The organism is Psychrobacillus sp. FSL K6-1415 (genome assembly GCF_038003185.1).
GTDB classification, from domain to species: Bacteria; Bacillota; Bacilli; order Bacillales_A; family Planococcaceae; genus Psychrobacillus; species Psychrobacillus psychrodurans.
This window is the reverse complement of record NZ_JBBOOQ010000001.1, coordinates 2,825,690-2,883,032: the sequence shown is the minus strand read 5'-3', so window position 1 is coordinate 2,883,032 and position 57,343 is coordinate 2,825,690. Positions and strand designations below refer to the sequence as shown.

Sequence of the window (57,343 nt, the reverse complement as noted above, 5' to 3'; positions counted from 1 at the left end):
ACCGAGCAAGTTACAATAGATGAGTTAAAGAATTTTATGGAGACTCAGATTGCATCATACAAGCTTCCAAAGGAATATCACTTTATAGATGCGCTGCCTCGCAATGGGGCAAATAAATTAGTGAGAAGAGAATTATTAAAGTTAATATGATAGTAAATATATACCATGAATACTGGGTTCATTGGACTTGAAAGATTGACTAATACTACTGATTTCCTTTTCAGGTAGATGCTTTTCATGGGGTGAGAGATGAGCTATCACCGTCGCTAGCGTGGTCTCACTCATCCCACTGGAGTCGCGACCTGTAACGAAGATCAATATATCCAACTATAAGATTCTGAATTAGAGAAGCTATAATTTAATGATAATTGTGTAATGTAGATGATTTATATATAAGTGGAATTTTAAAGAAATAGTAAGTATATACTCAATAAAGTAGCAAGATAGCGAACGAAATTGCATCTTCGTGAGCTTCTTCTATGTATAGGGAAGTAGCTTTTCACTAGTTATCCAAAAACGTATTTGCCTGTTTCTAGAAGTTGTAGAAGGGCGATGGACAGGCAAACGCGAAAAAATTACCGAAAAAAAGGGATGCTTGTTGGTTGTGAAGGAAGTCACATCCAACAAGCATCCTTAAAAAATTCACCCGGTAATCAATAAATCATTACGTCTGTCCAAAGCACTTCGAAAACGATAGTAACAAGTATTGCTCAAAAGGAACGGTTATTGATTTATATGCTTTTACACTATTAGTTCAAAACGGTTTTCAATGTCTCTAAGTTTTTGTTCATCAATGTAAAATAATTTTCTTTGTTATTGATATCTTCTTTTGATAATACTCCTAAGTTGTGTAGAACCAAGCTTTCTGCGCCAATTTCCTTTTGAATCACTTCTGTTAGTTTGGATGAAACATTTTGCTCAAATAAAATATAGTTTATATTTTTTTCTTCTGCCAAATCGATTAACTTAGTTAGTTCTTTTTGGGATGGTTCATCTTGTGAATTCAGTCCAGCCACTGCTAATTGTTCTAAACCGTATGTGTTCGCTATATAACCAAATGCAGCGTGAGATACAAAGAAGGTTTTATTTGCTGCTGTATGAGCCATTTCTTCAAAATCTGCATCTAGTTTCTGAAGTTCATTAACGAGTTCCTCATAGTTTTTTTCAAAAGTCTCTTGATGTTCAGGTGAAATTTCCACTAAAGAGTCCTTAATAGAAAGTGCAAGGCTTTGACTAATTTTAGGTGAGATCCAAACATGTGGATCTATATCCCCATGATCATGTCCTTCATGGCTGCCATGCTCTTCAGCCGCTACATCCTCATCATCGTGATCATGTGCTTCCTCAGTAGTAGCTTCCTCGTGCTCGTGATCATGTGCTTCCTCAGTAGTAGCTTCCTCGTGCTCGTGATCGTGTGCTTCCTCAGTAGTAGCTTCCTCGTGCTCGTGATCATGTGCTTCCTCAGTAGTAGCTTCTTCGTGCTCGTGATCGTGTGCTTCCTCAGTAGTAGCTTCCTCGTGCTCGTGATCATGTGCTTCTTCAGTAGTAGCTTCTTCATGAACGTGATGTGATTCTTCAAGTTGTTCATCTGATACTGCATCCACAGTAGCTACCATTTTCACATGTTCCTCTGCTAAAGTCTTCTTAGCATTATCGACAAAACCTTCTAAGCCAAGTCCTATGTAAAAAAACAAGTCAGCATCTGCAAGTGCCATCATATCCTTTTGGGTTGGTTCAAATGTATGTTCATTTGCTCCTGCTGGGTAAATAGATGAGACGTTTACAGATTCTCCTCCAATACGTTCAGCAAAGTATTGTAGTGGATACACCGTTGTATATATTTGTACTTGCTGATCTTTAGTTGCAACATTCTCTTCATTGTTTCCACAAGCTGCAAGTAACAATAAAAGAAAAAGAATACTTCCTAAACAAATTCGTTTCAATTTATTCACTCTCCTAAATAGTAATGATTACGTTTTGAAAAAAGATAACTTCATTAGATTACAGCACTTTCGAAAAAAATGCAAGAAAAAATAGCCTTTGTATTATTATTTTTTCAAAGGCCATTCATCAGGAACGGGATCAATGCCACCTTCATGAAAGGGATGGCATTTAGATATTCTTTTTACAGTTAAAATACTTCCTTTAATTGCCCCGTGTTTTTGAACTGCTTCTACTCCGTAATGGGAGCATGTTGGATAGAAACGGCAACTAGGTGGGGAAAGTGGTGAGATAAACTTTTGATAAAAGCGAAAAATAGATATAATTATATGCTTCATGGATTATTCAGCATCCTTAGGTTTTGGATCAATTTTCGAAGGCTTGTCATTCATAGCTAGCTTGTACAAAAAAGAAAAGCCAAAAATACTTAGTATTATTGCTGCACCTAATATCCAAAATACCATTATTGCTCACTCCAATTAACTTATCGTTATGTTTATTGTATGAAAAATAGAGGTATATTGAAAGAGAAAGCAACTAAAATTAAAGGGAGAGTGACAAATTTATGTCAGCAGCACTTAATAAAGAATTAAATAAACAAGTAGCAACATGGTCGGTTATGTACACTAAATTACATAATTTCCATTGGTATGTAAAGGGACCGTCATTTTTTACTTTACATGCCAAATTCGAAGAGTTATATAACGAAGCTACACTTAATATGGATGAAATTGCAGAGCGTTTATTAACACTAGGTGGCAAACCAGCGGCAACATTAACAGAACACTTGGAGTTATCAGTAGTAAAAGAAGCATCCAGCAAAGAAACAGCTGACCAGATGGTACAATCTGTTGTAGATGACTTTGATAAAATTATGAAATCTCTTAAAAAAGGGATGGAAGAAGCTGCAAAAGATGAAGATGATATGACGGAAGATGTACTAAACGCAATTTACCAAAAAACAGAAAAACATCAATGGATGTTAAATGCATTTTTAGGAGATACCAATTCGACCAAAAAATAATATTCGCTTCATAATAATCTAGGTTAACCGATATAAAGAATGTTATGAAGGAGGAATCTCTGTGGACATAAACTCCATTATGTCATCTAATTTACTTCAGTTGCAACAAACTGTTCAAATGAGTGTTTTGCAAAATGCTATGAACATGGAAACTGTTGCTGCGGTAAAATTGTTAGAAGACATGCCTCAAACAGCTGCTCCACATCCTTATAAAGGGTCGGCTGTAGATATTCAAGGGTAATAAGAACAGCGGTAGCGCCTAGCGTTAGCCCTAAAAGTATTAAAAGAGTGACAGTAGGGGTTTCATTGTCTTGGTCTGTCCATTCTAAAACGACTCGAGGGGCTAGGCGTTAAAGCTTAGACAGAAGCTGATTAAAAGGTATATTATTTATAACCCAAAAACATGCGCTATTTGTGCATGTTTTTTTATTTTTTGCTCAAACTCTTATAAAAGGATGTGTGAAAATGACCTTGTACAAAGTGTATATCTCCGTAAAAAGTCAGCAAGTATATGCTTATCCCGATGAATCTCAGTGGGAATTTGAAGTAACTGCAACTAGGAATGAAATAAAAGTATTTGAAAGACTTTTTTATCAATTGAAAAATGTGCAAAGCAGAAATTTTCTACGAGCACATGAACCAATGTCTGTAAAGCCGTATCATGTGGACGGAGAAAATGATCAATATGATAGAAGGCTAAAAAAAGTGTATGCATGGATTCATGAATTCACTTCGGAAGAGAGTAAACGATTTATAGAACAGCTACCTTATTTTCAAAGAAGAATGGAGGTTCAACTATGAGCAAGAATTTAAATAGAAAAGGTAATGAAAACCCTGTAACTTATCGAAATGTTAGCTCACTTCTCAATCAGTCTCCACAAGATAAATCAAAGCAGAATATTGCACAAAATAGAGAAGAAGGTAATGAAGATTACAAAATGGGACCTCCCAAAGAATAGTTATGATTGGTTCTTCGTGAGCTTTCTTTATGAATAGGAGATTAGCATTTGTCTGGTTATCCAAAAACGCAATAACCTGTTTCAAAAAGTTGTGGTAGGGCTACGGACGTACAAACACCATGAGATTACCGCTTTTTGGTTGTAGAGTCCGTCACAACCAACCAGCATCTCTAAAAATTCACAAGGTAATAAATATTCCAACAAGACCTGCTCAAAACGATAGGAACAGGTTTTGAATGTAAGGAACCAGGCGTCTACTTGCCTGGTTTTTCTTATGTATATGGTAATATTTAAAGAAAACAAGGGGGAATCAGAAAATGTTTTCTTTCGAAGATTTAAATGGATTTCAAGTACAGCTATCCTTTCAGCAAGGAAGCTTTTCTATTGAATCTAAGCATGTATTAGTTTTAGCAAAGCATAATGGAAAATGGTTGTTAACGAAGCATCCAAAAAGAGGATTGGAGTTTCCGGGTGGTAAATTAGAGAAAGGGGAAACTTTAGTTGAAGCAGCGATTAGAGAAACAAAAGAAGAAACAAATGTAGATATAGTAAATCTAGAATGGCTTGCTGAATATATGGTATTAGATAATATCCCTTTTTGTAAAACTGTTTATATAGCAAAAGTTGGGTATATTAATATGGAGCAGACAAGCTTTGAGACAGAAGGAGCTTTCTGGTTATCCTCAGAAGAACTTACTCGTAGTGAATATTTAAGCTTCCATATGAAAGATGATGGAATGAAAGCCATTTTAAAGAAGGTGAAAGAAATTGAAAATAAATGGAACGATTGAAAAGGTTCTCACTTATCCATCTCCAAACCCTAATATCATAATGAGCGAAATTACATATTGGTCCTGTGGTCTTCGAGTAAAAGGAATGTTAGCAGTACCAAAAAAGCCAGGAAACTATGATGGAATTTTATATTGTCGAGGTGGCATGCAAAGTATCGGTATGGTTCGACCTGCACGAATTGCACAAATCGCCTCTGAGGGATTTGTAATATTTGCGCCATATTATCGAGGTAATCGTGGTGGTGAAGGAAGGGATGAATTTGCTGGAGAAGATCGCTGGGATGCTGTTTACGGAGTAGAAGTATTAAAGCGATATTGCATTCCAGAGCGGATTCACTTATTTGCATTTTCTCGGGGTGGTATCATGGGCTTATGGATTGCTATTCTACGCAATGATATTACATCCTTAGTTACATGGGCTGGTGTTTCTGATATTTATTTAACATATGAAGAAAGACTAGATATGAGAAAAATGATGAAACGTGTAATCGGAGGTACTCCTACTAAATTCCCATTAGGATATGAGCAGCGAGATGTATTACCTCGTATAGAGGAGACGAACGTGCCCACACTTATAATACATGGTGAACGAGATAATAATGTATCTTTTGAGCATGCAAAGGTTTTAGAGCAAGCATTAATAGGGAATAGTATACCAGTTGAAACCTGGTATTATCCAGAATTCACACATTTTTTTCCAAGCAAAATAAATAGACGTGTAGTAAAAGATGCATGTCAATGGATGAAAAATCAGAGAGGGGTTTAAAAATGGGCAATGTTGTAGTAACAACTGAGGCAATGAGTGTAGAAGGGAAATCTTCGTTTCCTGTAGATACTAGTTTTTGGGAGGATTTGTGGGATCAATACACAAATGAATTCGAAGAAGTGGTGATCCATTGTTGGATGGAGGAACTAGACATTTTAGAAGAATTAAACTCTCGAGCAGTTTCCGTTCAAACGGAAGGACTAATGAAAGTGTTTACTATTAATCTCACGGATGAAAATAGGCTCTATTTTAGAAATTATTCGGTTGATCCAAAAGGTGGTTTAAAGTGGTTTACGATGTTTTTCCAACAGGATGGAGTTGAACAAATGGAAGTAGGTCACTATGGTTCAGAAATTATTCTATATAAGGTCAATGAAGAGGAAGCAGAGAAGTTTGTAGAAATATTTCCGAAAATAGCTGATAGTGAATATCATGCGACTAATGGTGACTAATGCTAATTATAGGTTACAATTATCTATCTAGAACAATTCCGGTTGAGAGTCAATTCCCCGGTAGTTAACGTAAGTTTATATGTAAGTGGAAATCAGAAACTTTATTGTTTCTGATTTTTTTGTTATAAGTGAGTCAATTTCATAATTAGTTGTTTTATTTAAAAATACAAATACTTAATATCGTAATATTTATTCGTTTTTTTAAAGCGATCCCGTTGATTGGAGTGGCAGGCGGCGACTCCAGTGGGAACAGCGCGAGCTGAAAGCCCCGCAGGAAAGAAAATGGTCGAACTTTGTTTGACCAATGTCTTTGCGACGAGTAACCGCAGGCATATGTTTTCGTAGTGACGCTGAGATTGAAGCCATGCCCGCGGAAAGCGTCCGCCTAAAGAGTAAATCAGCTTTGTTCGGATTTAACTATATAATTTTCTTTATTAAATTGATTCAAGTAACAATTAATTTTATTAGGTGAAAATAATGAAGTCGATGAATATCTATGATAAGAAGAGATGCTTTTAAAAAGTGGACTAGATCAGTTCAAAAAATGAATCTTTTTAGTTTGGAAATCCGTATTAGAATTAATTAATCAGAAAAATCTTAAAGTTCTAATAGGGGGTAAGTTTAATGAATAAAGTTTATATTATTGCAGTTACAGTAGCTATTGAAACACTTTCACTTTGGTTAGTTTCACTTTTCTTTGGATGGAGTTTCATAGATACGATATTTTTAGGGGGACTTGCTATATTTGGGTGTGTTTGGTTATTTCAATTAAATAACAATCAAACAAATAACGAATATAATGCTTTTGCAAAAGGACAGAATGGTCTAGACACCGGGGTTATAACGCCATTTCGATTTAAGATGACCCCTATTACCATGGGGCTTCTGGCTTTTATAGCGGGTAGTTTTTTGGTGACGGTTGTTAAATATTATCCATATTTTTTAAATTAACAAATTTTAGTAAATGTAAAATACTCAAAATAAAGAGCCCAAAATTTTCATTTTGGGCTCTTTTATATTTTAAATTTATTAAGCTAATGGTCCGCCTTTAACGGAAATATCTTCAGATACTGTACCAAACTTTTTAAAGTTTTCACGGAATGACTGAGCTAGCTCAGCTGCTTTTTGATCATATGCAGCTTTATCTGCCCAAGCATTACGAGGTATAAGTACCTCGGAAGGAACACCTTCCACTTGCATAGGAATAGCTAAGCCGAATACTGTATCTGTTTCTGTAGCAGCATTGTTTAGCTTGCCATCAATTGCAGCACGAACCATAGTACGAGTGTATGAAAGCTTCATGCGGTTACCTACACCGTATTCTCCACCAGTCCAACCAGTGTTTACTAAGAATACTTGTGCACCGTGCTCGTCAATTTTCTTACCAAGCATTTCTGCATATACCGTTGCATGTAATGGTAAGAATGGTGAACCGAAGCAAGTAGAGAATACTGGTTGTGGCGATGTAACTCCACGTTCAGTTCCAGCAAGTTTAGAAGTAAATCCACTTAAGAAGTGGTACATTGCTTGTTCTTTTGTAAGTTTACTGATTGGAGGCAATACGCCAAATGCATCAGCGGTTAAGAAAATAATTGTATTTGGGTGACCAGCAACAGAAGGCTCTACAATATTTTCGATATATTGAATTGGATAAGCAGCACGAGTATTTTCTGTTAATGAATTATCAGCATAGTTAGCAACGCGTGTTTCCGCATCTACCACTACGTTTTCTAATACTGTTCCAAATGAAATAGCATCCCAAATTTGAGGTTCATTTTCACGAGTTAGGTCGATACATTTTGCATAACAACCACCCTCAATATTAAATACGCCATTATCAGACCAGCCGTGCTCGTCATCACCGATTAATTTACGGCCAGCATCTGCAGAAAGGGTAGTTTTACCTGTACCTGATAAACCAAAGAATAATGCAACGTCTCCGTCATCTCCAACATTTGCAGAGCAGTGCATTGGTAAGATGTCTTGTTCTGGGAGCAAATAGTTCATAATAGAGAATATTGATTTTTTCATCTCACCAGCATATTCAGTACCACCGATTAACACAGTGCGTTTTTCCATGGATACAATGATAAACGTTTCTGTACGGGTACCATCTACAGCAGGATCCGCTTTGAAATTAGGAGCAGAAAGAATAGTGAAGTCTGTTGTATGTGTAGCAAGATCTTCCTGTGTTGGACGGATAAATAACTGATGAGCGAAAAGATTATGCCAAGCGTATTCGTTAATTACTTGAATACCTAGACGTGATTCTTTATCTGCCCCTGCATATCCTTTAAACTCGAAGATTTCGTCTTGTTTGTTTAAGAAGTTAATCATTTTTTTATATAGAGCATCAAAAACGTCAGAAGAAATTGGTTGGTTTACTGAGCCCCAATCGATTTTGTCTTTTGAAATAGCTTCATCTACTATATACTTATCTTGTGGGGAGCGGCCAGTATATTTCCCTGTTTCGGCTTTTACTGCACCAGTAGAAGTTAAAACAGCTTCTCCTCTTGTTGTAGCTTTTTCCACAAGTTGTGGCACTGACAATTGGCTGCTAACGTTATTTCCTGCTAACAATTCTTTCAGTTCACTCACAGTATCGATTGAATTCATCTTGAATATACCATCCTTTTTTTATATTTCCTCTAAAAAAGAGGAAGTTTTTCTAGATATGTGAAATAGTATAACACATTAAAGTAATTAGTCTATACTAATGAAGCTAATATTTTTCTTTTGTGAATAAAATGCAAACAAAAAAATAGTTGACTTCTGCTACTTATTTACGTATGATGATGAATTGAACGGATACTCTTATCCCGAGCTGGTGGAGGGGTCAGGCCCTATGAAACCCGGCAACCTGTAATTGTTTTATTATTACAAAGGTGCCAAACCTGAGACAAGGTGAAATTCCTTGATTTGATAAGAGTGAAAGGTGCTTATGATATTAATACCTTTCCTCATGTGTATTTACGTGAGTGAGAGGTTTTTTTATTTAACATCGCCCTTTATCCTTGTGTGCCAAGTCCGAAACGGCTTCAAGTTAACTTCAATTCACAGCAATTACATTTACTCTTATGTGATGAAAATGCATGAAACATTTTGAATGGCTTGACATGGGAATGAGTACCGTATCAATTCTTGAGAGAAATCTCGCGGGATATAGGAGGAATAATCTATGACGCAACGTCGATTATTTACATCAGAATCAGTAACAGAGGGCCATCCAGATAAAATCTGTGATCAAATCTCTGATGCAATTCTAGATGCAATTTTAGCAGAAGACCCAAATGCTCGTGTAGCTTGCGAAACGAGTGTGACGACAGGACTAGTATTAGTTGCTGGAGAAATTACTACATCTACATACGTAGATATCCCTAAAGTAGTTCGTTCTACTATTAAAGAAATTGGCTATACACGTGCTAAGTATGGCTTTGATGCAGAAACTTCTGCTGTGCTTACTTCAATTGACGAACAATCAGCTGATATCGCGCAAGGTGTGGACCAAGCTTTAGAAGCAAGAGAAGGCTCTATGAGTGATTCTGACATTGATGCAATTGGAGCAGGAGACCAAGGTTTAATGTTCGGCTATGCTTGTAATGAAACACCAGAGCTTATGCCGCTACCTATTAGTTTAGCGCATAAACTATCTCACCGATTAGCACAAGTTCGTAAAGACGAAACTTTAGACTATCTTCGTCCAGACGGAAAAACTCAAGTAACAGTAGAATATGACGAAAACAATAATCCTGTTCATATCGATACAATTGTTATTTCAACACAACATCATCCAGAAATAACTTTAGAACAAATTCAAAAAGATATTAAAGAAGTAGTAATTAATCCAATTGTTCCTACAAATTTAATAGATGAAAATACAAAATACTTTATCAATCCGACTGGACGCTTTGTAATTGGTGGACCACAGGGTGATGCTGGCTTAACAGGACGTAAAATTATTGTAGATACTTACGGTGGTTATGCTCGTCATGGTGGGGGAGCATTCTCTGGTAAAGATCCAACAAAAGTTGACCGTTCTGCTGCTTACGCTGCACGTTATGTTGCTAAAAACATTGTTGCTGCTGACCTTGCAGATCGTTGTGAAGTACAACTTGCTTATGCAATTGGTGTAGCTAAACCAGTTTCAATTGCTGTAGAAACTTTTGGTACTGGAAAGGTAGAGGAAGTTGAATTAGTTTCATATATTCGTGAACTATTTGATCTTCGTCCAGCAGGAATTATTAAAATGCTAGATCTTCGCCGACCAATATACAAACAAACAGCTGCATATGGTCACTTTGGTCGTACAGACATTGATGTTCCATGGGAGAAAACAGATAAAGCTGCAGCGTTAAAAGAAAAGGCTGGATTATAAGTAGTATGAACAAAAAAGGCTTTCCTATAATGGAAAGCCTTTTTTCATACAAATAATAACTTTCCAATAATACAGCTGATTTTCGTTTCAGGAGGAATTGAACAGCATATATAGTTTTCTTTTACCAGAAAGATCATTAACAAATTTTATTTTTGAAGGGATTTATAGTATTGACCTTTTTCTACATATTCCCGGATAATTCTTTGTACATCAGCTTTATCGTCTTCATTTAGCTCACGCACCACTTTTGCTGGGCTGCCTAATGCTAATGAATTTGGAGGTATTTTTTTGCCAGGTGGTACGAGACTTCCAGCTCCGATAAATGCACCATCTCCAATTTCAGCACCATCTAAAATAATCGATCCCATTCCTATTAAAGCTCCTTTACGTATAGTACAACTATGTAAAGTCACCTGGTGTCCGATAGTTACTTCATCTTCAATAATAAGTGGCTTATTTGGACTCTGATGTAAACAGCTTAAATCTTGTATACTTACTTTACTTCCAATAATAGTAGGAGCAACATCCCCTCTAATTACCGTATTAAACCAAATTGTAGTCTCTGGACCGATTGTCACATCACCTGTTATTGTGACATAATCAGCTATAAAAGCAGAGTCGTCAATAGTCGGTGTTTTACCTTTATATGGATAAATCATTTCGCATACACTCCTTTTGAAATTAGATTATAATTAATCGTATCAGACATAAAGATTGAATGAAACCTAATACCATGAAATTGCAAGGAAAGAAAAGAGGTTTGTTTATATGTGGAAATGGGAAACAGAAGGAAAGCCTAAAGCAGTAATAGTTATTGTTCATAGTGCTTATGAGCATCACAGAAGATATGCTTGGTTAATTGAAAAGTTAAGAAGTTCTAACTATCATATTGTAATGGGTGACCTGCCAGGTCATGGAGAATTAAAGAAATCAAAAACTATTCATGATGAATCCTTTGAACAGTATAAGAACTACATTAAACAAGCGTTGCAAGTTGCAGTTACGTATGATCTTCCAATATTTTTAATGGGACATGGCTTTGGAGCCACTTTACTTATAAAAGTTTTGCGTAAACTAGATATTGAATACGCTGGCGTAATACTAACATCTCCATGGTTACAGCTTCAAAAGCTCCCTTCGAAATGGACCAACACACTAGCAAAGTTATCAGTACCACAGAAAATCAATCATGATATTCACTTAAATGAATTAACGAGAAATTATGAAGTGTTCCAACAATTCGCATCAGATCCCACCTATAGAACCTTCATTTCGACAGAATGGTACAAGGAACTCCAAGCACTAATAAAATCTGTGAATCAATTGACCATCTCCATACCAAATAAACCGATTCTTGTTATGACTGGAGAGCGGGATAAGATTACAGATACAAATGCTGCAGCTAGTTGGTTAAGAAAACAAGAACTTTCTGAATATCAATTCAAAGAATGGAAAAATTGCTTCCATGATCTCTACCAAGAACCGGAGCGGGAAGAAATCTTTACATATTCTCAGTCATTTATCAATAATGTACTCACAGACATTGGCTATATTGTTTGAAATTAAAACCCTATCTACTAACTGTAGATGGGGTTTTTGTTTTTTGGAGCTTAACAAAAGAATGAGTATATACTAAAAGTTGACATAACACCTTTTGGTTATATATAATATAACACCTAAGGGTTACATAACAAAGTTGAAAAAGGAGCTTTTTTCATGAAAGAAAATTTACCTGATATTACGCAAACAGTTTTAGTAGAGGCACCAATACAAAAAGTATGGAATTATGTTTCAACTGCGGAAGGAATCTCTGCTTGGTTTATGCCAAATGATTTTCAAGCTATGGAAGGATACGAGTTTACTATACAGTCGCCATTTGGACCATCACCATGTAAGGTGCTTGAGATTGACGAACCACATAAACTATCATTTCAATGGGACACAGATGGTTGGTTTGTTACATTTCTTTTGAAAGAGATTGGTACTCAAACTGAATTCACATTGATTCATGGTGGTTGGAAAGATGGAGAAGCTCTAGTTCCAAAAGCTAAAATGTCCGGTGCAGCTGTCCGTGGCACGATGGAACAAGGTTGGGTTGGAATTGTACAAAACAAATTTAAGCAAGTTGTCGAAGTTTAATGGAAGAAGTTGTTAAAAAGGTGGATATTTTTCAAGCGATTGCTGATCCGACAAGAAGAGATGTCCTTAGACTCTTAGCAAACAAAGAGAGATCTATTGCCGAAATATCTTCCCATTACGATATGAGCAGAACAGCGATTGTTAAACATCTTAATGTATTAACTGATGCAGGTTTAGTGAATGGTCAAAAGTCAGGTAGAGAAAAAGTGTATCATTTACAACCGGAGCCATTGACGGAAGTAAAGCAGTGGCTAGACTACTATGAACAATTCTGGAATAACAAGCTTTCTAGATTAAAGTTCCTAGTAGAAAATGAAGAGTAGAAATTTAATAGTTAAAATAACCCCGTCAGCGCTACTGATGGGGTTATTTTAACTTGGTCAGAGAAGTTCCTTAACTTCTAAAAGAGCAGGAATAATTTTCAGTATGTTTAGTTCAGGGGAGCCAGAGTCCTATTTAATTCTATTTAGGGCTCTAATAGGTGCCATAAATTTTTCATATCCCCCCAAAAAAGTACATTGGTATTTAAATTAGTTGTAAATAAAAGAGCTTTATTATATAGTATTAGTGTAATATATAACTAGTACACGAATACACTATGCTGATGAAGATAACAAAAAAAGGAGATGAAAAATTGAAAGGGTTGTTGTTGAGGGAATGGACTCTTTATAAGTCATGGCTTTTCGGTTCAGCAGTATTTAGTATTGGAGTTATTTTAATTCTTCCAATACTATTGCAAAGGTATTTAATAACAGAGGCAGCCATTCAAGAGATAAGGATGGTTTTAATGTTTTTAATGCTTAGTTTTAGTGTTGTTAATCACTTTGCTCAGTTTAATAAATCATTAAATACCGACAATGGAAAAAAAGATATGTGGCTACATAATCCTCATTCTATGCATACATTGATTGGTGCCAAATTATTATTTAGCTTAGGTATTTATTTTGTTAGTAATTTATTCATCACTACAGCAGGGATATATTTCATGTCAGATGTAATTTTAGGTAGCTTCGCGCAATTTCTTATTCTACAGCTTCTAATATTAGTTGTTATGCTATTAGTCGGTATCTCCGTAAGTATTATATGGTTATTCTTCTGGACAATTTATTTGGAAGGTAAATATTGGATCGGAAAATTATCACTTATTGCTACAGTAGTAATATTCTTTTTAATAGCTAGTTTATTACCGAAACTATTTAGTTTTCTTTCACTTAATAAGGTACTGAACCAAGGTGAAATATCTTTAAAATTCATAGAAGGTTATTTACCTACTATTGCATTAAGCAATTTTATCTTTGATATGGGTTCTATTTATATTGTAGAGGAATTATTTAGCTGGATAATCTTTGTTTTGTTATTTTGGAGTGTTTGTAAGTGGTTGGAGAGGGTGGTTACGAGATGACGCAGGATTTCACTCGTGATAAGCCTATTTATAGTCAACTAGTTGACCTAATTTGTGGAGATATCTTAAAAGGAAACTTACAACCAGGAGGCAAAATGCAATCAGTTCGAGAATATTCATTGGAGGTTGGTGTTAATGTCAACACTGTACAACGTGTATATAAGGAGCTTGAATCGATGGGGCTAACAGATACAAAACGTGGTCAAGGAACATTCATCACAACAGACAAAGCACGTATTTCGCAGTTACGTGAGGATATGAAAATCGAATTGATCAATCAGTTTCTTCAATCTATTTCAGCATTTGGATTTTCAAAGGAAGAGATTGTACAAAGTTTGCTGAGAAAGGATGGGACTAAATGATTCACTTACAAAATGTCTCATTTAATTATCAGAGGCAGGAGGTTATCCAGGAATTAACACTGACGTTTCCTATTGGACAGATAATAGGTATAGCTGGAGAAAATGGGAGTGGTAAGTCAACGCTGTTGAAAATGATAGCGGGTATACAAAGACCTCGAAAAGGAACTATTACAATTCATAAAGCGTCATTGTCTAGATTAAATGCAGTGGACGTTGCGTATTTACCTGATATGGATTTGTTTTATAGCTTTTATACAGCGAAGGAACTTTTCGCATTCTACGCATCTCAATTCCCTGATTTCTCTGTAGAAAAGGCAATGGAAGTAGCGGAATATTTAGAGGTTAATGTAAATGTGAAGTTGAAAAAGCTTTCAAAAGGCAATCGTGGTCGAGCGAAGATGGCAGCAACCCTTGGTAGAAATACTCCTTACTATGTGATGGATGAACCTTTTTCTGGATTAGATCCAATTGTACGTGAGTCGTTAATAAAGGGGCTCATTCGGTATACGAATGTAGAGACGCAATCGATTATTTTATCGACCCACGAATTACATGAAGTCGAACCAATACTTGATCAGCTAATAGTTTTAAAAGATGGGAAAGTAATTGCCCAGGATGAATTAGAAGCAATCCGCTTTAACACAAATCAGGATGCAGTGAGCTGGATGAAAAATGTAACGAAAGAGAAGGTGACAGTAAATGAGTAAGCCAATTGTTCAATTAAAGAATATTACCAAAATTATCAGAGGAAAAACACTTATCGATAATATGTCCCTAGAGTTATTTCCTGGTCAAATAACTGGATTTTTAGGGCCAAATGGTGCTGGTAAAACTACTACTATCCGTTTAATGACAGGTCTAATGCATCTTACAAGTGGGACTATTACTATTGAAGGTGCATCTATTGCAGATGATTATGAAAAGGCAATTGCTAATGTAGGGGTTATCGTTGAAAATCCGGAAATGTATAAGTATATGTCTGGCTATAAGAACTTGCTTCATTTTTCCAGAATGCATAATGGTGTAACAAAGGCAAGGATAGATGAGGTGATTAACCAGGTAGGGTTAACTAAGCGAATCCATGAAAAGGTGTCGACATATTCCTTGGGTATGCGTCAACGATTGGGATTAGCTCAAGCATTGCTACATGATCCGAAGTTCTTAATATTAGATGAACCAACGAATGGTTTGGATCCAGCTGGAATTCGTGAGTTCCGGACGTATCTTCGCAAAATAGCACAGGAGAATAATGTTTCTATTTTTGTCTCTAGTCATCTTCTATCAGAAATAGAGTTAATGTGTGACCGTGTTGTTGTTATTCAAAATGGTAAGCTGATTGATGAACGGATGATTCAAAGTGATGAAAAGACACGTATGCAACTTAAGGCAGAGCCATCTGGAGTAGTAGAAAACTATCTGAGTTCAAATGGCTATGTATTTACATTGCACGAAGGAGTATTTTTACTTGATTTGAAAGAAGGGAAGGTACCAGTACTGATCAACGAACTTGTTGCCCAACAGGTTCAAATTTTCGCTATTTCAGCAGTGCATGAAACGCTTGAAGAACAGTTCCTTCAAATGACAGGAGGCGGTCAAATTGTTTAGTTTGATACAAAATGAATGGATGAAGTTATGGCATAAAAAAGGTACATGGGCCATTTTAGGTATTCTGCTATTAGTAATTATTGGTGTTGGTGTGTTGGATAAGGTGACTATGGAGGAAGTAGATACTTCCAATTGGAAACAGGAACAACAAGTTCAAATTGATGATGCTAATGCGCAGCTTAAAACTCCTGACTTAGATGAATGGTCTATTCAGATGTATGAGGAGCAGAAGGCGATGGCACAGTATCGCTTAGATAATAATGCAGCACCTCAAGTGAATCAAAGTATGGAAGGAAATATGGCATTTGGTGCATCAATCATGGTGCTAATTACATTGTTAACTGTTATTCCGGGAGCATCCATTGTCTCGCAGGAATTTACAGATGGTACTATTAAGATGCTTTTAACACGACCGGTTTCCCGTTTCAAAATATTAACCTCTAAACTAATAACGATTTTCCTATTCGGTCTCTCATTAATAGTATTAACGATTATTCTCACTACAGCAATTGGATTTATCTTATTTGGAACTGCTACTGGAATTGATTTGACTATTGTTGATGGTGTTGTACAGCAAACAAACACGATATCGGATGTATTCTTAACGTATGTGTACTCCCTAGGGGATTTCACTATGTCTATACTTTTTGCATTCTTTATTGGAACGGTATTTAGTTCACCTTCCATTGCTATTGCTTTATCCATGCTATTTTTAATGATGGGACCAATGATTATACTACTCTTACAAAAGTATATACCTGTGGAATATATCTGGTTAACACATTCAGACTTAACACAGCATCTTACAAAAGAATTTTTTGTAGAAGAAACTACTCTCTCCATGTCTCTAACAGTTCTTGTGATTTATGTCATAGTATTTTTGGCATTAAGCTTTATGACTTTTATAAAAAGAGATGTGAAAGCATAAGTAGGTATTTTATGTTATAATTTGTTGGTTGAAATAGAGAATAGAGTTAGGAGATTTGACATGCAAAACCAACATATAATTCGTAACATCATCGTAGAAACACCTTCAAAACCTGGTAATTTTGCTAAAGTTGCAACTGCAATTGGTATGGCAGAAGGCGACATTGGCGACATTACCACACTTAAAAGTGGGGCGTTAACAACTATTCGAGACATTACAATCACTTGTAAATCGAAAAATCAATTGGATCAAGTGATTTCCAATATTGAGGCGATTGATAATGGTGTGAAAATTCATGCCGTTACAGATGATGTATTAAAAGCGCATGAAGGCGGTAAAATTGCTATGAAGAGCAGACTAGATGTTCGCTCATTACGCGATCTTCAACGTATTTATACACCAGGTGTTGCATCTGTTTGTATGGATATTTTACATAATCCTGAAAAAGCTAACTATTTTACTTCCATTGGTACATCTGTAGCTATCGTAACTGATGGAACGGCTATTTTAGGTCTTGGTAACATTGGACCTGTTGCAGGGATGCCTGTTATGGAAGGAAAAGCAGTGTTGTTAGATCAATTTGTAGGATTAAGTGGAATTCCAATTTTATTAAATACAAGTGATCCTGATGAAATTGTTGAGACAGTCAAGCATATTCATAAAGGATTCGGAGCGATATTACTAGAGGATATCGGATCTCCTCATTGCTTCGAAATTGAAGAAAGACTGAAAGCAGAATTACCAATTCCGGTTATGCATGATGACCAGCACGGTACAGCAGTTGTAGCATTAGCTGCTATATTATCCGCTTGTAAAGCTACAAATGTGGATATTAAAAAAGCAAAAATTGGTCAAATCGGATTGGGTGCAGCAGGTCTAGCTATTTGTCGTATGTTAATGGCATATGGGGTGGAAGAAGTTTATGGTTTAGATCGTCAAGAGGCTGCTCAAGAGCGTTTGCTTAATTATGGCGGTCAAACTTTAGAATCATTGGAAGCAGTAATGGAAAAATGTGATATTATTGTTGCTACAACTGGAGTTTCTGGTCTTATTAAAGCTGAAATGGTTCGTAAAGGACAAATAATATTAGCATTGTCTAACCCAAACCCAGAGATTCTACCATCTGAGGCAATCGCAGCAGGTGCAGCTTTTGCAGCTGATGGACGTTCCGTAAACAATGTTATCGGGTTCCCAGGTATCTTCAAGGGTGCTTTAGATGCAGGAGCAAAAGAGATTACATATCCTATGTTAATCGCTGCGTCTTTAGCAATTGTTAATCACACTAAACCGGGCGAACTCATTCCTAATCCATTGGATCCAACATTGCATCACATAGTAGCTAGAGCAGTAGAAGAATCTGCCAATCAAGGAATTGAGTAGTTAAGAAAAGCGCAAGCTCCCTTTAAGGTTAAAACCTGTTTTTATCTTTTTCGAAGGGCTTAAACAGACTTGTTGCTTACTTTTACCGGGTTATTTTTTGAGAGATGTTGGTCGTGACTGACGTCACGACTAGCATCTCTTTTTTCGGTAATTTACTTGATTTACAGCAGTATTATATACTTTCGTAAATAAAAAGAAGATTTCGGTCAAGATGCCGAAATCTTCTTTTTGAATTTGTCTTCATAATTAGTAGCTTCTATTAATGCTTTTTCTTCCGTAGGAATTCGAACGGAAAGCATAGCAAGATTTAAAAGGGTAAAGGCAATACCTGTAAAATATGCTTGAAACATAAATGGTAATAATAATATCTCTAAACAAACAACTACATAGTTTGGATGTCTCATCAAGGTATAAGGGCCGCTTTTAACGACATTTGCATCAGGTAAAATGATGATTTTAGTATTCCAAAATGAACCTAAAGACGCTAAGCACCAAACACGCAATAATTGAACAAATATAAAGAGTAAGAGAAAGAGAGGGAATAAAGGTGAAATCGCGCGATCAAAAATAAATACTTCTACAATAAGACTTATAAAAAAACAAACATGCATCGTTACCATATAGGGATAGTGAGATGCACCAACTTCATAAGCGCCTTGCGCAAGCATCCTTTTTTCATTGTGTTTAGCGATAGCTACCTCGATAAGTCTCTGAATAATCACTAGTGAGATAAGAACGAAGAACAACAAACTAATCCCTCCAATTTAGTAATACAGCTTCTCCACAAAATCCAGGACCTAATGCTACTAGTAATCCTAATTCTTCGTTTTTACGTTGTACCTTCATAAACTCCTCCAATACAAAAAGTACAGTAGGGGAGGACATATTCCCATGATTTTTTAGTACATCTCGTGAGATATGTGTATGTTCTTCCGTTAATTCCAAAGTTTCTTCATAGGCTTTTAATACTTTTTTTCCTCCTGGATGAGCAACAAAGTTTGCTAATTGATTTTTGTCCACATGCTGTTCACTTAAGAATTCATCTACAAACGGTCCTAACCAAGTAGAAATAATAGAAGGAATACTCTTGGAAAATACAACATGCAATCCATTGTTTTTGATATCCCACCCCATCACATCTTCTGAATCTGGCATCCACTTAGAAGCTGTTGAGATTATGTGGGGAACAGATTTTGTAGTAGCTAGGTTTACATCATCTCCACAAACTAATACACATGCAGCCCCATCAGCAAATAACGATGCGCCGATTAAATTACTCTTCGAAAAGTCATTTGGTTGAAAGGTCAAACTACAGAGTTCTACACAAACTACTAATACTTTTGAGGCTGGATGTGCCTTGCAATAATCGTAGGCTCTACTAATCCCAGATGCACCTCCGGCACAGCCTAACCCCCATAATGGAATACGTTTTGTCCGATCAGAAAAAGGCAAATGATTCATCACTCTCGCATCTATACTTGGAGTGGAAATTCCGGTACTACTAACAAATATTATTGCATCAATCTCACTAGGAAGCAGGGGAGATTCTAAAAAAAACTGGCTATTCAAACATTGTTGAATTACTTCGACACTATATTGTGTAGCCAACTCAATATATAAATTATTACGTTCTTCAAAGCTATGTTCACTTTGGTGCCATTCTAAAGGGACACAAAAATTGCGAGTTTGTATATCCCCATTTTCAAACACTTTTAATAATCTATTTAATTGAGGGATTTTATCTTGAAATAGCTCTTTTGTTAATTTTTCAATGTTTGATTGTTCTAAAGAATATGGAGGGGTATATGTACTTATGGAAGCGATTTTCGGCATAGTGTCACTCCTTTTAAAAAAGAAAGTATATAAAAATGTCCTGTGTAGAATGGATTTACGGGCTAAAGAACGGATAATCCTATGATTTCCGTTACATATGGACGCTTTCAACGGGCGAGGTCGAGCCTTCTCATACGCTACCTGAAGGGGCTCGACTTTTCTCGCTTATCCCGTTGAAGTCGCACATTCCACTGCAAATAACTAGTGTGTTGTCTTCTATTTTAAGATTTGGAAAAGCTTATCTCATAGATGATAAGATGGGTCCAATTTTATTTTGCGAACACACTATTTGTGATTGCTGTTGAATTAGAAATGCTGTTATTCAAGTGATGGATGCAGACAGTAAAATCTCTTCATACTAGAGTTCAGTTCAACATTACCTTAGTGATGAAATAGTAAGTACTATTGACTTTATTTATCCGTTTACTTCAAGTTGACATGAGTGTTTTTTTCCAGTTTTTCTTATACTTATATTTCCCTTATTCATACTAAATATACAGTTATTTTTGCTCTTTCATCTTTTCGATAGCGATGATAAAGGGCGGGTCATTTTGTTGGTTAAGAAACTGATAGCTTAATACGTGGACAAAGGATTGTGATAAATTCTGCACATAATGGAGAATTGAATCCTTTTCTTCTTTACCACCCAGATGTCCATGGTAAACTACTAAAACTATTATTCCACCAACTTTAAGTAATTGAAGTAATGATTCAATTGCCCGCTGAGTAGAATCTCCTCTAGTAATAATTTCATGATCACTTCCAGGCAAGTAACCCAAGTTAAATATCGCAGCTGAAACTTCCTGCTGGATATAAAAATGTAAATTTTCATGCCCATCTAGAATTATAGTTGCTTTGTCCAACTTGTTTGCCTCTTCTAATCTTTTGGTAGTTGCTACGATAGCTTCCTCTTGAACGTCAAATGCATACACATGGCCGTGCTCTCCAACAAGCTCTGTTAAAAACAACGTGTCATGTCCATTTCCTGCTGTTGCATCTACAACTATATCTCCTGGTTCAACTGTGGACATTATCAATTGTTTTGCGAAAGGTAAGATTCGTTTTAGTTTCATCTTGAAACACCACTGTTTTCATAATATTTTCCTTGGTAACTCTCTCTTGAAGCAAGCTCTGCATCTATTCCATTTAATACATCCCATTTGTTGACACTCCACATTGGTCCTATCATTAACTCTATTGGACCATCTCCCGTTATTCGCTGCACGACCATCTCAGGGGGTAAAACTTCTAGTTGATCTGCTACAAGCTGGATATAAGAATCACGGTCCATGAATTCAAGCATTCCTTTTTCATACTGTTTAACCATAGGTGTTCCTTTTAATAAATGAAGTAAATGTATTTTAATCCCCTGGACATCAAGCTTGGCCACTTCTCTTGCGGTTTCCATCATCATTTCCCGGTTTTCTAAAGGTAGGCCATTTATTATATGCGTACATATAGGAATTCCATGCTTTCTTAACTTGGTTACCCCTTCTATATAGGAAGGAAAATCGTGAGCACGGTTCACCAAATTGGCAGTTCGCTCGTGAATAGTCTGAAGTCCAAGCTCAATCCATAAAAATGTTCGTTTATTAAGCTCCGCCAAATATTCAACTACATCATCGGGTAAACAATCGGGTCTTGACGCAATAGAAAGTCCTATAACTCCTTCTAAAGCTAGTGCCGCTTCAAATTTCTCTTTTAAAACAGGAAGGGGGGCGTGCGTATTCGTATAAGCTTGGAAATATGCTATGTATTTTCCGTTTTTCCATTTTTCATGCATATTTGTTTTGATTTTTTCGAATTGGACTGGAATGGGGTCTACTTTATCGCCAGCAAAGTCTCCGCTTCCGGCTACACTACAAAAAGTACAACCGCCAAATGCAACTGTCCCATCTCTGTTAGGACAATCAAAACCAGCATCTAAAGCTACTTTAAAAATTTTCATACCGAATATATCTCGTAAATAACGATTCCATGTAAAATATCGTTTCCCATCAGAAGGGAATGGAAATTTATTATCGTTCATATAATTCACTCCTTAACAGGATTATTTTAACACGACTTTGTAAAGTTTTGTCTAATCTTCTTGAAGTGCCATTTGAAAAGGAATACAATATTCTGAGTGCAATAGAAATGGGGTGTTTAAATTGCCAAAAGTAGTGTGGTTTTTAATAATCGGAATGTTTATCAATACAATGGGAAATTCTTTTTTATGGCCGTTACATACAATATATATGCATAAGCACCTAGGTCAAACGCTCACAATGGCGGGATTCGTGCTTATGATTAATGCGGGAACAGGAGTTATTGGTAATTTACTTGGAGGTTATTTGTTTGACAGAATTGGTGGATATAAATCCATTATGTTCGGAATTATATTATCAATGGCATCACTATTGATGTTAACGTTTTGGCATGGATGGCCAGAATACATATGGTTCGTAGCTATCCTAGGTTTTAGTGGTGGAATAATATTCCCAAGCATGTATGCTTTAGTAGGAAGCGTCTGGCCAGAAGGCGGAAGAAAAGCTTTTAATGCAATTTATTTGGCTCAAAACCTAGGGGTGGCTATTGGTCCTGCCGTTGCAGGCTTAGTTGCTGATCATAATATCAATAATATCTTTCTAGCAAATCTATTAACCTATGTACTATTTCTAATTGTTGCAGGAGTTTATTACCGTAAAATGTCAGTGGCTCCAAATGTAAATGCTTCTGTATTGAAAAATAATAAAAAAATTAAACAAAAAGCACCATTCTATGCAATGATGATTGTATCAATTGGTTACATGCTTACTTGGGTAGCTTATGTACAATGGACTTCCACCATTTCTACACATGTGTTGGATTTAGGTATTACTTTAAAAGAATATAGCTTGCTGTGGACGATGAATGGTGCTCTAATACTAGTAACTCAGCCACTTATTAAGCCAATTATTAGCAGGCTAGAGCATCGAATAAAAACACAGATGATCATTGGAATAGTAATATTCATGGCTTCCTTTGTTGTTGTCTCTTATGCAGAAGATTACACAATGTTTATCGTTGCAATGGTTGTCCTAACACTCGGAGAGGTATTCATCTGGCCAGCTGTACCGACATTAGCTGGACAGTTAGCACCGAAAGGAAGAGAAGGATTTTATCAAGGTATTGTGAACAGTATGGCTACGATAGGAAGAATGATTGGTCCATTTGCTGGAGGAATTTTAGTTGATGTATATGGAATACAGGCAATGTTCTTTGTTTTTACTTTACTTATAGCATTAGCGATAGTTCCTACCCTTCTATATGATCGACCGCTTAAGAAAGTAGAGCTTGAGAAGGATGTGATTTGATTTTGGACAATTTTCAAAAAAACTTACCAACTTCTGTTCTTGCTGAAATTTTAGAAAATGCTTTTCAATGGTTTGTTGTGGTAGATGCAGATTCGAAAATTCTATATATTAATGAAGATTATTGTCGTTTTCTTGAAGTAAAGAGAGAGGAAGCTATAGGTAAACCTGTAGCTGACATTATTGAAAACACGAAAATGCATGAGGTGATTAAATCAGGGGTTCCTGATAATGCCTCCCCGCATTATATAAAAGGAACATATATGCTTGCCAATCGTGTACCTCTTTTTGTTGATGGTAAGATTGTAGGAGCTTTCGGTAGTGTCATCTTTCGAGATATGTCCGATTGGAAAAAGCTAAGTTCTCATGTTCAGACTACAATGGAAAGAATTCAGTTGAATCTAGAGGATAATAGTTATAGTGAGTATAGGTTAGGAGACATAAAAGGAAGTTCTCCAGCCATACGGAAGACAAAGGAAACAATTGAAATAATAGCTCCTAGTGATCTTCCGGTATTAATCGAGGGGGAAAGTGGAACAGGGAAGGATATGTTTGCACACAGTATTCATCAGCTATCCGAACGTTCAGACTTTCCATTTGTAAAAGTAAATTGTGCGGCAATTCCTGCAGATTTATTGGAGAAAGAGTTGTTTGGTGTATATAATCAGCTTACTGGTTTAGTGCAAAATGGACGAGTTAAACAAGCCGATAATGGAACTCTATATATAGATGAAATTAGTACACTCCCTCTTACACTCCAAGCAAAACTGTTAAGGGCTATGCAGGATGAAGAAATTTTGCCACTGAATTCGGAGAACAGTGAAAAAGTAAATGTTCGTATAGTTGCTTCATCCAATATATCCCTCTCTCAATTAATAGAGGAAAAGAAATTCCGTGAAGATTTGTTTTATCGTTTACAAGCAATCACCTTAAGAATTCCCCCTCTAAGAGAAAGAATGGAAGACTTCGTAGATTTACTCAACTATTTTCTTCAAAAGTTTATGCTCAAGGCTGGGCGAAGACATGTCACGTTAGCAACAAAAACGCGAGAGATACTCCAATCCTATCACTGGCCAGGGAATGTAAGAGAATTACAAAACATACTGCAGGCTGCAGTTTATTTGGCTGAAAACGATATTATTTTGCCATCAGCACTTCCTGCTCAGGTGAAGCTTAGGAATGTACCATCTTTCCAAACTACTGGAACACTCGAAGACATTTTAGCAGCAGTAGAAAAGAAAGTTCTTCAATCATACCTAGAAGAAGAATCCGATAAAATACAAATTGCAAAACAACTTGGTCTAAGCAGATCCACATTATATGAAAAAATCAAAAAACACAACTTATGAACTAAATCCGATTTTTTGGACATCAATCCAAAAAATCGGATTTTCTTTTTTTTGAATTAAACCGTTGTTTATTAGTTTTAATATTATAATAATCCGAAATGTCGGATTATTATCTTTTGAAATGCAAAGGGTGCCGTCACAAACTCTATTGATTGAAAATTTCGATTATGATTTAATTACCTATGAAAGCGCTTTTATTTAAGAATTGAAGTTTGATAGATGATTCAATAAAGCCGATTCAACTGCAGAGAAACGGCGGAAGATTTAACTATAAAAATTAAGGGGGATTTGTTTATGGATGGTAGTATTCTAATGAGTATGATTAGTTTAATAGGGGGACTTGCGTTATTAATCGGTCTAACTTTGAAAGGTGTAAATATTATTATAGTTGGTCCAGTATCTGCACTATTCGTGGCATTAATGAGTGGTATGCCACTATTTCCACAATTAGTGGAAGATGGTGTACCAAACTTTGTGACAAATTATATGCAAGGATTTACAGGATTTATCATGTCATGGTATTTAATGTTTTTATTAGGTGCTGTATTTGGAAAGGTTATGGAGGATAGCGGTGCTGCAGATGCAGTTGCAAAAATGATAGTGGACAAATTAGGGATGAAATTTGCTGTTTTAGCTATTGTTATTGCATGTGCTATCTTGACATACGGGGGAGTAAGTTTGTTTGTTGTAGCTTTTGCTGTGTATCCAATGGCTATATCTTTGTTTAAACAAGCTGATTTGCCACGTCGCTTTATACCTGCAACACTTGCTTTAGGATCCGTAACATTTACCATGACTTCCGCTGGATCTCCGGAAATTCAAAACTGGATTCCGATGGATTATCTAGAGACAACACCTTATGCAGGTGCAGAAGTAAGTATTATCGTAGCAGCCTTTATGGCGGTATTTGGTTACTGGTGGCTGAAGAAAATTATTTCGAAAGCCGTAAAGAATGGTGAACACTTTGAAGATAGAAAAACAGATCCTACTTTTGATACATCTCGTGCATTACCAAATCCGTTTCTAGCATTTATCCCACTAATAGTAGTATTAGTTATTTCTTATATTTTCCACGATGAACTAAAGCAATCGGCACTAATCTTGGCGTTACTTGGTGGAATTATTGCAACATTTATTGTGAGTTGGAAATACTTTAAAAGTCCATGGGAAGCAGTTTCTGCTGGAACAATAGGGGCTATAATAGCAATTGGAAATACAGCTGCTGTAGTCGGTTTCGGAGGTGTAGCAAAAGCTGTTCCTGCTTTTGGTGTAGCAGTGGATGCTATGGCTAGTATACCGGGATCTCCATTGATAGGTGCTGGTGTCGCGGTATCGGTGATCGCAGGTATGACCGGATCTGCTTCTGGTGGTCAAACTATTGCATTGCCATTATTAGCTCCGGGTTACATTGAAGCAGGGGTCAATCAAGAAGCTTTGCATCGAGTTGTAGCAATATCATCAGGGGCACTTGATTCCCTACCACATAATGGTTATGTGGTAACGACAATTCAATCGATCTGTGGTGAAAAACATAGTGCAGCCTATTGGGCTGTAGCTGCAACAACAGTTGTAACACCATTAATAGGATTAGCAATTGCGATAATTCTTTTTTCTATTGGATTAGGTATTTGATTATATTAAGCGAATCTTATGGTAAGTTGGGGGTAATATAAGTGGTTAAAGATAGAGTTCTTCTTATTACTGGAGCAGCACAGGGCATAGGCTTTGAGATTGCTCAGGAATTTTATAAAGCTGGTGCGAAAGTTGTTTTAACTGATATAAATGAAGAGAAGGTAAAGGATGCTGCCATAGATTTAGGAAATGAAGTACTTGGTATTAAATGTGACGTGACAAAAGAGGAAGACATAGTCAATTCTATAAATGCTACTATTAAAGAATTTGGAAGGATTGATATCCTTATAAATAACGCAGGTATGCAGCATGTTTCAATGCTAGAAGATTTTCCGACAGAACGTTTTGAGCTATTGATAAAAATAATGCTAACCGCTCCGTTTATTGCAACTAAACACGTTCTTCCGCATATGCGGGAGAACGGATTCGGGAGAATTATTAATATGGCCTCTATAAATGGTTTAGTTGGTTTTGCTGGTAAAGCAGCTTATAACTCAGCCAAACACGGCGTAATTGGTCTTACAAAAGTTGCAGCTCTTGAGACAGCGGCAGATGGAATCACAGTGAATGCCGTATGCCCAGGATATGTGGACACACCGCTTGTACGGAACCAATTTAAGGATTTAGCGAAAGTACGAAATGTTCCAGTTGAAGCCGTTTTAGAGGAAGTATTATATCCTTTAGTTCCACAAAAACGATTGTTAGACGTAAAAGAGATAGCTGATTTAACTATGTTTTTAGCAAGTGAAGCTGCAAAAGGTATGACTGGGCAAGCAGTTGTTTTAGACGGTGGTTACACGAGTCAATAATTATAATAATTGACTTTAAGCGATTGTTTTTTAAATGTCCGATTTAATAATCGCTGTGTTTTATTAAATATCACTAGATAGGGAGAAAGAATTCATCTATTCAAATATTCAGGAATATAGTTTGCTAAGTTATCGGATATTTGAGAAAATAATAATGTGTCAAGCTTACTTGAAAGGGGATTGGAAGCATGAAACCTATTTACAATTCAGCTAAAGAGGCTGTTGCAGGGGTGCAAGATGGAATGACTCTAATGGTTGGAGGATTTGGACTTGTCGGAATTCCGGAACAGCTAATATTAGCGTTAGTTGAAAAAGGTGTGAAGGACTTAACGGTTATCTCCAACAATTGTGGTGTGGATGAGTGGGGTCTAGGGCTGCTACTTAAAAATAAACAGATAAAGAAAATGATAGGTTCATATGTTGGGGAAAATAAAGAGTTTGAAAGACAGGTAATATCTGGTGAGATTGAGGTGGAATTGACACCACAAGGAACGTTGGCAGAAAAAATTCGCGCTGGTGGTGCTGGAATTCCTGCTTTTTATACTCCTGCAGGTGTAGGAACCATTGTAGCGGAAGGAAAGGAAGTACGTGTATACGACGGTAAGGAATATGTATTAGAAGAAGCACTTCGAGCTGATTATGCTTTCATACGGGCAGCTAAGGCAGATAAATTTGGAAATCTTATTTATAATATGACAGCGCAAAACTTCAATCCAATGATGGCAGCAGCAGGTAAAATTACCATAGCAGAAGTGGAAGAGATTGTGGAAACAGGCGACCTAAATCCTGCCCAAATACATACACCGAGTATTTATGTTCAAGGTCTGTTCCAAGCAGAACAGGAAAAAAGAATCGAGCGTTTAACGACACGTTCTTAAGGAGGAGTTTCGATTGAATACACGTGAAAAAATTGCAAGAAGAGCAGAAAAGGAAATCGAAAATGGAAACTACGTTAATCTAGGAATTGGGATTCCGACTTTAGTAGCGAATTTCATCTCTCCAGATAAAACTGTCGTTTTACAATCTGAAAATGGTTTGCTTGGCATAGGTCCATATCCAACTGAGCAAGAAGTAGACCCAGATCTTATAAATGCCGGTAAGGAAACAGTGACTACTATTCCAGGTTCTGCTTTTTTTAATAGTGCAGAGTCATTTGCGATGATACGTGGAGGACATGTCGATGTAGCCATTTTAGGAGCGATGGAGGTTTCTGAAAAAGGAGATCTTGCAAACTGGATGATTCCAGGGAAGATGATAAAAGGCATGGGCGGAGCAATGGACTTAGTGCATGGTGCTAAGAAAATTATTGTCATTATGGACCATTGTGCAAAAGACGGTTCTGCTAAAATTAAAAAACAATGTGAATTACCTTTAACAGGTAAAGCAGTTGTGAATAAAATAATAACAGAACGGGCAATGATAGAGGTAACCGAGGACGGACTTGAATTGAAGGAAGTTTTCGAGGGTTATTCTGTTCAAGATATTATCGACGCTACAGAAGCGGAGCTTATTATTAAAGATGTTAGAGAAAATGTAGCGATTTAAATTAAAACAGCGAAAGTATTGCTGATTTAAGTCAACCCTCTGGACGCCAATTATCACAAAGAGTAATTGATTAAAGTGTAGCTTGTATTTTAATACAGAATCCATTATCATAAAAACTAATAGAAGTTGACTGAGATAAGGAATAGTAGATAAATATCGTTTCTTTAGAGAGCTAGCGATTGGTGTAAGTTAGCGTTACGAATTATTGAACTCGCCTTTGAGTCAGAATAAGTGAACGATTAGTAGCTTATTCCGTTTTCCGCGTTAAGGAATCAAGTTGAGTGAAGTTTTCACTAATTTGGGTGGTACCGCGTGAGTATATCTCTCGTCCCTTAGTTTTTTAAGGGGCGAGTTTTTTTATGTCTAGCTTTAGCGCCTAGCCCCTCAAGTTGCTTCAGGGTTTCAAGAAAAGGCAGAGGATGCCTGTCCGTGAAACCTTTCCAGCACTTGTCGAGACTTGCATAGGCGCTAACGCTTTTCTAAATTTAAGGAGGAGTTACGATGAGCTTTAATCATGAAGCGATTGAAAAAAAGTGGCAAAAGTATTGGCAAGAAAATAAAACCTATAAAATGACAGATGATCCATCCAAACCAAAATTTTATGCATTGGATATGTTCCCTTATCCTTCAGGAGTTGGCCTACATGTAGGGCATCCACTTGGGTATATTGCAACGGATATATTAAGTGCGTTTAAACGTAAGCAAGGCTATAACGTTCTTCACCCAATGGGTTGGGACGCTTTTGGTCTTCCAGCAGAGCAATATGCAATTGATACTGGGAATGATCCCGCAGAATTTACTGCGAAGAATATTGCTACATTTAAACGTCAAATGACCGATTTAGGATTTTCATTTGACTGGGATAGAGAAGTCAATACGACGGATCCTTCTTATTATAAATGGACACAATGGATTTTCATTCAACTGTACAAAAAAGGCCTAGCATATGTAGATGAAGTGCCAGTAAACTGGTGCCCAGCATTAGGTACTGTTTTGGCTAATGAAGAAGTAATCGATGGTGTATCCGAGCGTGGGGGACATCCAGTAGAACGCCGTCCGATGCGTCAATGGGTGCTTCGTATAACTGCTTATGCAGACAGACTTTTAGAGGATTTAGATGATCTTGACTGGCCGGATAGCTTGAAAGAAATGCAACGTAATTGGATTGGGCGTTCAGAAGGTGCAGAGCTTACATTTGAGGTAGCTGAAACTAACGAATCATTCCGAGCATTTACAACTAGACCAGACACTATTTTTGGTGCAACGTATGCAGTATTAGCACCTGAGCATAAGCTTGTGGATGTCATCACAACTGCTGACCAATCAGAAGCAGTGCAAGCTTATAAAGATCAAGTGAAACTAAAAAGTGACTTAGAACGTACAGATTTAGCAAAACATAAAACAGGTGTATTTACAGGTGCTTATGCGGTTAACCCTGTAAGTGGGGAGAAAATGCCGATTTGGATTGCAGATTATGTGTTAGCTACCTATGGAACAGGTGCAATTATGGCAGTTCCTGCACATGATGAGCGCGACTATGAGTTTGCGAAACAATTTGACTTGCCAATAGTGGAAGTAGTTTCTGGTGGAGACATCGAAAAAGAAGCTTACACAGCAGATGGTACACTTGTTAACTCAGAGTTCTTGAATGGCTTAAATAAACAAGAAGCAATAGCAAAAGCAATTCAATGGTTTGAAGCGAATGGTAAAGGTGAGAAGAAAATTACGTATCGTCTACGTGATTGGTTATTCAGCCGTCAACGATATTGGGGCGAGCCAATTCCAATTATCCATTGGGAGGATGGTACTTCGACACCTGTAGATGAGTCTGAATTACCATTAATGCTTCCGGTAACAACAGATATTAAACCGAGTGGAACAGGTGAATCACCATTAGCTAATATTACCGAATGGGTAAATGTTGTAGATCCAGTAACAGGTAAAAAAGGTCGTCGTGAGACTAATACTATGCCACAGTGGGCGGGTAGCTGTTGGTATTACCTTCGTTATATTGATCCAAATAATAACGAGGCACTTGTCGATCCAGAACTAGCGAAACGTTGGCTTCCAGTTGACATTTATGTAGGTGGCGCAGAGCATGCAGTACTTCATTTATTGTACGCACGTTTCTGGCATAAGTTTCTTTATGATATTGGTGTTGTTACTACGAAAGAGCCATTCCAAAAACTATTTAATCAAGGAATGATTCTTGGTGAAGGTAATGAGAAAATGTCTAAATCAAAAGGGAATGTAGTAAACCCTGATGATATTGTAAAAAGTCATGGTGCCGATTCACTTCGTCTATACGAAATGTTCATGGGTCCACTGGACTCTTCGAAGCCATGGTCAACAAACGGTTTAGATGGATCAAGAAGATTCCTTGATCGTATATGGCGTTTACTTGTCGATGAAGAAGGTAAGTTGAGTTCTAAAGTTACGGACATTTCTTCTGATAATATGGAAAAAGCGTATCACCAAACTGTTAAAAAAGTAACTGAAGACTTTGAAGCAATGCATTATAATACTGCCATTTCACAAATGATGGTATTTATCAATGAAGGCTATAAAGCAGAGCAAATTTCTAAAGAGTATGTAGAAGGATTTGTGAAGCTTATTTCTCCAATCGTTCCACATATTGCGGAAGAGCTTTGGAGCATTCTTGGACATGATGATACAATCGTTTATGAATCTTGGCCAACTTTCGACGAATCTAAGTTGGTAGACAATGAAGTAGAAATTCCTGTTCAAATTAAAGGAAAAGTCCGTGCGAAATTACATGTTGCTAAAGATGCGACAAAAGAAGAGCTAGAAGCATTAGCTCTTGCTTCTGAACAAGTGCAACAATGGTTGGAAGGTCAAGAAGTGAAGAAAATAATTGCGATCCCAGGTAAAATGGTCAATATCGTAATCTAATGTAGATTTTAAAAGAAGTTAAAATAAGAATAACTAAAACATCTCACCTCTATAAGTTTCTTAGAGGTGAGATGTTTTTTCGATTATCCAAATTACACTGTGAATTTTTTGGAAAAAATATCCGTTTAGCAAGTAAAAAGCGTTAGAGCGCAAGTAAATATAGACAAAGAGCAAGTAAACCCTTTACGATCACAAGTAAGCTACAGGTAGAAGCAAGTAAACAAAAGGTGAAAGCAAGTAAACATATAAAAGGATCAAAACGATCGAAAAGACAAGAAAGCATATGTAACTTGAGTGCACAAAGTCAGTCTTTCTGGTACTTTGAATGCTCAAGAACCAATTTGATCAGTTCTTGTAAATTTGAAGTCATTATACTTTTGCTTCCATATAATTTAAACTAATCTAAAACCTGTTCAATTTTTGGGAAATCTGGATTCTCCAAGAGGTCTTTGCCCACATGCATGAGATACAAATAAAGGTTTCCGTCAGGAACGATCGTTGCTTTTAATAGCTGACCAGTCTCCTTTGAATAGAAATAGCGATCGTTATTGTCTTCACTAGAAGAAGTAATAAATTTATATCCACCATAATCATCAAATAATTTGTCAAAGTAAATTTTATCTACTTTCATCAATAGTATGCTATCTAATTTGTCTTGATAAAAATAGAATCTCACAATACCATCATAATCCAATATGAAGTCTGCACCACTACCATCCTCATGATCATCTATTGTATAATTTTCACCTAAGGCTTTAATTACTTTTGATTGTGAGTCACCTAGCGTTACCCCATGAAGATAGAGTAAATCTTGATTTTCGGAGAATGTAGGTTTAGTTATATCTAGCATTCCGTTTGCTGATTGTTGTTCATTTTTCATAAATATTTCGGAGAAGACAAAGAGTATTACACTTACTGCTAAAACAGTGGATAGAACAACATATAGCCATTTATGTTTTGGATTTCTCTGGTTATTTTCTATCTCGTTTATTACGTTTTGTATAACTCGTTGTTTACTCGCAGTTAAATCTTTCACTTTAGAAGGTATATAGTTATTCATTTAAAAGCACCTCCCATTCTATTCCTTTCAGTTTTCCCCTTAATAAATCTTTGCTACGCCTTAATCTGGTTTTTACAGTACCTTCTGGAACAGATAAAATATGTGAAACCTCAGCAATAGTCATTTCGTTGAAATAAAAATAAATCAGAACTTCTCGCTGCTTTAGGGGCAATTCTAGTATTGCTTCTCCAATTATTGCTCGCTCGTCTTTTTTTACTAATTCGTCTTTATTCCTTGTGTTGGCTGAAGGAAATATTTTGTTTTGTAGTTGTACTTTTTTATATGTCCAACTCTTTAAATAATCTTTGCTTTTATTGACAGTCATTGTTGTTAAAAATGCCTTTAACTCTCCACGTTCTTCATACCCGTTCTCATTATGGTAAAATTTTATGAATACTTCTTGTACGATATCCTCCGCTGCTTGGAGATCTTTCACATAGTAATAAGCCAAACGTATTAAGGGTTCTGTATAATGAAGCATTAATTCTTTTAGATTATTAATATTAAACAAAACAACCACTCCTCCGTTATACATTAAACGATTCCCAGACCTTCAAAGTTTGGATTTATCTAAAATTTTTACAGTTTTAAGGAACTATATCCTTTCATGTATTTAATCATGTCTTGAAAGACCTCAAAAATGATATGATAGAAATAGATATGGAATTGTAATTTACTATAAGCCTTATAATAATAAGAGGGGAGTTTAAGAAATGAATAACTTTATTAAAAGAGTGGGGACTACATACATTCCTGTTGTAGATCCAGAGAAATCATCGAAGTGGTATCAGGAAATGCTAGGCGCAGTTGAGAACTTTAGAAATGATGATAAAGCAATCTTAGAATTTGCTGATCAAAGCTTTTTTCTTGTTAAGGCTCAAGTAGGGGAACGATCTAGTTTTTTTGATAGTTATCAACAGGAACATTTTACAATGACTTTTGAAGTGGATGGTATAGAGCAATTAGCAGAATTTCATGAATTTCTTAAGAAAAAGGAAGTAAATGTCGGGGAAATTGAGGATCGGGGCCATCCAGGTAACAATTTTGTTTTCCGCGATCTAGATGGAAATGTGTTCGATGTATGGAGTGAATTGAGTCCTACTTTCAAAGTGAAATAGGATTAGAAAGATATAGTGGCGTTTGAGCGACTATGGAAATTTTTTATAGAAGGAAGTGCTAAACGATGAATTTGGAAATGGTAATGCAGGAGCTTGAAGCACTTGGTAAGGATCGAACTAAAAAAATGTATATATCCAATGGTGCGCATGAACCGCTATTTGGTGTTGCTACAGGCGCTATGAAGCCAATCGTAAAGAAAATAAAAATAAACCAACATTTGGCTGAAGAGTTGTATGCTACCGGGAACTATGATGCAATGTACTTTGCTGGAATTATTGCAGACCCTAAAGCTATGACTGAGTCGGATTATAATCGTTGGATGGACACGGCGTATTTTTATATGCTATCCGATTATGTAGTCGCTGTAACTTTATCAGAGTCAGATATTGCCCAAGAAGTAGCAGATAAATGGATTCAAAGTGGAGACGAACTGAGAATGTCTGCGGGTTGGAGTTGTTACTGTTGGCTTCTAGGAAACCGTAAAGACGTGGAATTCTCAGAAAGCAAGATCTTAGATATGCTTGGCATGGTAAAAAGTAGCATTCAGGAATCACCTGAACGAGCGAAATCTTCTATGAATAATTTTTTGTACACAGTGGGGACTTCTTATTTGCCTCTACACGAAAAAGCTCTTGAGACCGCAAAGGAGATAGGTATAGTAGAACTCAAGAAAGAAGATAAAAAAAGTAGTTTCCTAAATGCTTATGAAAACATACAAAAAGAAGTCGATAGAGGAAGAATTGGCTTTAAGCGCAGGCATGTAAGATGTTAAAAAAGTGATTTAGAAAGTATAAAAAGCATTCTACAATGGATGCTTTCAGCTTGGACCACCACGAAGACTCCTGTGGGAACAGCTTGAGCAGAAGCCCCCGCAGGAAAGGCATTGGTCGAACTTTGTTTGACCAATGACTTTGCGAAGAGTAACGGCAGGAGCATATGTTTTCGCAGTGACGAGGAGGCTGAAGCCAAGCCCACGGAAAGCGAAGTGGTGGTCCTTGCCGATTTTAGTATATAACTCTATGCTCCAAAAATTACAGTTTGTCTACAGTCTGAAAGCATTCCACAATGAATGCTTTTTATTTTTATCAATTTTTGGTGTTGTATAAGAATTCAGAATTATTTGTATTGATCTGTGCACTATAATCGGTACAAAATTTGTCGGCAAATATGTCTCAGTTCCTTATACAAAAACTTTTCTTTATTATTTTTGTTGCAAATACAACGATATTAAGTTAAATTTAATTTATGTTTTTTGTTGCAGTTGCAACAAAGCGGATAGGAGGCTTATAGTATGAAGGATATTTTACGAGAAATTGGAATGATTGCTAGAGCGCTAGATTCTATAAGCAATATAGAATTTAAAGAATATCATCTTACAAAAGGACAGTATTTATACCTTGTGAGAATATGTGAAAATCCAGGGATAATTCAAGAAAAGTTAGCTGAAATGATAAAAGTAGACCGAACCACAGCTTCTCGTGCTATAGGAAAACTTGAAATCAATGGCTTTATTGAAAAGAGAGATGATCAACATAACCAAAAAATAAAAAAACTATATCCCACAGAGAAAGGTGAAAATATTTATCCTTTCATAATAAAGGAAAATGATTATTCAAATATGAAAGCATTAGTTGGATTTTCCGAAAGCGAAACAGAAATCATTAGTACTCTTCTCCAGAGAGTTAGAAAAAATATAGAAATAGATTGGGAATATGTAAAAAAGGGAAACAAGAGAAATTATTAATAATTTTAAGGAGTGACAAATTTAAAGTGATAAAAACAAAACAGTGTAGCCTTGGAGATCTACATATACTTCAAAAAATTAGTTGTGAAACATTTAACGATACATTTGAGCATCAGAATTCGCCGGAAAATATGAATGCCTATATGGGAAGAGCATTTAACTTAAAACAACTTGAGAAAGAATTAACCAATATATCTTCTAAATTCTTTTTTGTTTATTTTGAGAACGAAGTTGCTGGATATTTAAAAGTCAATATCAATGATGCTCAATCTGAAGAAATGGGTGATGAATCACTAGAGATAGAGAGGATTTATATAAAGAAAAAATATCAGAAACATGGACTTGGAAAATATCTTCTAAACAAATCACTGGATATTGCTCTTGAGTGTCATAAAAAGAAAGTCTGGTTAGGCGTTTGGGAAAAAAATGGAAATGCTATTGCTTTTTATATAAAAATGGGATTTGTTCAAACTGGAGCCCACTCTTTTTATATGGGTGATGAAGAGCAAATAGACTTTATAATGGTCAAAACACTTATATAATTATTTTCGAAAGGGTGATTATTATGTATACTCCGAAATACTTTAAGGTCACAAATGTTGAGGAAATTTGGAATTTTGTTCAAGAGAATTCTTTTGGAACGCTTATCACCACAGTGCAAGAGAAACCGATTGCCACTCATTTGCCAATGCAGATAATTAAAGAAGGAGATGATTATTATATAACTGGGCATATGGCTTATGGTAACCCTCAATGGAGAACGTTAGAAATCTGTGAAAATATATTGGTTATGTTCCAAGGACCACACGCTTATATTTCTTCTTCTTGGTATGAAAAAGAAAATGTCCCAACATGGAATTATCAAGCTGTTCATGTATATGGTAAAGCGAGCATCTTAAGCGAAGAAGAGTTAAAACAGGATCTAACAAAGTTGCTTCAAAAATACGAAAAGCACCGTAAAAATCCAGTGTTGTGGGAAGGGCTATCACCACAGTTATTAAACAAAGAACTAAAAGGTATTGTTGGATTTAAGATCAAAGTACAAGAAATTCAAGCAGCATATAAACTTAGTCAAAATCGTAATGAAGAAGACTATCATAATATCATTAATAAACTTTATGAAGAAAAGGATATGAATTCTCATAAAATGGCAGAAGTGATGAATAGGAAGTTAAGAAATGAAAAATAAGGATTATGTTCCTTTTAAAAGAAGTATCTTTTCATTTGGTATCCAAATACGCACTTTCCTGGTTATAGCAGGATGACGGACAGACAAACCCTATTAGATTACTGATAAAAAAAGAGGCTGATCAGACGTTAGTCACGATCAACCTCTCTAAAAATTATTCTATAAAAAATAGGACGACAAACTACCCAAATCCTAATGAAGACGATAGAAACAGGTTTCGAACTTAAAGGGGAGGGCTTCCTTTTACCCGTTTTTTTGTAAGGTTTTTATTTCAATTTCCCAAGAAGTCCAAATGGTCCTATTTTCCATAAGTGGGGATGAACCCTACACTTATGGAAGTTTAGCGCTATTTATCTCATTTTACGTTGCTTATTTCAAGACTTTCGATAAATGACTGCATCATTCGATTACCTTGCTTTGTTCCAATGGATTCTGGATGAAATTGAAGTCCATAAAGAGGGTAAATGACATGTTTGATAGCCATTATTTCATTGTCATCTTCTGCTCGAGCAATTACTTCCAATTGGTTTGTTAAAGACTTTTTTTCAATTACAAGAGAATGATATCGCATGACCGAAATTGGTTCATTAAAAGACTCGAACAAAGCATGATTTTTATACGAAAGGGTGGATATTTTTCCGTGCATAATTGTTTTTGCTTGCACTATTTTTGCTCCGAAAGCTGCCCCAATCGACTGATGCCCAAGACAAATACCTAAAATGGGGTACTGTTTGTATAGCTTCCGAATTATTTCGATAGAAATACCTGCTTCAGCAGGAGTACCTGGACCGGGAGAGATAATAATGGCCATCGGATTCAGTTCAACTATTTCACTTATAGTAATGGCATCATTGCGAATGACTTTAACCTCTTTGCCAAGCATACTAATTTGCTGGTATAAATTATAGGTGAAGGAATCGTAGTTATCGATTAATAAAATCATCGTTGAACCTCCAAAAGAGCCTTTGCTTTATTGATCGTTTCCTCGTATTCACTTTTTGGAATAGAATCATAGACAATACCTGCTCCAGCTTGGACATGGGCGTGATGGTCCTTAACTACCATAGTTCGAATGGCGAGCGCTAAATCCATGTTACCAGTAACCGAAATATAGCCAACCGCTCCCGCGTAAACACCACGTTTCATAGGCTCTAAATAATTGATAATTTGCATAGCTCTAATTTTCGGTGCTCCAGATACAGTACCTGCTGGTAGACAAGTAGTTAACACATCTAGAACATGAGAATCTTTTTTTAATCTGCCTGTCACTTCGGATACAATATGCATGACATATTTATAGTACTCAACTTTCATATATTTCTCGACTTGAACTGTTCCGACTTCAGCAATCCGACCGATATCATTGCGACCTAGATCAACGAGCATCCGATGCTCTGCAACTTCTTTTTCATCTGTTAATAACTCATTTGTTATGAGAGCATCTTCCTCAACGGTTTTTCCGCGGTGTTTCGTCCCAGCAATAGGGTTCGTTGTCACTAATCCATCTTTCACTTTTACTAAGCTCTCAGGAGATGTTCCTAAAATGATATAAGTTTCAAAATCCATATAAAACATATAAGGAGATGGATTGGAAGTGCGAAGCTGTCGATACAATGAGAAAGGGTCTCCATTAAGAGGAGTAGTAAAGCGCTGAGATAATACTACTTGAAAAATGTCACCCTTAATAATGTGATTTTTCGCTTTTTCCACCATCTCCGTAAATTCCTTTTCTTGCATCTGCGGCTTAAAAGAGAGCTTTGGCTCCATACTTTCAGGAATTAGTGGTCCCTGCTGAAGCTCAGAGAAAATCTTTTCAATGGCATTAGTCATTGCATTTTCAGATCGTCCATTTTTGAATAGATCAATGGCCGCAATAGTAACAGTTTGTTTCAAATGATCGAAAATAATAAAGGTATCATAAAACATGACATGTACATCTGGCATTTCTAGATCGTCGTTTAATAGAACTCCAATTTTCTCAGAGTAGAATGCAGTTTCATAGCTAAAATACCCAATAGCTCCCCCAAAGAAAGTAAATGGATAAGAATCTCGATGTATTGGCAATATCTTTTTAAGCTTTTCTATTACAGATTTTTGTTCTTCTTCTATTTTTCCATTTTCATAGGACAATGAATATCCATGCTGGTTACCTGTTAATTCCCTGATGGGATCCACTGCGATAAAGGAATATCTTCCACTTTCCTCATGCTTTGCGGAGGATTCAAATAACATTTTTTTCTTTCCAAGCAATGAATGATAAATGGAAATAGGAGTCATCATGTCCCCTTGAATTTCTTTCATTTGGTAGCTTCTCGTCTCAACTGTCATAACTTTTCTCTCCTTTTCTCAACTAATCTCAGCTCAACTAAACACAAAAAGGCCCTCCATCAAAGGACGGAGAGCCGTGGTGCCACCTTTATTGATCACTATTGTAATCCACTTATTGCAACCAAACAGTTGCTAGTCCTATAACGTAGACGAACGCCAAAACCTACTGAAACTAATTGTTCAGCCTTGGAGCTAAGAAGCCCATTCACTTTATAGCTTGCACTGACTTGCACCACCGTCAGCTCTCTGAAGCAATTCATAAAGCTACTATTCTTCCTCATCGCTTGTTATAGTTTATTGTATTATAAGTTATTTTAAAATTCAATCGATTTTGCGGCACTCATCCCGGCAATTTTTCCGGTAACAAGTGCAGAGGTGATATTGTAGCCACCTGTGTAGCCATGGATATCCAATATTTCACCACAAAAATATAGTCCTGCTTTTTTCCTTGAAGCCATAGTTTTAGGTTCTATTTCTTTAATGGAGACACCTCCACCAGTAACAAAAGCTTTTTCTAAAGGTTGTGTACCGTACACAAAGACAATAAATTGCTTTAACTCATGAGCAAGTGCACGAATCTTTTCGTGTGCAAGATTTTGGCCATCTTCACTCTCTTGAATAGCGGTGCGCTGTAGTAAAAATAAAAGCCATCGTTCAGGTACAATACCTTTCCAAACATTTTTCACTGCTTTTTTTGGATCTTCTTTAATAGCGGACAGCAACATTTGGAAAGTTTCTTCCTCATTTTGTTCCGGAAGACTGTCAATTCGAACTGCAACAGGCTGTCCGCCATTTTTCTTTTGTTCCTTTACAACGAATTGACTGCATCTTAAAACTGCAGGGCCACTTAAGCCAAAATGGGTAAATAACATATCCATTTCGTGTGTGATAATTGCTTTTCCTTTTTTATTTAACACTGAAACACCCGCACCACGAAGCGCTAGACCTTGAAGTTCTTTTGACTTGATAAAAGCCTCATTGGACAATAAAGGTACCTCTGTTGGATATAAGTCCGTCACAGTATGTCCAGCTTTTTCGGCCCATGGATAACCGTCCCCGGTTGATCCGGTTTGAGGAACTGCTTTACCCCCGACCGCTACTACGATTGCATTAGAAGTAATTTCTTCACCTGAAGCAAGTCTTACGCCAATTACTTTTTCATCATTCATCAATAACTTAGAAACTACTGAATTTAATTTAATTTCTACCTGTAATCTTTTTAATTCATCTAAAAGAGCATTTACAACATCCATAGCTTTATTGGACACTGGGAACATTCTACCGTGATCTTCTTCTTTTAAGGGCACTCCAAGATTTTCAAAAAAATCAATGATATCTTCATTATTAAAAACAGAAAACGGGCTGAATAAGAATCGACCATTTCCAGGGATATTTTTTACGATTTCTTCCTGAGGTAGCCTGTTAGTAACATTACAACGACCGCCACCAGATATAGCAAGCTTTTTCCCAAGCTTATTTCCTTTTTCAATAAGAAGCACTTTCCTTTTTTCTGCACCAGCTGCCGCAGCAGCCATTAATCCTGAGGGACCCCCGCCAATTACAATAACGTCATACATAATAAATTCACACTTTCGGTTTTTTCTTTATTATACATGATTGTGGTTTTGTTTAGACAGTTGTAAACTGTAAGATAGACATTTTAACTTCATTAAGCTAATGTTTTTTGCGACGAGTTAGCTCAGGAGCGGAAGTATCCCACTTCTATAAGAGGTGCGGTGAATATAAATATGTATTCAACTAAGTGGTGTCTACAAAGCCCTGCTTAATAAGGTTAAGGCCTCTGGCGGATGCTGCAGATTCTCAAGCAAGGTCGAGATAAATCTGGGAGCACTGTTTTCTGCGACGAGCTTGTGCAGGAGTATATTCGTCGAGGCGAATATGATAAGATTGGACGGGTTCGATGGCATCAAATTTATTGAAAGGGACAATGATCCTAACGGTCGGTCTCTTATTATCAAGAATACTAGGTGTTCTTTATGTAATACCTTTTTATCAAATAGTAGGAGAAGAGTATATAGCGCTTTATCAATATGCCTATACACCATACTCTATCATGCTGGCAATTGCAGTTTCTGGAGTTCCAGTTGCAGTTTCAAAATTTGTATCTAAATATAACGCTCTAGGAGACTACGCTACTGGTAGAAAGCTAGTAAAATCGAGCATGCTACTTATGGCAGTAACAGGATTCTTAGGCTTTTTAATTCTTTTTTTCCTTGCTGATCCTATAGCTCATCTAATTATTAAAGATGATGAGGCAGTGTTTTCAGTAGGTGATGTAGCTTCTGTGATTAAATTTGTGAGTTTTGCTGTAATTGTAGTTCCACTAATGAGCTTAGTAAGAGGTTTTTTCCAAGGCTATCAACATATGACACCTACTGCAGTTTCTCAATTGTGGGAACAAATTGTTCGAATACTTTTTGTACTAGTCGGTGGCTTTTTTGTTGTTTACATATTTAAGGGTACTGAGAAAACGGCGGTTTCGTTTGCAGTATTTGCAGCATTTTTAGGGGCAATTGCAAGCTTGGTCGTGTTATTTTGGTATTGGAAAAAACTTAAGCCAGAATTTAATAATCTGCTCACGGGCTCGGGTAAACCAAGTTCAGATATTTCTTTATCGAATATTTATAAAGAAATGCTGATTTATACAGTACCTTTTGCACTTGTGGGAGTAATAAATCCTTTATTTCAATTTATCGATATGATTACATTTAATAACGCAATGTCTACGATTGGAATAGGTGGTGATGTATCTAATACTTTGTTAGGTATGTTGAATTTTAGTACTCATAAGCTTGTAATGATTCCAGTTATGCTAGCAACAGGTTTTAGTATGACGTTGATTCCCTTGATTACTAGCTATTACGCCAAACAAGACTTTGTGCAGGTTCGTAAATCATTGGACCAGTCTTTTCAAATTTTATTGTTTTTGACGGTTCCTGCAGCAATGGGGATTTCCGTATTAGCAGATGAATTTTACTTTGTGTTTTATGAGGCGAGTGAAAGAGGGGCCGCAGTGCTTGCGCATTATGCACCAGTTGCTATTTTGTTTGCATTATATCCAGTAACAACTTCTATACTTCAAGGAATTGATCGACAAAAGCTAATTATTTTAAATTTACTACTTGGAATTCTAACAAAGCTAGTGCTCAATACGCCACTTATTAAAGTGTTTGAAACAGATGGAGCTATTATGGCAACTGCATGTGGATATATGGTCGCGATTGGGTTAAATCTATTTGCTATACACAAAACTTTACATTACAGATCGACTATGGTCATTCGTAGGGTAATGCTAATCTTAATAGTGAACCTAGCCATGTTGACTCTTGTGTTTTTATCAAAATGGACACTAGGACAGCTAATGACGATTGATACTAAGCTAGAAGGGCTGTTATCAATTATTGTTTGTGCAGGTATAGGAGCTGCTTTTTATGCGTTTGTTACTTTACGATTGGGACTTGCTCAAAAACTATTTGGTGATAGACTCACCCGTTTTACGAAAAAAATTGGTTTCTAGGAGAATTAAATGCGATTAGATAAATTTCTATCTCATATAGGATATGGTACGAGAAGAGAAGTAAAAATATTGGTCAAATCGAAAGCTATTCAAGTAAATGAAGCTGTTGTTAAAGACAGCTCCATGCATGTAAATGAATTTAAGGATAAAGTAACAGTTTACGGAGAAGTAGTTGAATATAGGGAGTTCATCTATTTAATGATGAATAAACCACCTGGAGTAGTCTCTGCGACAGAAGATTCTAGGGATCAAACAGTTATTGATCTTTTAGATGATGATGTTCGTCATTTTGAACCATATCCGGTGGGAAGATTAGATAAGGATACAGTTGGACTTCTTTTATTGACAAATGACGGAGCTTTAACACATCGACTTCTATCCCCAAATAAGGATGTACCAAAAGTGTATTATGCCAAAGTGGAAGGTGTAGTAGACGAATCGGATATTATGGCCTTTTCCAATGGTGTAATATTGGATGATGGCTATCATACAAAGCCAGGCATATTAAATATCTTAAAGAGTGGTCCTACTTCGGAAATAGAATTATCTATTACGGAAGGGAAATTCCATCAAGTGAAAAGAATGTTTGAATCGGTGGGAAAAAAAGTAGTTTATTTAAAAAGGTTATCAATGGGGATGTTACTATTAGATAGCTCTCTTGAAGAAGGAACGTATAGAGAATTGACTGAAGAAGAATTAGAACAAATACAGCAAAAGAATGACCTCGCTTAACTATTGAGCTTGGTCATTCTTTTCATATTGTTACTATCTAAGATGTCAATTTAACTCGTTTGTTCGTCGTGGTCCATTTGCCTCTTGTCGGACTAATGACTAAGTCATTAAAAGCAAGCACATTCAAATCTCGTTGAATCGTGCGAGGAGTGATGCCAAATTCATCGACTAAGTCTTGTGTTGTAACTGTTCCGTTATCTCGGATGAACATATACATGTCTTTAATTCGAATTAACATCCGATCAGTAGTTGGTTTCAAAAGTAACCACTCCTTCATCATGATATCTCTTGGCTAGACTAGCGGACGACTTGGGTGAAAAGCAACTGAGTAATTGCAATTTACAGCCCCTTTACTAAATTGTAGTCAAAATATTTACTTTCTGACAATTCCATTATAGTAGATTTCTATTGAAATTTCTATAGAAATTATTATATTTACAAATAATTCACATTTCTTTTTAGTTTTGGAACAGGCTATTAAAACATTAAAATCAGCGTTATCTAAGTATTTTAAGAGCACCAATTACTGTCTAGGAATAAAAAGGATGATATTTTCCTTTCGCAAATAAAACCCTTTTGGAAGTAAGTAAAAAATATTGAGAGCAATTAGACTAGCGTGTAAAGAAACAAAATTCCAAATTAAAGTAAATAATTGATAAGCCAAAGTAATAAATCCTCTTCAGGACGTTGATCAAAGTTTAAAACAGGCCATTAATTACCTTCTTTTTTTGTGTCTTAAGCTATAAAAAGTGTAAAATGGAATATAAGTATTATTTAGGAGGAAGCAAATATGAACTGGTTAGAACTAGCAGAATCGAAAAAAGCAGATATCATAGCAGAATTGCAAAGATTAATACAAATTCCAAGTGTGATGGATGAAAAAGCTGGTAATGATGAAATGCCTTTTGGTCCTAAACCATTAGAAGCTCTTTTACACATGTTGAACGAGGGTGATCAAGAAGGATTTGTAACTAAGAATGTTGATAACGTAGCTGGACATATTGAAATGGGTATAGGAGAGGATATTTTAGGAATCCTTTGTCATGTAGATGTTGTTCCAGAGGGTAAAAACTGGACATATCCAGCATTTGAAGGTGTAGTGGCTAATGGTAAAGTGTATGGTCGCGGTGCAATAGACGATAAAGGGCCAACGATAGCTGCCTGGATGGCGATGAAACTAGTGAAAGAAGCTGGGATTGAACTTTCAAAAAAAGTACGTCTCATTATTGGAACAGACGAAGAAAGTGGATTCCGATGTATGGATAGATATTTTGAAAAAGAGGCAATGCCCGAAATGGGGTTCGCTCCAGATGCAGATTTCCCGATTATTAATGCAGAAAAAGGTATCGCAAGTTTAATTTTTACTCAAACTGGCTCAGCTGAGACAGAAACGATTCAATTTTTCCAAGCAGGAAAACGTACAAATATGGTACCAGATGAAGCATTTGCAGCATTGTTTGGTGGCCTACATATAATAAAAGAAAAATTCCAAGAGTTTGCAGCTGAACATAATATAGAAGGAGAAGTCACACAAGAAGGTCCTATGGTTAAAGTACTTGTCTATGGTAAATCAGCTCACGCAATGGAACCGGACGATGGCGTTAATGCGGGGGTAGTATTAGCGAAATTCTTGCAAAATATTAATTTGACTCCTCATTCTAAAGCATTCGTTAACTTTTTAGTGAATTCATTTGGGGAAGATAGTAGAGGACATTCACTGGCACTCAATTTTACAGATGAAATTTCAGGGGAAACGACTTTAAATCCAGGGGTCATTCATTATGCGCCTGCACAGGGATCTTGTACACAAGTGAGTATGCGTTATTCTGTCAGCTATCCCTTCGATGAACAATTAAGTGCGTGTAGAGATGCACTTGATGGTACAGGTATTACATTGGATCTGGGTACTAATTCTAAGCCGCATTATGTCGATAAAGAAGATATACTTATTAAATCATTACAGAAAGTATACGAAAGACATACTGGAGAAAAAGCAGAGCTATTATCTATCGGTGGTGGCACATATGCGAGGGTACTAGAAAAAGGGGTAGCGTTTGGTATGGTTTTCCCTGGTAGAAAAGATGTAGCGCATCAAGTGGATGAATATGTAGATATCGAGGATTTAGTTAAAGCAACTGCTATTTATGCAGATGCTATAGTTGAGCTTGCAGGAATTTCAAATTCGGAGGGGAAATGAGTATGGTGAAAATATTATGGAATGATCAATTTGTAAATGAAGAAGATGTGAAAATTGGATTTGAAGATCGTGGATATCAATTTGGAGATGGAATTTATGAAGTGATTAAAATATATAACGGAGATATGTTCACTGCTAAAGAACATATTGATCGCTTATATGCGAGTGCTGATAAAATTCAACTAGTAATTCCATATACAAAAGATGTCATGCACAAAATGTTATATGATTTAATCGAAATGAATGAGCTTAAAGATGGGCAGATTTATCTTCAAGTTACACGCGGTACTAGCATGCGTCAACATAATTTCCCTGTACCGGCGGTTGAATCTGTATTAACAGCGTATACAAAGGAGACTGTACGTCCTCTTTCGCAATTAGAAAATGGAGTGAAAGCTTGTTTTGTGGAAGATGTTCGCTGGCTTCGCTGTGATATTAAATCGTTAAATTTATTAGGAAATGTTCTTGCGAAACAGGAAGCGATTAGTAAAGATTGCTATGAGGCGGTATTACATCGTGGAGAAACGATTACAGAAGGTTCATCGTCTAATATGTACGGCATTAAAGATGGAGTTTTATACACCCATCCGGTTAGCAATTTAATACTTAATGGTATTACTCGCCAAGTTATTTTAAGTTGCTGTGAAGAAATAGGGTTATCGGTAGTTGAAGAGGCATTCACAAAATCACTAGCACTAGAAATGGATGAAATGATTATGTCTTCTACGAATGCGGAAGTAATGCCAGTAATTTCAATTGACGGTCAATTAATTGGCAACGGCAAACGTGGCGAATGGACTGAAAAAATTCAAGTGGCTTTTGAAAAAAGAATTCCTTCGTCCGTTAAAATATGAACAAACATTATTTTATCGCTATAAAGATTCCTGAGCCGGTTGCAACTGCAATTATTCGGGAACGTGATAAAACAAATTTACTACAGACACATAAAGTACTACCCGTAGTTGAGGATCTTCATATAACGCTCTATTATTTAGGTGAAGTTGAGGAAAATACATTAGAACAAATAATTGATTCTCTTCGCCTGTTAGAGTGGGATTCATTTGAACTGAAAACACGTGGTGTGGCACATTTTGGAAACAAATCCACTCCACGCGTTGTATATACTGCGATAGAAAAAAGTAATCCTTTGCAATTCTTACAGCAACAAATTGTACAACTTTTAGCGGATTTTATTGAAGTACAGAAAAAAAACGAATTTACTGCCCATATTACAATTGCAAAAAAATGGGCTTCTAAAGAATCGCTAAATTTAACAGAATTTGCACTACCTGATTTAGCCTTTGAAGTTCAAAGTTTCTCTATTTTTACGATTAATACGAATCGTTCTCCGCGTTATGAAGAAATAAGTATAGTTAAGTGGAGGAGGGGTGGAAATGGCACAACTAGTTAAACTGCAAGATTATATCTCGCGTTATGAAATTGATTTAAAAAGGTACCCAACTCAATTTGTGCGATTAAAGAAACAACAGTGGGATCGAACAAAGGAAGAGTGGGAACGAGGATCTTTTAATTCTGATTGGATCGAAAAAGAACAGGAAGTTGTTGTAGAATACGAGAAAAAGTCACTTTTCTCTATTCTTTTTCCAAAGCATAAAAAAGAAATAGTAGAAGATATAGAATGGCAAAATGATGAATTGACCCAAGGGATACCAATACCAGAAGAATCTACTACGTTACTTTTTGAACCAAAGCTAGTATATAAACCTCAAACAAAAGAAGAGTTAAAGCGGATGTATTTGGATCAGTTATTTCATTTTCAATTAAAATGGGCAAGCTCCACTTTACGTGAAAAGTCTTATGTTGATCCAAAGTATATGCGTGATTCCATGTTGAGGGATTTAACTCAGAAACTACCAGATAATTATTTTTTATTTTATTATCCTATTTTAAAGCTTAAGAAAGCACCAATTGAGTTAGATATTATACTTATTCTTCCTACTGAAGTTGTATGCATTGTAGTTCTTGAGGACAAAACTTCCGATGCGTTTATAGGAAGTGGGGATCGGTTCTGGCTAAAGAAAAGTGGAAAAGAAGAGAAAAAAATATTAAATCCAACGATTAATCTAAATCGAATGGAATCTATATTAGGGCAGATCTTCCAAAAGCAAGAAGTAGAGTTACCGATAAAAAAAGTAATTCTTTCAAGAAATGGCTATATTGATTATCCTGGAAACTCGTATCAAACCGAATTTATCGATACTAGAAAATTTCCAGAATGGTTTTTATCATTGAAATCTTCCCATTCTCCGATGAAGCATATGCAATTTAAAGCAGCACAAGCAATATTGGACCTAGTACAAACCACTTCGTATTCAAGATCTAGCTCTGATTTAGGTAGTGCGGAACAAAATGAGTAATATAGTTTTTATCGTAAATGAGCATGCAGGGAATGGGTTAGGTAAAAAGGTGTGGAGAAAATGGAAAAAGGCTATCGATTTTCCCCACACCGTATTTATAACAGAAAGAAAAGGTCACGCAACTGAAATTGCAAAGAATTGTGCAGAATCTATGAATGATTTGCTAATTGTTGGTGTTGGCGGTGATGGAACTATCCATGAAATTATCGTTGGCGTATTGAGTTTTGAACATGTTCGAATTGGTATAATTGCTGCAGGTAGTGGGAATGACTTTAGCCGAACTTTCTCCGTTTTTCATACTCCAAAGGACATTCAGGAGTTTGTATTTAGAAAGCTTCCTACAAAAATGGATATTGGTACCGTACAAACTTCTGATACAACCTACCAATTTGTTAACAATGCAGGTTTTGGATTTGATGCAAAAGTGGCTTATCTTGCTAATTATTCTGTGTGGAAAAGCAGGCTAAACCTATTGCGACTCGGTAAACTTGCATACATAATATATCTCATTAAAGAATTATTTACATTTAAAAAATTTTCTTTTACCTTACATAATAAAGATGAAGTTATCCGATTTGATGATGTGTGGTTTTTTGTTGTTTGCAATCAGCCATATTTTGGCGGTGGAATGAAAATATCACCAACGTCTATACCCAATGATCAATTACTTGAAATGACGGTTGTAAACAAATTATCAAGATGGAAATTATTATTTATTTTTGGTACAGTATTCTTTGGAAAACATACTAAATTTAATGAAGTTACACAGTTTCAAGCATCAGATTTTAATATGGAGATCCATGATGAGGTGTTTGGTCATGTAGATGGTGAGTTTACTTGTGTAACCGATAAAGATACAGTTTATACATGTTCAGTACTAGCTAACGCGTGGAATATAGCAAACCGTTAAAGAAAAAGGAGTTTTAAAAATGAGGTTAAGAAATAAACCATGGGCAGAGGATTTTATCAATGCTCATCCAGAAATAGTCATACCAAACCCAGAAGAAATCAAAGGGAAATGGAATGTAGAGTTTAAGAATGATTATCCATTACACATCGAAGTAGGTTCAGGAAAAGGACAATTTATAACAGGAATGGCTAAGCAAAATCCAGAAATCAATTACATTGGTATCGAGCTATATGATAGTGTAATTGTGTCTGCATTGGAAAATGCGATTGCTGCCCAGCCATTACCGAATTTACGATTATTGAAAGTTAACGGTTCAGATCTAGCGAAGTATTTTGAAAAAAACGACGTAGACCGTGTCTATCTTAATTTCTCAGATCCATGGCCAAAAACTAGACATGCTAAACGGCGCTTAACACATGCAGAGTTTTTAGAGTTATACAAATCTATTTTGGTTGACCATGCTGAAATTCATTTCAAAACTGATAACCGAGGTTTATTTGAATATTCCTTAACTAGTATGTCAGCCTTTGGAATGCTTATCAAAGATGTTTCACTAGATTTACATGTTAATATGCCTGAGGATAATATTATGACAGAATATGAAGAAAAATTTTCCGCAAAAGGACAACCGATATACCGTGTGGAAGCAAAATACGTATAACTTCATTCAGCAAATGAATGATTCAACTCAGTTGGGGTCCAAAATCCCTGCTGAATAAAGTTAAAGCCTCCGGTAGATGCCACAGAGAAATTTATCGAGCTCGATAAAATCTGTGCGCACTGTTTTCTGCGATGAGCTTGCGTTGGCGCATTTCCTGCGGAGCTGCCGAGGCATATTTGATTAGGGGGTCAGAGGATGGACACGTTTAAATTTCATGAAATGTCATTCACATGGTTAAAGGGAGGAACAACTTTTATGGACGGGGGTGCCATGTTTGGAGTTGTTCCAAAACCATTATGGGAAAAGAAATATCCTGTCAATGAGAAAAATCAGATTGAACTACCTTCAGATCCACTACTAGTCCAATATAAAGGGCAGAATATTTTACTGGAATCAGGTCTTGGTTATCGAAAAATGACTGAGAAACAATTACGAAACTATGGTGTTACGGATCAATCTCAAGTGGAAGATAATCTTGTAGAATTAGGATTATTACCTGAAGACATCCATATTATCATGATGACTCATCTCCATTTTGATCACGCTTGTGGCCTGACAAAATGGGGAGGAGACCAAATAGTATCTACATTTCCAAATGCCAAAATATATGTTTCAGATGTTGAATGGAATGAGATGAAAAATCCCAATATTCGTTCTAAAAATACGTACTGGAAAGAAAACTGGGAGGCAATTGAGAGTCAAGTTATACCATTCACTAATTCTTTCGAGGTAATAGAAGGTATCGAAATGATTCATACTGGAGGTCATAGTGACGGACATAGTATTGTTGTATTTAAGCAAGCAGAAGATACTATCATACATATGGCAGATCTAATGCCCACACATGCACACCAAAACCCACTATGGGTGCTTGCATACGATGATTATCCAATGACATCTATATATGCAAAAGAAAAATGGGTCAAACAAGCACTTCAACATAATTACTGGTTCAGCTTCTACCATGATGCTTTCTATCGAATGATCAAATGGTCTGAAGATGGAAAGGAAATAATGGATATAGTGGAGAGAAGTCGGTAAATAAAAAACGAGCAGTGACATTTAGTCATCGCTCGTTTTTTATTTTTGTGAATAATTAGCCATTCAAAAGTTCGAATGGATTAGAAAAAGAAGTGGATAAATTTACCTTTTCGCAAGTAAATCACCTTGGAGTGCAAGTAAACACACGATGACCACAAGTAACTTATAAAGGAAAGCAAGCAAATTTTTCGTTAGAGCAAGTATTTGGCGGTTTTACGCAAGTAAATAGCCTTAGAGATATAGATTTAATCAGAGAGAGTTTTTCTATTTAGCTAAATTGCAAGGATGTTTTAACTGCAATTTTCAAATGACACAAAAAATGGTTTATCATGATGAACCACTCTTTTCCAAAGCTTAGATTTTCACCAAGTCCACAACGGATCCTGTTTTTGCATCTGCAGCAAACTCAAATTGCTCAAGTTCACCGTTTTTTACACGAGAAATTCCACCTTTATAAACTTCCATCCTAATAGCTGCTTTTTGAAATTTCTCAGGCGTCATATATATCCATGATCCATCAATTGGACCCTCTTGTTTAAAAGAATTTTTAATTTCGTTTAATACTAACTCTGCTGATCGATTGAAATCCATCTTATTTGTAGCTTTGCTGGCAATAACACCAATAACAATTCCAGTTCCAAGGCCCATCATATAATCCTTTAATTTCATTAGTATTCCTCCCTAACCTATTTTTTTTAGTGTATCATACATCTTCGTTACGATTAAATTTTTCGGTTTACGAAGTTTTATTGTAGTAAACCAAACAATATTTTATTACAATAGAAGATGAAGATAATTATCTATATAGCTTTAGGAGGCTTTTTTATATGAATGAAGAAACGCGCTCACTATTTAAAACGTTGACAGAACTACCAGGAGCTCCTGGAAACGAATATGCTGTTCGTGCATTTATGCGCAACGAACTAACTAAATATTCAGATGAAATTGTACAAGATAATTTAGGTGGGATATTTGGGCTAAAAAAAGGTGATGAAAATGGTCCGAAAATTTTAGTTGCAGGTCATATGGATGAAGTCGGATTCATGGTATCTGGTATAACTGATAATGGAATGATTCGTTTTCAACCTTTAGGTGGTTGGTGGAGCCAGGTTTTACTTGCACAACGAGTAGAAGTTGTCACTAAAAATCAAACGATTCCTGGTGTAATTGGTTCTATTCCTCCACACTTGTTAAGTGATGAGCTTCGAAACAAACCGATGGATATAAAAAATATGCTGATTGATGTTGGAGCAGATGATAAAGAGGATGCTCTACGAATGGGTATTAAACCGGGGGACCAAATCTTGCCTGTTTGTCCTTTTACCCCAATGGCAAATGATAAAAAAATTATGGCAAAGGCTTGGGACAATCGTTATGGCTGTGGATTAGCAATTGAACTTTTAAAAGAAGTACAAAACGAGCAATTACCGAATATGCTTTATTCTGGTGCAAATGTTATGGAAGAAGTTGGTCTTAGAGGTGCACAAGCATCTGCAAACATGATTAATCCTGACTTATTCTTTGCTCTAGATGCAAGTCCTGCAAATGATGCTTCTGGTAACAAGAATGAATTTGGACAGCTAGGAAAAGGAGCACTTCTTCGAATTTTCGACCGAACAATGGTGACTCACCGTGGTATGCGTGAATTCGTCTTAGATACTGCAGAAACAAATAAAATTCCATATCAGTATTTCATCTCACAGGGTGGTACAGATGCTGGACGTGTTCATACATCAAATGAAGGTATTCCAAGTGCTGTAATTGGTATTTGCTCTCGCTATATTCATACTTCGGCATCTATTATTCATACAGATGATTACGCTGCAGCAAAAGAACTTATTGTTAAACTAGTTAAAACATGCGATCGTACAACTTTAGAGACAATTAAAGCGAACGTATAAAAAAGGATGCCTCTTGAGGCATCTTTTTCTCTAGAAAGAAGGGGTAATGTATGAAAATATTAATAGGTACAAATAATAGAGCTAAAACAAAAGCTGTTAAATCGATTTCTAGTATATATTATCCAAATGCTATATTTGAGAATATAGAAGTTCCATCTCTAATTTCCGATCAACCGATGAGTCAAGAAGAGACTAGGCAAGGTGCTATTAACCGAGCTAAGCATCTGATGGTAGGTTCTGATGCATTGTTTGGGATCGGTTTAGAAGGTGGTGTTCAAGAAATAGATGGCCAGCTGTACATTTGTAATTGGGGGGCACTGGTGACGCAAAACGGAGATGTTTTTACGGCAACTGGAGCCGGTATTCCATTGCCTAACGAAATAGCGGAACAATTACTGGCTGGTGCGGAACTTGGACCTGTAATGGACGTCTTTACTAATAAGAACGAGATACGGCATGATGAGGGAGCAGTTGGTGTATTTTCAAATGGACTTGTTAATAGAAGTGCTATGTTTGAGCATATAATGTTATTATTGATTGGGCAATTTGAATTTTCCTATAAGCCCTTGTAGTTGAAATCGTACGTGATCACCGTTAAAATATATAGCAGTTATGCACTGAATGGAGGAAAGAGAATGACTCGAAAATGGATGCGATTATTTATCGCGTCAATAGCTGTCATTTTATTAGCTGGATGTTCTTCTTTAGAGGAACAAACTGCAGATGGACTTGAAAATGCAAAAGTAGCATTTCAGGGTGATGCAGAAAAACCAAATGAAAAAGTGAACGAAATGAATATATTTATACCTAGTGGTTTTTCAATAGAGGAAGAATCGGATGAGACGAATATAATTCTTTCGAAAGGAAAAGATTCATTTATTCTCTTCATTAATCCGAATGAATTACCGAGCAGTAAACTATACTATGATTTGATGTCGTCAGATAATAATCTAAAGGTTTTAGAAGAAAAAACATTTGAGCAAAACGGACGTTTTGGATTTGCTGCGGTTATTGAAAACAGTGAAGAAAAGTATGAGCTTATAACTAGTATTGGTGGTATTAAGCTAACAACTATTTCAGAGCAACAAGATATTGCAAATAATTTAGAGAAAATGATGTTAATTGTTCGCTCAATTCCAACAAACTAGAGGAGTGGTACATATGCAAAATCTAGCTTCAGTAGATCAATTCAGAGAACTAAAGCAACAAGGAAAAGTCGTATTTAAATTTACAGCTGACTGGTGTCCAGATTGTCATTTCATCGATCCTTTCATGGGAGAGATTGAGGAGAAATTTGGGGATATTACTTTTATTTCTGTAGACCGTGATCAGTTCATCGATTTATGTATCGAGCTTGATATATTTGGTATTCCTAGTTTCCTAGCATATGAAAATGGCGAAGAAAAAGGTCGATTTGTTAGTAAAGACCGTAAAACTAGAGAGGAAATTGAATCATTTCTTCAATCGATTTAATCCATCAAACGGTTCACCTAGTGGACCGTTTTGTTTATGAAAGGAAAAGATAATAGATGAAAGCACTTGAACTTGTAAGACTATTAAAAACTCAGCTTTCCGAAGATATATACACTTATGATTATAATAGAGAAACAAATAAGCTTAGATTGACTCATAAAGCAACAGGGAAAGGAATTGAAATTTCAATCCCTCCAATTTTAGCCAAATATGAAACGAAAAAAGAAGTGGCGATTAATGAAGTCGTATATACGATAAACGAGACTTTTCAAGCAATGGAAAAAGAAATGGCGGGAGAAATAGATCCATCATTATCTGTATATCCAGTTATTCGATCAACTTCTTTCCCACTTAAGTCTAATGAAGGTAATCGTTTTATCATAAAAGATCATACAGCAGAAACACGTATTTACTATGCAGTCGATCTAGGAAGCACTTACCGGTTACTAGATGAAAAAATGTTAGCAGATTGGAAAGTAAGGGAGACGGAAGTCCGTGAACGAGCACTCTTCCAAGTTAGGAATTTAGAGAACCGCTTTAAAACCGACGAGGTTGCAGGTAATATTTTTTATTTCTTTAATAACAACGATGGATATGATGCAAGCCGTATACTGAACGAATCGCTATTAAAGGACATGAAAAAGAAAATAACTGGTGATATGACTATTTCTTTACCCCATCAAGATGTTATGATAATTGGTGATATTAGAAATGAAACAGGTTACGATGTTCTGGCGCAGATGACGATGCATTTCTTCACCGTAGGAACTGTGCCTATTACTTCATTATCTTTCATCTACGAAAATGGAGATTTAGAACCAATATTTATCATGGCGAAAAATCGAGTATCAAAGGAGAACGAAAACGAATGAATATTTTTTACAACAAACCTGGAGTTGGGGATGTCTTATTAATCCAATTAACACCTGAAAAAACAGAAAAAGTTATTACGGAAACCAAAGGTGATGTTACACAAGTAATAGATGTGAAAACTAACGAAGTATTGGCTATAAATATATTTGAATTTAGTAAATACAAAGTATTGGATCTACAAGGTAACGTTCCTTTAACCACAGAAATAGTAGAAACTATCCAACAAATATTAGAGAAAAACGATGTTTCTTTTACACTAGAAGTAGACCTATCTCCAAAGTTTGTAGTCGGTCACGTGGACTCATTAGAACAGCATCCAAATGCCGATAAGTTAAAAGTATGCCAAGTAAATGTTGGGGAATCGACTTTACAAATCGTATGCGGCGCTCCTAATGTAGAAGCGGGACAAAAAGTAGTAGTAGCTAAAGTGGGAGCAGTAATGCCATCAGGAATGGTTATTAAAGACGCTGAACTTAGAGGCATTGCATCAAGTGGAATGTTATGTTCCGCACGAGAATTGGCAATTCCAGATGCACCAGAAGTAAAAGGAATTCTTATCCTAGACGAGCAAAAAGAAGTTGGAAGTGAATTTTTAGCTTAATGAATGAAAAGCATGCCTCATCGGTGTGCTTTTTTTGTTTATGAATAGAACAATATATAATGTGCAGGAAAAACTTAGTTCTTGAATAATAAACAAATTATAATACCATTACAATTTTCGCGGTCGTTCGTCAACGTCCTCGCTTCTCTGATGGGTTTTCACTTAAAGCTAATTCCTTTACGCCGCTTTGCGTTCCAATCATCAATTCTATGAATATGCAGGGGCATCTAAAGACACTATTCTTTGCAGTTGCTCTATTCGATTCTACATATTTAATCTGTGAATAAGTAAAGTAATTTGGTTGAATTACCCAATGCGCAAGTAAAAGGTAATAGTCCGCCAGTAAATATAGATTTTGGACAAGTAAATCCTCCACGAACGTAAGTATTCAGCAGACGTGAGCAAGTAAGCAATTGGTGAGAGCAAGTAAAGAAAAATCTAGATCAAATCATTCATTAAATATAAAGATATTAATGCTTCTTGAGTATATAAAATCAGTGTTTCTGGTATTTATCGTATAAATTAGCGTTAGAGCGATCGAAATTGCATCTTTGTGCCGCCTGTTCTATAAACTGGAAGATCTTTTAGCCAGTTTTTCTCTCGGAAAAGTACATGTCGGTTACAAATGTTCGTATGTAATTTACTTGTGGAACGGTATATTTATCCATATATATTGAATTCCCAATACATAAGTGGCATTTTTCAATTGGTTAAATACCTAAAACACATGATTTTTTTCCCATTCTATCTTATAAATACAGACGAAACCTATTATTATTGGTAGAATAAGAGGTATCTTTTAGAAAGAGTGATGAATTTGAATTGGTTAAAAAAATTATTTGCATCAGATGAAATAGAAGTTGAAGAGGAATATGAACAGCAGCAACAATACCAACAACACAATGTACATTCTACAACGAAGAAAGCTCCTTTTCGTTTTCCGTTAATTTCAGATGAAGAAAAAAATGGAGCATTATCTGGTTATCCAAAGGAAGAAAAAATAGTTGAAACATATAAAGAGGAACCTTACTTCAAGGAACCCGAATATAAACCATTACATGAACAAAACTTATGGCAGCAACGTGTACAGCCTACTGTCATACATCGTGCAGAGAAGAAAAAAGTGGAAGAAGTTCCAGCTATAAATCGAAAGAAAAGAGCATTCACACCTACCGAAGTTCCTTCACCGATTTATGGGTTCTCTAAAGCAGTAATAGAAAATAAAGAAAAAGAACAAGAGATTATAGAAGAAACAGAACCAAAAAACGAGGCAGTAATTTCGGAAATACTAAATAAACCAGAACCTATAAGTCCAGAACCAGAAGTGATTGCTGCAGAAGAATTAGTATATGTAACTGAACTAGAAGAAAATATCCAGGTTGATGTAGTAGAAGAGGATGTACCAGTCACCGAGTTAGTAGAAGGTGTACAAGCTGAAGTAGCTGTAACGGAAGCATTAGAAAAAAATGAAACTGTTCCTAATACGGAGTATTTAGAAACTGAAAAACCTTTAAAAGAAAACATTAGACCTTTTAATGTTCTAATGTTGAAATCAGATAAAAGTAAAATGAATAGAATAGATACTATGAACAAAATATCCCCTGTAGCTAATAAAGCGGTTAATACAACAGCGTCAACAATTCCGCGAGAACAAAAACAAGTAATGAATCAGGAATTAAAGTCAATAATAGTAGAAGAGCAAGAAGAGGTCCAAACTAATTATGTAAGACCTTCTTTTAGTCATTTACTTCCTCCTGAAATGAATGTGGAGGATAGAGAATGGATGGAGGAGCAGGCATTTACATTAGTTGATGCGCTATCTCATTTTCAAGTTGCGGGTGAAATTGTTCAAATGGTACAGGGACCAGCAGTCACACAGTTTGAAATCACGGTTGGTCAGGGAACAAAAGTAAGTAAAATACGTAACTTAGCAGACGATCTCAAACTTGCATTAGCAGCAAAAGATATTCGTATTCAAGCTCCAATTCCAGGGAAGAGCTCTATTGGAATTGAAATACCAAACAGGAATTCTCGTGCAGTTCGTTTATCTGAAGTTATAAA

At 36.1% G+C, this 57,343-nt stretch carries 63 protein-coding genes, 1 riboswitch and 2 other annotated features (2 of these 66 cut by a window edge); of the genes, 47 read left to right on the top strand and 16 right to left on the bottom strand.

All coding sequences use genetic code 11. From position 1 onward, the window contains the following. Positions 1 to 150, top strand: partial view of an o-succinylbenzoate--CoA ligase gene (locus MKY60_RS13670; RefSeq protein WP_340930198.1) — the 3' end only. The gene continues 1,269 nt to the left of window position 1, outside the view; 150 of the gene's 1,419 nt are visible here — the last part of the coding sequence; its start codon lies beyond the left edge, outside the window; the stop codon is at positions 148 to 150. Positions 151 to 749: 599 nt separating this feature from the next. On the opposite strand, the gene MKY60_RS13665 is transcribed toward MKY60_RS13670, so the two are convergent. The 3 genes from MKY60_RS13665 to MKY60_RS13655 all read right to left on the bottom strand — a co-directional run bounded on the left by MKY60_RS13665 (position 750) and on the right by MKY60_RS13655 (position 2,405). After that, positions 750 to 1,952 carry a metal ABC transporter solute-binding protein, Zn/Mn family gene (locus MKY60_RS13665; protein WP_445677879.1) on the bottom strand — a complete coding sequence of 401 codons (1,203 nt, stop codon included), beginning with the start codon at positions 1,950 to 1,952 and terminating at the stop codon, positions 750 to 752. Between the two features lie 96 nt (positions 1,953 to 2,048). Next, positions 2,049 to 2,279, bottom strand: a complete 231-nt coding sequence (gene yidD / locus MKY60_RS13660) for a membrane protein insertion efficiency factor YidD (RefSeq protein ID WP_093496169.1) — start codon at positions 2,277 to 2,279, stop codon at positions 2,049 to 2,051. Positions 2,280 to 2,282: 3 nt separating this feature from the next. Beyond that, positions 2,283 to 2,405, bottom strand: coding sequence for a hypothetical protein (locus tag MKY60_RS13655; RefSeq protein WP_269915822.1), 123 nt, complete (start codon positions 2,403 to 2,405; stop codon positions 2,283 to 2,285). A 101-nt stretch (positions 2,406 to 2,506) separates the two neighbouring features. On the opposite strand from MKY60_RS13655, the gene MKY60_RS13650 reads away from it, so the two are divergent. The 8 genes from MKY60_RS13650 (at position 2,507) to MKY60_RS13615 (ending at position 6,884) form a co-directional block, all read left to right on the top strand. Continuing rightward, complete coding sequence (locus MKY60_RS13650; protein ID WP_093496170.1) at positions 2,507 to 2,965, top strand: Dps family protein; 459 nt, start codon at positions 2,507 to 2,509, stop codon at positions 2,963 to 2,965. 61 nt (positions 2,966 to 3,026) lie between these two features. Next, positions 3,027 to 3,206, top strand: coding sequence for a putative motility protein (locus MKY60_RS13645; protein ID WP_090564450.1), 180 nt, complete (start codon positions 3,027 to 3,029; stop codon positions 3,204 to 3,206). Between the two features lie 224 nt (positions 3,207 to 3,430). After that, a complete protein-coding gene (locus MKY60_RS13640) occupies positions 3,431 to 3,766 on the top strand; it encodes a hypothetical protein (protein WP_090564448.1) in 336 nt (111 codons plus the stop codon). After that, positions 3,763 to 3,924: a hypothetical protein gene (locus MKY60_RS13635; protein WP_241597118.1), complete on the top strand. Its 162-nt coding sequence runs from the start codon at positions 3,763 to 3,765 to the stop codon at positions 3,922 to 3,924. Before MKY60_RS13640 ends, MKY60_RS13635 begins: the two co-directional genes overlap by 4 nt. Before the next feature lie 317 nt (positions 3,925 to 4,241). Beyond that, positions 4,242 to 4,715: an NUDIX domain-containing protein gene (locus tag MKY60_RS13630; protein ID WP_340930197.1), complete on the top strand. Its 474-nt coding sequence runs from the start codon at positions 4,242 to 4,244 to the stop codon at positions 4,713 to 4,715. After that, the gene (locus tag MKY60_RS13625) at positions 4,693 to 5,481 is read left to right on the top strand and encodes an alpha/beta hydrolase family protein (RefSeq protein ID WP_093496172.1); all 789 of its coding nucleotides are present in this window, start codon (positions 4,693 to 4,695) and stop codon (positions 5,479 to 5,481) included. The genes MKY60_RS13630 and MKY60_RS13625 overlap by 23 nt, the downstream gene beginning before the upstream one ends. 2 nt (positions 5,482 to 5,483) lie before the next feature. Continuing rightward, positions 5,484 to 5,933 carry a hypothetical protein gene (locus MKY60_RS13620; RefSeq protein WP_090564444.1) on the top strand — a complete coding sequence of 150 codons (450 nt, stop codon included), beginning with the start codon at positions 5,484 to 5,486 and terminating at the stop codon, positions 5,931 to 5,933. Positions 5,934 to 6,557: 624 nt separating this feature from the next. Then, the gene (locus MKY60_RS13615; RefSeq protein WP_340930196.1) at positions 6,558 to 6,884 is read left to right on the top strand and encodes a hypothetical protein; all 327 of its coding nucleotides are present in this window, start codon (positions 6,558 to 6,560) and stop codon (positions 6,882 to 6,884) included. A 78-nt stretch (positions 6,885 to 6,962) separates the two neighbouring features. Here the strand turns inward: MKY60_RS13615 and pckA are convergent, their stop codons facing one another. After that, on the bottom strand, positions 6,963 to 8,549 hold the full coding sequence (gene pckA / locus MKY60_RS13610) for a phosphoenolpyruvate carboxykinase (ATP) (RefSeq protein ID WP_093496174.1): 1,587 nt from the start codon (positions 8,547 to 8,549) through the stop codon (positions 6,963 to 6,965). Positions 8,550 to 8,744: 195 nt separating this feature from the next. Beyond that, positions 8,745 to 8,862, top strand: a riboswitch (SAM riboswitch). Positions 8,863 to 9,111: 249 nt separating this feature from the next. Between pckA and metK the strand changes: the two genes are divergently transcribed. After that, positions 9,112 to 10,308 (top strand): methionine adenosyltransferase, encoded by a 1,197-nt coding sequence (gene metK, locus MKY60_RS13605; RefSeq protein ID WP_340930195.1) that lies wholly within the window; start codon positions 9,112 to 9,114, stop codon positions 10,306 to 10,308. Positions 10,309 to 10,454: 146 nt separating this feature from the next. Here the strand turns inward: metK and MKY60_RS13600 are convergent, their stop codons facing one another. Beyond that, entirely contained in the window at positions 10,455 to 10,967 is a 513-nt protein-coding gene (locus tag MKY60_RS13600; RefSeq protein WP_090564436.1) for a gamma carbonic anhydrase, read from the bottom strand. Positions 10,968 to 11,076: 109 nt separating this feature from the next. Here MKY60_RS13600 and MKY60_RS13595 point away from each other — a divergent pair, with 109 nt between their 5' ends. From MKY60_RS13595 to MKY60_RS13555, 9 genes are all read left to right on the top strand, one after another. After that, a complete protein-coding gene (locus MKY60_RS13595) occupies positions 11,077 to 11,868 on the top strand; it encodes an alpha/beta hydrolase (RefSeq protein ID WP_340930194.1) in 792 nt (263 codons plus the stop codon). 156 nt (positions 11,869 to 12,024) lie between these two features. Continuing rightward, complete coding sequence (locus MKY60_RS13590; protein WP_241597099.1) at positions 12,025 to 12,447, top strand: SRPBCC family protein; 423 nt, start codon at positions 12,025 to 12,027, stop codon at positions 12,445 to 12,447. Next, positions 12,447 to 12,770, top strand: coding sequence for an ArsR/SmtB family transcription factor (locus MKY60_RS13585; RefSeq protein ID WP_340930192.1), 324 nt, complete (start codon positions 12,447 to 12,449; stop codon positions 12,768 to 12,770). Before MKY60_RS13590 ends, MKY60_RS13585 begins: the two co-directional genes overlap by 1 nt. Positions 12,771 to 13,081: 311 nt before the next feature. After that, positions 13,082 to 13,849 carry a hypothetical protein gene (locus MKY60_RS13580; protein WP_340930191.1) on the top strand — a complete coding sequence of 256 codons (768 nt, stop codon included), beginning with the start codon at positions 13,082 to 13,084 and terminating at the stop codon, positions 13,847 to 13,849. Beyond that, the gene (locus MKY60_RS13575; protein WP_093496178.1) at positions 13,846 to 14,211 is read left to right on the top strand and encodes a GntR family transcriptional regulator; all 366 of its coding nucleotides are present in this window, start codon (positions 13,846 to 13,848) and stop codon (positions 14,209 to 14,211) included. Before MKY60_RS13580 ends, MKY60_RS13575 begins: the two co-directional genes overlap by 4 nt. Further along, entirely contained in the window at positions 14,208 to 14,918 is a 711-nt protein-coding gene (locus MKY60_RS13570) for an ABC transporter ATP-binding protein (protein ID WP_340930190.1), read from the top strand. Before MKY60_RS13575 ends, MKY60_RS13570 begins: the two co-directional genes overlap by 4 nt. Further along, positions 14,911 to 15,816 carry an ABC transporter ATP-binding protein gene (locus tag MKY60_RS13565; protein WP_340930188.1) on the top strand — a complete coding sequence of 302 codons (906 nt, stop codon included), beginning with the start codon at positions 14,911 to 14,913 and terminating at the stop codon, positions 15,814 to 15,816. The genes MKY60_RS13570 and MKY60_RS13565 overlap by 8 nt, the downstream gene beginning before the upstream one ends. Further along, complete coding sequence (locus MKY60_RS13560; RefSeq protein ID WP_340930187.1) at positions 15,809 to 16,744, top strand: ABC transporter permease; 936 nt, start codon at positions 15,809 to 15,811, stop codon at positions 16,742 to 16,744. The genes MKY60_RS13565 and MKY60_RS13560 overlap by 8 nt, the downstream gene beginning before the upstream one ends. Positions 16,745 to 16,804: 60 nt before the next feature. After that, positions 16,805 to 18,124, top strand: coding sequence for an NAD-dependent malic enzyme (locus tag MKY60_RS13555; RefSeq protein WP_090564421.1), 1,320 nt, complete (start codon positions 16,805 to 16,807; stop codon positions 18,122 to 18,124). Between the two features lie 206 nt (positions 18,125 to 18,330). On the opposite strand, the gene MKY60_RS13550 is transcribed toward MKY60_RS13555, so the two are convergent. The 4 genes from MKY60_RS13550 to MKY60_RS13535 form a co-directional block, all read right to left on the bottom strand. Then, on the bottom strand, positions 18,331 to 18,873 hold the full coding sequence (locus tag MKY60_RS13550; RefSeq protein WP_090564420.1) for an isoprenylcysteine carboxyl methyltransferase family protein: 543 nt from the start codon (positions 18,871 to 18,873) through the stop codon (positions 18,331 to 18,333). 1 nt (position 18,874) lies between these two features. Beyond that, positions 18,875 to 19,957, bottom strand: coding sequence for a type III polyketide synthase (locus MKY60_RS13545; protein WP_340930186.1), 1,083 nt, complete (start codon positions 19,955 to 19,957; stop codon positions 18,875 to 18,877). Between the two features lie 500 nt (positions 19,958 to 20,457). Beyond that, entirely contained in the window at positions 20,458 to 21,030 is a 573-nt protein-coding gene (locus tag MKY60_RS13540) for a class I SAM-dependent methyltransferase (RefSeq protein WP_340930184.1), read from the bottom strand. Continuing rightward, positions 21,027 to 21,986 (bottom strand): TIGR01212 family radical SAM protein, encoded by a 960-nt coding sequence (locus MKY60_RS13535; RefSeq protein ID WP_340930183.1) that lies wholly within the window; start codon positions 21,984 to 21,986, stop codon positions 21,027 to 21,029. Before MKY60_RS13535 ends, MKY60_RS13540 begins: the two co-directional genes overlap by 4 nt. Positions 21,987 to 22,107: 121 nt before the next feature. On the opposite strand from MKY60_RS13535, the gene MKY60_RS13530 reads away from it, so the two are divergent. The 7 genes from MKY60_RS13530 to leuS all read left to right on the top strand — a co-directional run bounded on the left by MKY60_RS13530 (position 22,108) and on the right by leuS (position 31,537). Next, complete coding sequence (locus tag MKY60_RS13530; RefSeq protein ID WP_241597078.1) at positions 22,108 to 23,292, top strand: MDR family MFS transporter; 1,185 nt, start codon at positions 22,108 to 22,110, stop codon at positions 23,290 to 23,292. Between the two features lie 2 nt (positions 23,293 to 23,294). After that, positions 23,295 to 24,638 carry a sigma-54 interaction domain-containing protein gene (locus MKY60_RS13525; RefSeq protein WP_340930181.1) on the top strand — a complete coding sequence of 448 codons (1,344 nt, stop codon included), beginning with the start codon at positions 23,295 to 23,297 and terminating at the stop codon, positions 24,636 to 24,638. Positions 24,639 to 24,932: 294 nt separating this feature from the next. Beyond that, positions 24,933 to 26,270 carry a GntP family permease gene (locus tag MKY60_RS13520; protein ID WP_340930180.1) on the top strand — a complete coding sequence of 446 codons (1,338 nt, stop codon included), beginning with the start codon at positions 24,933 to 24,935 and terminating at the stop codon, positions 26,268 to 26,270. A 41-nt stretch (positions 26,271 to 26,311) separates the two neighbouring features. Further along, positions 26,312 to 27,079 carry a 3-hydroxybutyrate dehydrogenase gene (locus tag MKY60_RS13515; RefSeq protein ID WP_340880164.1) on the top strand — a complete coding sequence of 256 codons (768 nt, stop codon included), beginning with the start codon at positions 26,312 to 26,314 and terminating at the stop codon, positions 27,077 to 27,079. 188 nt (positions 27,080 to 27,267) lie between these two features. Further along, positions 27,268 to 27,957 (top strand): CoA transferase subunit A, encoded by a 690-nt coding sequence (locus MKY60_RS13510; RefSeq protein ID WP_090564406.1) that lies wholly within the window; start codon positions 27,268 to 27,270, stop codon positions 27,955 to 27,957. A 13-nt stretch (positions 27,958 to 27,970) separates the two neighbouring features. Continuing rightward, the gene (locus MKY60_RS13505) at positions 27,971 to 28,624 is read left to right on the top strand and encodes a 3-oxoacid CoA-transferase subunit B (RefSeq protein WP_090564405.1); all 654 of its coding nucleotides are present in this window, start codon (positions 27,971 to 27,973) and stop codon (positions 28,622 to 28,624) included. A 123-nt stretch (positions 28,625 to 28,747) separates the two neighbouring features. Then, positions 28,748 to 28,960 (top strand) — a binding site (T-box leader). A 165-nt stretch (positions 28,961 to 29,125) separates the two neighbouring features. After that, positions 29,126 to 31,537 carry a leucine--tRNA ligase gene (gene leuS, locus MKY60_RS13500; RefSeq protein WP_340880162.1) on the top strand — a complete coding sequence of 804 codons (2,412 nt, stop codon included), beginning with the start codon at positions 29,126 to 29,128 and terminating at the stop codon, positions 31,535 to 31,537. A gap of 397 nt (positions 31,538 to 31,934) precedes the next feature. Here leuS and MKY60_RS13495 read toward each other — a convergent pair whose 3' ends face one another. Then, entirely contained in the window at positions 31,935 to 32,597 is a 663-nt protein-coding gene (locus MKY60_RS13495; protein WP_340930179.1) for a hypothetical protein, read from the bottom strand. Beyond that, complete coding sequence (locus tag MKY60_RS13490) at positions 32,590 to 33,117, bottom strand: sigma-70 family RNA polymerase sigma factor (RefSeq protein ID WP_241597174.1); 528 nt, start codon at positions 33,115 to 33,117, stop codon at positions 32,590 to 32,592. The genes MKY60_RS13495 and MKY60_RS13490 overlap by 8 nt, the downstream gene beginning before the upstream one ends. 193 nt (positions 33,118 to 33,310) lie before the next feature. On the opposite strand from MKY60_RS13490, the gene MKY60_RS13485 reads away from it, so the two are divergent. The 5 genes from MKY60_RS13485 (at position 33,311) to MKY60_RS13465 (ending at position 36,649) form a co-directional block, all read left to right on the top strand. Then, positions 33,311 to 33,715 (top strand): VOC family protein, encoded by a 405-nt coding sequence (locus tag MKY60_RS13485; RefSeq protein WP_340930178.1) that lies wholly within the window; start codon positions 33,311 to 33,313, stop codon positions 33,713 to 33,715. Between the two features lie 65 nt (positions 33,716 to 33,780). Beyond that, entirely contained in the window at positions 33,781 to 34,488 is a 708-nt protein-coding gene (locus tag MKY60_RS13480; protein WP_340930177.1) for a DNA alkylation repair protein, read from the top strand. A gap of 519 nt (positions 34,489 to 35,007) precedes the next feature. Next, the gene (locus MKY60_RS13475) at positions 35,008 to 35,460 is read left to right on the top strand and encodes a MarR family winged helix-turn-helix transcriptional regulator (RefSeq protein ID WP_340930175.1); all 453 of its coding nucleotides are present in this window, start codon (positions 35,008 to 35,010) and stop codon (positions 35,458 to 35,460) included. Positions 35,461 to 35,486: 26 nt separating this feature from the next. Then, the gene (locus tag MKY60_RS13470) at positions 35,487 to 36,002 is read left to right on the top strand and encodes a GNAT family N-acetyltransferase (protein WP_241597062.1); all 516 of its coding nucleotides are present in this window, start codon (positions 35,487 to 35,489) and stop codon (positions 36,000 to 36,002) included. A gap of 23 nt (positions 36,003 to 36,025) precedes the next feature. Further along, a complete protein-coding gene (locus MKY60_RS13465) occupies positions 36,026 to 36,649 on the top strand; it encodes an FMN-binding negative transcriptional regulator (protein ID WP_340930174.1) in 624 nt (207 codons plus the stop codon). Between the two features lie 355 nt (positions 36,650 to 37,004). On the opposite strand, the gene MKY60_RS13460 is transcribed toward MKY60_RS13465, so the two are convergent. The 3 genes from MKY60_RS13460 to MKY60_RS13450 form a co-directional block, all read right to left on the bottom strand. Next, complete coding sequence (locus MKY60_RS13460; RefSeq protein WP_340930173.1) at positions 37,005 to 37,592, bottom strand: anthranilate synthase component II; 588 nt, start codon at positions 37,590 to 37,592, stop codon at positions 37,005 to 37,007. After that, a complete protein-coding gene (trpE, locus tag MKY60_RS13455) occupies positions 37,589 to 38,977 on the bottom strand; it encodes an anthranilate synthase component I (protein WP_241597038.1) in 1,389 nt (462 codons plus the stop codon). The genes MKY60_RS13460 and trpE overlap by 4 nt, the downstream gene beginning before the upstream one ends. A gap of 59 nt (positions 38,978 to 39,036) precedes the next feature. Next, positions 39,037 to 39,267, bottom strand: a binding site (T-box leader). A 24-nt stretch (positions 39,268 to 39,291) separates the two neighbouring features. Beyond that, on the bottom strand, positions 39,292 to 40,554 hold the full coding sequence (locus MKY60_RS13450; protein ID WP_241597036.1) for a BaiN/RdsA family NAD(P)/FAD-dependent oxidoreductase: 1,263 nt from the start codon (positions 40,552 to 40,554) through the stop codon (positions 39,292 to 39,294). 344 nt (positions 40,555 to 40,898) lie between these two features. Between MKY60_RS13450 and MKY60_RS13445 the strand changes: the two genes are divergently transcribed. Beyond that, positions 40,899 to 42,515 carry a putative polysaccharide biosynthesis protein gene (locus MKY60_RS13445; protein ID WP_241597022.1) on the top strand — a complete coding sequence of 539 codons (1,617 nt, stop codon included), beginning with the start codon at positions 40,899 to 40,901 and terminating at the stop codon, positions 42,513 to 42,515. Between the two features lie 9 nt (positions 42,516 to 42,524). Further along, entirely contained in the window at positions 42,525 to 43,247 is a 723-nt protein-coding gene (locus MKY60_RS13440) for a pseudouridine synthase (protein ID WP_340930172.1), read from the top strand. A 37-nt stretch (positions 43,248 to 43,284) separates the two neighbouring features. On the opposite strand, the gene MKY60_RS13435 is transcribed toward MKY60_RS13440, so the two are convergent. Next, entirely contained in the window at positions 43,285 to 43,506 is a 222-nt protein-coding gene (locus MKY60_RS13435; RefSeq protein WP_090564512.1) for a DeoR family transcriptional regulator, read from the bottom strand. Between the two features lie 531 nt (positions 43,507 to 44,037). Between MKY60_RS13435 and pepV the strand changes: the two genes are divergently transcribed. The 7 genes from pepV (at position 44,038) to MKY60_RS13400 (ending at position 50,434) form a co-directional block, all read left to right on the top strand. Then, positions 44,038 to 45,444, top strand: coding sequence for a dipeptidase PepV (pepV, locus tag MKY60_RS13430; RefSeq protein WP_340930171.1), 1,407 nt, complete (start codon positions 44,038 to 44,040; stop codon positions 45,442 to 45,444). A gap of 2 nt (positions 45,445 to 45,446) precedes the next feature. Beyond that, positions 45,447 to 46,298 (top strand): D-amino-acid transaminase, encoded by an 852-nt coding sequence (gene dat, locus MKY60_RS13425; protein ID WP_340930170.1) that lies wholly within the window; start codon positions 45,447 to 45,449, stop codon positions 46,296 to 46,298. Continuing rightward, positions 46,295 to 46,855 (top strand): RNA 2',3'-cyclic phosphodiesterase, encoded by a 561-nt coding sequence (gene thpR / locus MKY60_RS13420; RefSeq protein WP_340930169.1) that lies wholly within the window; start codon positions 46,295 to 46,297, stop codon positions 46,853 to 46,855. Before dat ends, thpR begins: the two co-directional genes overlap by 4 nt. Beyond that, a complete protein-coding gene (locus MKY60_RS13415) occupies positions 46,839 to 47,822 on the top strand; it encodes a nuclease-related domain-containing protein (RefSeq protein ID WP_093496202.1) in 984 nt (327 codons plus the stop codon). The genes thpR and MKY60_RS13415 overlap by 17 nt, the downstream gene beginning before the upstream one ends. Continuing rightward, complete coding sequence (locus MKY60_RS13410; protein WP_340930168.1) at positions 47,815 to 48,732, top strand: diacylglycerol/lipid kinase family protein; 918 nt, start codon at positions 47,815 to 47,817, stop codon at positions 48,730 to 48,732. The genes MKY60_RS13415 and MKY60_RS13410 overlap by 8 nt, the downstream gene beginning before the upstream one ends. Positions 48,733 to 48,751: 19 nt before the next feature. Beyond that, on the top strand, positions 48,752 to 49,393 hold the full coding sequence (gene trmB, locus MKY60_RS13405; protein ID WP_093496204.1) for a tRNA (guanosine(46)-N7)-methyltransferase TrmB: 642 nt from the start codon (positions 48,752 to 48,754) through the stop codon (positions 49,391 to 49,393). Positions 49,394 to 49,588: 195 nt separating this feature from the next. Further along, positions 49,589 to 50,434: a YtnP family quorum-quenching lactonase gene (locus MKY60_RS13400; protein WP_340930167.1), complete on the top strand. Its 846-nt coding sequence runs from the start codon at positions 49,589 to 49,591 to the stop codon at positions 50,432 to 50,434. Positions 50,435 to 50,788: 354 nt separating this feature from the next. Here the strand turns inward: MKY60_RS13400 and MKY60_RS13395 are convergent, their stop codons facing one another. Beyond that, entirely contained in the window at positions 50,789 to 51,103 is a 315-nt protein-coding gene (locus MKY60_RS13395; protein ID WP_241597007.1) for a hypothetical protein, read from the bottom strand. Between the two features lie 158 nt (positions 51,104 to 51,261). Here MKY60_RS13395 and MKY60_RS13390 point away from each other — a divergent pair, with 158 nt between their 5' ends. From MKY60_RS13390 to MKY60_RS13360, 7 genes are all read left to right on the top strand, one after another. Beyond that, entirely contained in the window at positions 51,262 to 52,335 is a 1,074-nt protein-coding gene (locus tag MKY60_RS13390; RefSeq protein ID WP_340930166.1) for a M42 family metallopeptidase, read from the top strand. Between the two features lie 50 nt (positions 52,336 to 52,385). Then, positions 52,386 to 52,907 (top strand): DUF84 family protein, encoded by a 522-nt coding sequence (locus MKY60_RS13385; protein WP_340930165.1) that lies wholly within the window; start codon positions 52,386 to 52,388, stop codon positions 52,905 to 52,907. A gap of 63 nt (positions 52,908 to 52,970) precedes the next feature. Next, positions 52,971 to 53,483, top strand: coding sequence for a hypothetical protein (locus tag MKY60_RS13380; RefSeq protein ID WP_090564355.1), 513 nt, complete (start codon positions 52,971 to 52,973; stop codon positions 53,481 to 53,483). A gap of 13 nt (positions 53,484 to 53,496) precedes the next feature. After that, on the top strand, positions 53,497 to 53,808 hold the full coding sequence (locus MKY60_RS13375; RefSeq protein ID WP_269921636.1) for a thioredoxin family protein: 312 nt from the start codon (positions 53,497 to 53,499) through the stop codon (positions 53,806 to 53,808). Between the two features lie 56 nt (positions 53,809 to 53,864). Next, a complete protein-coding gene (locus MKY60_RS13370) occupies positions 53,865 to 54,680 on the top strand; it encodes a DUF1444 family protein (protein ID WP_093496210.1) in 816 nt (271 codons plus the stop codon). Beyond that, a complete protein-coding gene (gene ytpR / locus MKY60_RS13365) occupies positions 54,677 to 55,282 on the top strand; it encodes a YtpR family tRNA-binding protein (protein WP_340930164.1) in 606 nt (201 codons plus the stop codon). The genes MKY60_RS13370 and ytpR overlap by 4 nt, the downstream gene beginning before the upstream one ends. Before the next feature lie 817 nt (positions 55,283 to 56,099). Continuing rightward, on the top strand, positions 56,100 to 57,343 hold the 5' portion of the coding sequence (locus MKY60_RS13360) for a DNA translocase FtsK (protein ID WP_445677990.1). Its footprint extends 1,063 nt past the window's final position; only the first 1,244 of its 2,307 coding nucleotides appear in the window; it begins with the start codon at positions 56,100 to 56,102; its stop codon lies off the right edge, out of view.

Excerpts from the sequence above, each read along its gene's own strand:
- yidD (WP_093496169.1), bottom strand. The coding sequence starts at position 2,279 with ATGAAGCATATAATTATATCTATTTTTCGCTTTTATCAAAAGTTTATC.
- MKY60_RS13655 (WP_269915822.1), bottom strand. The coding sequence starts at position 2,405 with ATGGTATTTTGGATATTAGGTGCAGCAATAATACTAAGTATTTTTGGC.
- MKY60_RS13650 (WP_093496170.1), top strand. The coding sequence starts at position 2,507 with ATGTCAGCAGCACTTAATAAAGAATTAAATAAACAAGTAGCAACATGG.
- MKY60_RS13640 (WP_090564448.1), top strand. The coding sequence starts at position 3,431 with ATGACCTTGTACAAAGTGTATATCTCCGTAAAAAGTCAGCAAGTATAT.
- MKY60_RS13635 (WP_241597118.1), top strand. The coding sequence starts at position 3,763 with ATGAGCAAGAATTTAAATAGAAAAGGTAATGAAAACCCTGTAACTTAT.
- MKY60_RS13630 (WP_340930197.1), top strand. The coding sequence starts at position 4,242 with ATGTTTTCTTTCGAAGATTTAAATGGATTTCAAGTACAGCTATCCTTT.
- MKY60_RS13620 (WP_090564444.1), top strand. The coding sequence starts at position 5,484 with ATGGGCAATGTTGTAGTAACAACTGAGGCAATGAGTGTAGAAGGGAAA.
- MKY60_RS13615 (WP_340930196.1), top strand. The coding sequence starts at position 6,558 with ATGAATAAAGTTTATATTATTGCAGTTACAGTAGCTATTGAAACACTT.
- pckA (WP_093496174.1), bottom strand. The coding sequence starts at position 8,549 with ATGAATTCAATCGATACTGTGAGTGAACTGAAAGAATTGTTAGCAGGA.
- metK (WP_340930195.1), top strand. The coding sequence starts at position 9,112 with ATGACGCAACGTCGATTATTTACATCAGAATCAGTAACAGAGGGCCAT.
- MKY60_RS13600 (WP_090564436.1), bottom strand. The coding sequence starts at position 10,967 with ATGATTTATCCATATAAAGGTAAAACACCGACTATTGACGACTCTGCT.
- MKY60_RS13595 (WP_340930194.1), top strand. The coding sequence starts at position 11,077 with ATGTGGAAATGGGAAACAGAAGGAAAGCCTAAAGCAGTAATAGTTATT.
- MKY60_RS13590 (WP_241597099.1), top strand. The coding sequence starts at position 12,025 with ATGAAAGAAAATTTACCTGATATTACGCAAACAGTTTTAGTAGAGGCA.
- MKY60_RS13585 (WP_340930192.1), top strand. The coding sequence starts at position 12,447 with ATGGAAGAAGTTGTTAAAAAGGTGGATATTTTTCAAGCGATTGCTGAT.
- MKY60_RS13575 (WP_093496178.1), top strand. The coding sequence starts at position 13,846 with ATGACGCAGGATTTCACTCGTGATAAGCCTATTTATAGTCAACTAGTT.
- MKY60_RS13570 (WP_340930190.1), top strand. The coding sequence starts at position 14,208 with ATGATTCACTTACAAAATGTCTCATTTAATTATCAGAGGCAGGAGGTT.
- MKY60_RS13565 (WP_340930188.1), top strand. The coding sequence starts at position 14,911 with ATGAGTAAGCCAATTGTTCAATTAAAGAATATTACCAAAATTATCAGA.
- MKY60_RS13555 (WP_090564421.1), top strand. The coding sequence starts at position 16,805 with ATGCAAAACCAACATATAATTCGTAACATCATCGTAGAAACACCTTCA.
- MKY60_RS13545 (WP_340930186.1), bottom strand. The coding sequence starts at position 19,957 with ATGCCGAAAATCGCTTCCATAAGTACATATACCCCTCCATATTCTTTA.
- MKY60_RS13540 (WP_340930184.1), bottom strand. The coding sequence starts at position 21,030 with ATGAAACTAAAACGAATCTTACCTTTCGCAAAACAATTGATAATGTCC.
- MKY60_RS13535 (WP_340930183.1), bottom strand. The coding sequence starts at position 21,986 with ATGAACGATAATAAATTTCCATTCCCTTCTGATGGGAAACGATATTTT.
- MKY60_RS13520 (WP_340930180.1), top strand. The coding sequence starts at position 24,933 with ATGGATGGTAGTATTCTAATGAGTATGATTAGTTTAATAGGGGGACTT.
- MKY60_RS13510 (WP_090564406.1), top strand. The coding sequence starts at position 27,268 with ATGAAACCTATTTACAATTCAGCTAAAGAGGCTGTTGCAGGGGTGCAA.
- leuS (WP_340880162.1), top strand. The coding sequence starts at position 29,126 with ATGAGCTTTAATCATGAAGCGATTGAAAAAAAGTGGCAAAAGTATTGG.
- MKY60_RS13495 (WP_340930179.1), bottom strand. The coding sequence starts at position 32,597 with ATGAATAACTATATACCTTCTAAAGTGAAAGATTTAACTGCGAGTAAA.
- MKY60_RS13485 (WP_340930178.1), top strand. The coding sequence starts at position 33,311 with ATGAATAACTTTATTAAAAGAGTGGGGACTACATACATTCCTGTTGTA.
- MKY60_RS13480 (WP_340930177.1), top strand. The coding sequence starts at position 33,781 with ATGAATTTGGAAATGGTAATGCAGGAGCTTGAAGCACTTGGTAAGGAT.
- MKY60_RS13475 (WP_340930175.1), top strand. The coding sequence starts at position 35,008 with ATGAAGGATATTTTACGAGAAATTGGAATGATTGCTAGAGCGCTAGAT.
- MKY60_RS13465 (WP_340930174.1), top strand. The coding sequence starts at position 36,026 with ATGTATACTCCGAAATACTTTAAGGTCACAAATGTTGAGGAAATTTGG.
- MKY60_RS13460 (WP_340930173.1), bottom strand. The coding sequence starts at position 37,592 with ATGATTTTATTAATCGATAACTACGATTCCTTCACCTATAATTTATAC.
- trpE (WP_241597038.1), bottom strand. The coding sequence starts at position 38,977 with ATGACAGTTGAGACGAGAAGCTACCAAATGAAAGAAATTCAAGGGGAC.
- MKY60_RS13450 (WP_241597036.1), bottom strand. The coding sequence starts at position 40,554 with ATGTATGACGTTATTGTAATTGGCGGGGGTCCCTCAGGATTAATGGCT.
- MKY60_RS13445 (WP_241597022.1), top strand. The coding sequence starts at position 40,899 with ATGGCATCAAATTTATTGAAAGGGACAATGATCCTAACGGTCGGTCTC.
- MKY60_RS13440 (WP_340930172.1), top strand. The coding sequence starts at position 42,525 with ATGCGATTAGATAAATTTCTATCTCATATAGGATATGGTACGAGAAGA.
- pepV (WP_340930171.1), top strand. The coding sequence starts at position 44,038 with ATGAACTGGTTAGAACTAGCAGAATCGAAAAAAGCAGATATCATAGCA.
- dat (WP_340930170.1), top strand. The coding sequence starts at position 45,447 with ATGGTGAAAATATTATGGAATGATCAATTTGTAAATGAAGAAGATGTG.
- thpR (WP_340930169.1), top strand. The coding sequence starts at position 46,295 with ATGAACAAACATTATTTTATCGCTATAAAGATTCCTGAGCCGGTTGCA.
- MKY60_RS13415 (WP_093496202.1), top strand. The coding sequence starts at position 46,839 with ATGGCACAACTAGTTAAACTGCAAGATTATATCTCGCGTTATGAAATT.
- MKY60_RS13410 (WP_340930168.1), top strand. The coding sequence starts at position 47,815 with ATGAGTAATATAGTTTTTATCGTAAATGAGCATGCAGGGAATGGGTTA.
- trmB (WP_093496204.1), top strand. The coding sequence starts at position 48,752 with ATGAGGTTAAGAAATAAACCATGGGCAGAGGATTTTATCAATGCTCAT.
- MKY60_RS13400 (WP_340930167.1), top strand. The coding sequence starts at position 49,589 with ATGGACACGTTTAAATTTCATGAAATGTCATTCACATGGTTAAAGGGA.
- MKY60_RS13395 (WP_241597007.1), bottom strand. The coding sequence starts at position 51,103 with ATGAAATTAAAGGATTATATGATGGGCCTTGGAACTGGAATTGTTATT.
- MKY60_RS13390 (WP_340930166.1), top strand. The coding sequence starts at position 51,262 with ATGAATGAAGAAACGCGCTCACTATTTAAAACGTTGACAGAACTACCA.
- MKY60_RS13385 (WP_340930165.1), top strand. The coding sequence starts at position 52,386 with ATGAAAATATTAATAGGTACAAATAATAGAGCTAAAACAAAAGCTGTT.
- MKY60_RS13380 (WP_090564355.1), top strand. The coding sequence starts at position 52,971 with ATGACTCGAAAATGGATGCGATTATTTATCGCGTCAATAGCTGTCATT.
- MKY60_RS13375 (WP_269921636.1), top strand. The coding sequence starts at position 53,497 with ATGCAAAATCTAGCTTCAGTAGATCAATTCAGAGAACTAAAGCAACAA.
- MKY60_RS13370 (WP_093496210.1), top strand. The coding sequence starts at position 53,865 with ATGAAAGCACTTGAACTTGTAAGACTATTAAAAACTCAGCTTTCCGAA.
- ytpR (WP_340930164.1), top strand. The coding sequence starts at position 54,677 with ATGAATATTTTTTACAACAAACCTGGAGTTGGGGATGTCTTATTAATC.